Consider the following 57,671-nt stretch of genomic DNA (forward strand, 5'->3'; position numbering starts at 1 on the left):
CGGGGGAAGCGGACATGGGGTGCTCCTGTTGAGGTTCTGGCCGCGGACGCCCGCAGCCGGTTCGGATTCGCTGCTTCGACTACCGCGATACCGCGTCGAGCAGCAGTTCGGCCGTTGCTCGCGCATCGCGCGCAGCGCTTGCATCGCCGGTCACGAGCGCCACGCCGATCGCGCCGTCGATCAGCACGAGCCACTGGCGCGCCAAGCGCGCGAGCCCGCGGCGCTCGATTCCCGTTTCGTCGGCATACGCATCGAAGCGCTCGCGCACGAATGCCAGCAGGCGTGCCTTGTGCTCACGCGCGACGACGCGCACGGGATCGTCGGCATCGGCAATCTCGCCCGACGCGTTCAGGAACGCGCAGCCATGAAAATCGTGCTGCCCGAACCAGTCGCGCAGCACGTCGAACATGCCGAGCAACTGCACGCGCGGCGCCTTGCCGCGCGCCAGCGTCGCATCGACGAACCAGCGCATCCAGCGCTCGTCGCGACGTTCGAGCGCGGCCACCACCAGCGCCTCTTTCGATTCGAAATGCGAATAAAAGCTCTTTCGTGCCGCGCCGGATCGCTTGACGATCGCATCGACGCCGGTCGCATGGATGCCGCCTGAATAGATCAGCGCTTCGGCCGCATCGAGCAGCCGGTCGCGAACGCCCGGTTCGCCGGAGGGGTCGTGAGGTGTGTTCATGGGTTTACGGTAGAACGATCGTTCTCCATCGTCAACACCCACGTGAAAAAGCCCTGTCGGCGAGAGGGCTGAATCGCGGCCTGGCCGCGCGACGCAGCCCGCCGCGTTTACGACATTTTTTCTTGAAGCGAACACACGACGCTCACTACACTTCGGTCACCCTGTCTGGGCGAAAGGACATCATGCAGCGACCGGAAACCGCGCGCCCCGCGCGTGCCTATGCGGCTTATGCCAAGCGGCTCGATGGCCGCGTCGTCGTGCGGCGCTTCGACCCGCGCAACGATTCGTACGATGCGTTGACCGCGCTGCTGCATCGCGCCTTCGCACCGCTCGGCGCGTTGGGTTTCAACTGCCCGTGCGTCGATCAGCCGGCCTCGGCGACGCGCGAACGCGTGCTCACCGGCGAATGCTTCGTCGCGCTCGGCAATGCGCACCTGGTCGCGACGATGACGATGCGCTCGCACGATCCCGATTCCCGCTGCGATCCGTACCGCAGCCGGCACGTCGCGACGCTCGGCCAACTGGCGGTCGATCCCGTCTGGCAGGATCGCGGTATCGGCCGTGCGCTGCTCGCGTTCGCGCAACGGCGAGCCGCCGCGCGCGGCGCAACGCACCTCGCACTCGACGCGCCATACGCGGCGATCCGGCTCATCGATTTCTATCGCCGCGAAGGATTTCAACCGGTCGACGTGATGCGCTTTCCGGAGCACAACTACGACAGCACGATCCTGTGCAAATCCGTCAGCGTCACGGACGCTCGCATCGTTGCCGTTACCGGTGACACGACGCAGATCGACGTCGCGCGGCATGTCGGTGCGGCGTCATGAAACGCGATATGCCGAAGCGCGAAGGCGGCGACGATCACACCCGGTTCGCCACCCGGCAGGCTCGCTTGCGTGCGGCGCGGCGGCTGCGCGGGGTGTTGAAGCTGACGATCCTCACGATCGCGGTCGCGCAAGCGCTGGCGTTCGCGTTCGAAAACCTGCTGGTGATAGCCGGTTTCGCACCGGATGCCTCGACGGTGCTGCTGTTCCGCTTCGTGACGTGCGCGCTCGTCAGCTTCTGGCTGCAGGCGGATGCGTTGCGCGCGTATCAATACGCGGCGCAACACGGGTTCGTCACCGCTCCCGGCGCGCACGGCGACCCGGTCGACGTCGCGCCGCAGTGTCCGAAGCGCTGGCTCGTCGTGTTGAGTCTTCAGCTCGACCCGCGGGGGTTGAACGGTGAACGGATCAAGTAGCCGTCTGCGCACCGATCGACGTCGATTGATGTCGATCGCCGCGCGCATGAGTGAGTCGCAACGCGGCTGAAGGCTCACGGTTGATGCCGCGAGTCGGCACGGCATCGCACGGGCTGCGTAACGAATGATCACGCGGCACACCAACAGGGAAGTGCTCGGAAGAGGGGAGCAGGTGCCGAACGGCGGGATGGCGGGAAGTGACGCGACTGTCGACAGGTGAAGTGAACGAGCGATTGCAGGTCACCGATGTGCGATCGCGTCGCGATTCGGCGTGCAAACACAGCTCCCGAATAATCTCACCTTGAGCCCGGATTCGCGTATTTCGACTCGCGAACGCAGGCGTAAAACAAAAACGGGGCAGGCAACGAACACGCCGCACCGCCCCTTCGGCACTCAGGCCGTCCAGTCGAGAATCACCTTGCCGCTTTCACCAGACAACATCGCGGCGAAGCCCTTCTCGTAATCGTCGGCTGCAAAGCGATGCGTGATGATCGGCGACAGGTCGAGGCCGCTCTGCAGCATCGCGACCATCTTGTACCAGGTCTCGAACATCTCGCGACCGTAGATGCCCTTGATCTCGAGCCCCTTGAAGATCACCTGGTTCCAGTCGATCGCCGTCTGCGCGGGCGGAATGCCGAGCAGCGCAACCTTGCCGCCGTGGTTCATCGCCTCGAGCATGCTCGTGAACGCGCTCGGCACGCCCGACATTTCGAGGCCGACGTCGAAGCCTTCGGTCATGTGCAGGTCGGACATCACGTCGCGCAGCGACTCGCGTGCGACGTTCACGGCGCGCGTCGCCCCCATCTTGCGTGCGAGTTCCAGCCGGTAGTCGTTGATGTCGGTGATGACGACGTTGCGCGCGCCGACGTGCTTCGCGATCGCGACGGCCATGATGCCGATCGGGCCCGCGCCGGTGATCAGCACGTCTTCGCCGACGAGGTTGAACGACAGCGCCGTGTGCGTCGCGTTGCCGAACGGATCGAAGATCGACGCGAGATCGTCGGAGATCTCGGGCGGAATCTTGAACGCGTTGAACGCCGGAATCGCCAGATACTCGGCGAACGCGCCTTCGCGGTTCACGCCGACGCCGACCGTGTTGCGGCACAGATGCCGGCGCCCCGCGCGACAGTTGCGGCAGAAACCGCACGTGATGTGGCCTTCGCCGGACACGCGATCGCCGATCGCGAAGCCGCGCACTTCCTGCCCCATCTCGACGATCTCGCCGACATATTCGTGACCGACGTGCATCGGCACGGGAATCGTCTTCTGCGCCCAGTCGTCCCACTTCCAGATATGGATGTCGGTGCCGCAGATCGCCGTGCGGCGGATCTTGATCAGCACGTCGTTGTGGCCGACTTCCGGACGCTTCACGCGCGTGAGCGTGAGGCCGGGGCCGCGTTCGAGCTTTGCCAGTGCTTTCATGATCGCGCCTCCGTCAGATGATGCCGAGCGACTTGCCGACGCGCACGAACGCGGCGACCGTCCGGTCGATCTGCTCGGGTGTATGGGCGGCACTCATCTGCGTACGGATGCGCGCACGGCCACGCGGCACGACGGGGAACGAGAAGCCGATCACGTAGACGCCTTCGTCGAGCAGCTTGTCGGCCATGTTCGTCGCGAGCTGCGCGTCGCCGAGCATCACCGGGATGATCGGGTGCGCACCCGGCACGAGCGTGAAGCCCGCTTCGGTCATCTGCTGGCGGAACCGCGCGCCGTTTTCGCGCACGCGCTCGCGCAGCTTCGCGCCTTCGTCGCTGCCGAGCAGTTCCAGCACCTTCAGCGATGCCGCGGCGATGCTCGGCGTGAGCGTATTCGAGAACAGGTACGGACGCGAGCGCTGGCGCAGCAGCTCGATCACCTCGCGACGCGCGGCGACATAGCCGCCCGATGCGCCGCCGAGCGCCTTGCCGAGCGTGCCCGTGATGATGTCGACGCGACCTTCGACGCCGCAGTGCTCGGGCGTGCCGCGGCCGTGCGTGCCGATGAAGCCGACCGCGTGCGAATCGTCGACCATCACGATCGCGCCGTAGCGATCGGCGAGATCGCAGATACCTTTGAGATCGGCGATGATGCCGTCCATCGAGAACACGCCATCGGTCGCGATCAGCTTGTGGCGCGCGCCCGCCGCATCGGCCTCCTTGAGCTTCGCCTCGAGGTCGGCCAGGTCGTTGTTCTTGTAGCGGAAGCGCTTCGCCTTACAGAGGCGAACGCCGTCGATGATGCTGGCGTGGTTCAGTTCGTCGCTGATCACCGCGTCGTTCTCGTCGAGCAGCGTCTCGAACAGCCCGCCGTTCGCGTCGAAGCAGCTCGAATAGAGGATGCTGTCCTCGGTGCCGAGAAATGCGGCCAGCGCGCTTTCCAGTTGCTTGTGCACGGTTTGCGTGCCGCAGATGAAGCGTACCGATGCCATGCCGAAGCCGTCCTGGTCGAGGCCGGCCTTCGCCGCATCGATCAGGCGCGAATCGTTCGCCAGACCCAGATAGTTGTTCGCGCAGAAATTGAGCACGCCGGCACCGCCGGCGAGCCGCACGTCCGCCGCCTGGGGACTCGCGATCTCGCGCTCGGTCTTGTAAAAACCGTCCGCGCGGATCTGGTCCAGCGTCCCGCGCACCTGGGCGAGAAAGGCATCACGCATCGCAAAGCTCCTGACAGGGTTTCGCATTCCGCAACGCGCCACTCGTGGCGGCGGCGCAACGGCCTGCTACTGTTATAGTCGGTCGTTCGGTTGACCGCATTTATCCGATATTCCGAACTAGAATTCGAAATATCGAACAACTCTAAGCGAACGGAATCCAAATGGCAAGTTCCTCCGGTTCGCGGCGCACGCCTGCCAGCGCCGCACCGCAACCGCCGGCCGCAACGCCGCCGCGTGTCGGCGAGCAGATCCAGCGGCTGCGCACCGAACGCAAGCTGACGCTCGACGACCTGTCGCGCGCGGCGGGCGTATCGAAATCGATGCTCTCCGAGATCGAACGCGACAAGGCCAACCCGACGATCGCCGTGGCGTGGCGGCTGACGAACGCGCTCGGCATCACGCTCGACGAGCTGTTCTCGCAGCCGAAGGCGCCCGAGACCATCCGCGTAGACGGCCCGCACGACATTCCGACGCTCGCCGGCCATGACGGCCGGTACCAGTTGCGCGTATGGGGCCCGATCGACCTCGCGGGCAAATTCGAGTGGTACGAGCTGACGCTGCCGAGCGGCGGCGCGCTGATATCGAACGCCCACGAGCCCGGCACGCGCGAGCACCTCACCGTGCTGCAGGGCGCGATGGAAATCGAAGCTGCGGCGGCCAGCCGGCGCCTGAAGGTAGGCGACACCGCGCGTTACCCGGCCGACGAGCCGCATGCGATCCGTAATCCCGGCAAAGCCGAGGCGCGGGCACTGCTGATCGTGATACATCGCTGACGGCGCGGATAGCTGACCAAAGGGCCAATTGCAGGCCGGTTGCGGGAAACACTGTATGTTTGTACAGTATACGGACATTCCGCCATGCACGGGCCGGAGCTGGCGCACCGAGGCGCCCGCCCGGTCGACAGGAGCCTGCAATGACAGAAGAACAAGATTTGGCCGCGCTCAGCTTCAAGGCTGCCGCGCACGACCTCGAGCTGATCGTCTGGCATATCGCCGGGCGCTACATCCACCAGCGCGTCCCGCTGACGTGGCGCCTGCTGCACGCCATCGAGGCCGAAGCGCTCGCCGATCTCGGCTTCGCCAGCCGGCACGAGGCCGGCATGCGTCAATTGTTCGAACGGCAGTTGGACATGACGTTTCCCGAAACGGACGATCCGATCGACTTCGGGCGCTCGAATGCGCTGCCCGCCGTTTTTTCGTTCGCGGTTCTCGCGTATGAAGCAGCGGCAACGCCGCACGACACGGCGCCTCGCGAGCGCGCTCACCGTCCGTCCAAGGCGTGGGGCGACTGACTGCCCGCCACGGGCCGCCTCGCGCCACGACCTTGTCCAGCCTCTTGCAGCCCGAGACGTTGCGGAAAGGGCTACCATATACGCAACTAACGGAATAAATCACATGTCCCTTCCCGCCTCTCCCGACACCCCAGCACGCCCGGAAGAAACGGACCTGTTCGACCGCGGTGCATCCGACTGGATCGCCTCGCCCGAAGCCGCCTTCGACGCATGGCTTGCCATGCAGGATTATCGCCGTTCGTCAGCCGATGTCTATCGCGCGCAATGGGGCGCGTTTCTCACGTGGATGCGTGCGCACCAGAAGAATCTGGCAACCGTCGATACCGCGACCATCGCGAACTTCGTCGGCGAACTGCCGATCCGGAAAACCCAGCGAATGCGCTATTTGCGGCTGATCGAGCGCGTGCTCGACCACATCCGGCGCACCGAATATGCATCGACCAACCCGGCCCGGTTCATTGCTCAGGATGGCGAAGCGAACTGGCGCAAGGCGCGCGACAACGAACCCACCGGTTTCCTCACGCCTGCTGAACGCTCGACGTTGCTCACGTACCTGTTTTCGCCGATCGGCGTATCCGGTTCCGCCTACTGGAAGGAGCGGCGCGACCGCGCGCTCGTTGCCGCATTTCTCGGTGCCGGCATTAAAACCGGCGAAGCGCGCGCGCTCACGATTAGTTGCATCAATACGAGTGGAACGTCGCTGCAGATCGAGTCGACGCATCCGGATTTCGCACGCGAAACGCACCTGGCATCGTTCGCGATCGCGCTGCTCGAAGCCTGGCTCACCGAGCGCAAGCGCCAGGAGATTCCTGGCGAACTCGTGTTCCCCGCATCCCATGCCGGGCGGCCGATGCACAAGGCGACGATGCTGCGCGCCATCGACGCGATCGTCGAATCCGCCGGGCTCACGTCGTCGCGCACCGCGCGCGCGAGCCCGCAAACGCTGCGCAATACCTACGCGGCCGAATTGTTCGAGCACGACGTGCCGCCCGAACGGGTCGGCAAATGGCTGGGCTTCATGCGGCCGATCTCGTCGAACCGCCTGCATCGCGCATGGAAGAACTGGCGCGACGGTCTGGCCGACAGCAACGGTGACGCGTCCGACAGCGACGAAACTCACTGATCGCCAAACGGCTGCGCACGCGAAGCAATCCGTGAGCAGCCTTGCGTAGTGCAGCCTCACCGTTTCACAGCTCCCGAAAAACCTCACCTCAAGCTCCCCGGATCGTCTCACCTGTGCGGCGCAGCCGATCCGAGCGTCACCTGTGCGCAAAGTGCGCGACGGCTTCGAATCGGGACGGCCATGCGCCGGAAGCGTGTTCGCACTCGGGGCAAGCCACTTCAAAACCCTCTTCACCATGTGACAGCTCCGGCTCGGCATCGCAATGCGGGCAATGGGCCGGCACCGGAATCTCGTGATCCAGCGAGGTGCCGATCGCGGCAAATGCCTCCGCATCCAGTTGCCCGGCATCGGCGAGGCGGCGGATCAGCGCGGTGATTTCCGGATCCATGCCGCGGCTCGCGCGCAGTGAACTCACATCGCGCGTCGCACGTTCCAGTTCGTCGCCCTGGCTGCGCAACTGTTCTTCCAGCCGGTCGGCGCGCGCCTTGGCCGAACTCAGCTGCTGCAGGAAATCGAATTCCTTGCGCTGAACGTCGCGCAAACCGCTCTGGTAGGTCGATGCCATGCTGCGCAACGAGTCCAGCTCGACCAGCATCGGCTTGACGCGGCGTTCGGCTTCGGCCACCGCGTCCTTGATTTGCTGCGCGTAGTGCTCGGTGCGTTGCTGCAGTTCGGCTTGCAGCGCATCGATGCGGTCGCGCAGCGTGGCGTTCTGCGCCTGCTCGGCCTCGACGCGGCCGGCAGTGGCGGCCAGTTCCTTTTCCAGTCGAGCGACTGTGGTGAGCAACGTCGCTTCGCTTGCCGTACCGTGCGTCGTTTGCGACGCGAGCTGGACCTCGAGCTCGGTCACGCGAGCCTGCAATTGCTCGTTCTTCGTTTCGCCCCGCGCGAGCGCGCCCTCGAGCGTCTCCTGGCGGACAGTTGCGTCGCGCAACCGCTGTTCGGCTTCGGCAACGCCGGCGCGAACCTGTTCTCGATCGCCATCGAGACTGTCTCGTGCCGCCTTCAACGCTTCTTCATAGAGTGCGCCGAGCAACGCACCGGCCTTTTCCTCGACGGCCTTCGGGATTGCCGCACCGTCGAGCCTGACTTTCGACGCGGAACGGATGCGCTCCCAGAAATGGTCGATGTCTTTCGGAATATCGCTGGCACTGCCGGTTTGGGTGAGATCGCGGACGTTGGCCGCCGACGGCCGGATGCCGAGATCGAAGAACAACCGCTTGCATGCATGTAGCGACAATTCCTGCCGTCGCGCACCGCTCGCACGCAGCGATTCCAGTTCGTCCCGAATGGCTTGGCGTATTTCGTCCAGGGTCATCGCTGTGCTCACAGACATTGAAGTGTGGCAATCATAACGAAATACGTACTTATTGATACTTGTTCCGGCTCGACGTTGTGAATTTACGTCGCTGTGCACAGAAATCGGAGCTGTGAGCCAATCCGGACGACTGTGGTCCAGGATTCCGTGAAACAAAGCGAAGAAAGTCAGCCAAGTCCTTGGCGCACAAGCATTTTCCTGCAGACCCCGAATTTCGGCATTTGTTTCACATGACCACGGATCCGATTGCCTGTGGGTGTTCAGGGGTTGGGGTGTCTGTGGAAAACTCGTCAGCCGATGTCTTGAGAGTATTAGAAGTAAACACCCTTGAACCCTTAGTTAAAAACGTTAACGCCACGGCACAGCCTTATGCTGCAAGGCTTTCCGGCCGACAAGGTGAAGTTTTACGGGAGCCAAGGTGATCTTCTGCGGGAGCTGAAGTGATGGGGTTCAGGGAACAGCGTGAGCCGTTGCAGGAAAGGTCGTGAGCGGATTCGGGAGCACAGTGAAACACAAGATTTCCCAAAGGTGAGGCTTTTCGGGGCCTCACAGCCACAGAACCCGCGCTGTGCCTGACCGCACAGTTTTCTGCCTGTGCAGACATAGGTGAGAATTTGCAGGACCTTCTTCGTGCCCCGATTCTGCCCATCTTTTAGGCAGTTTCTGTGAAAGGTGAGGTTTCACGGGACTCCGCGGCGGTTTGATGTGAGGATTTTCGGGAAACGAACGCCATTTTGCACAGCAAAAGCGTGCTCGGGGGCCTGTGATGCGCTAAAGGTGAGGCTTTTCGGGAGGGAAATCCGGGTTTTCCTGCCCGGATCCCGTTGAGGTGAGATTTTTCGGGGCCTGGATCACAGGCTGTGATTACGGCCACAGGTGAGTCTTTTCGGGAATGGTATTTGCCCGAAAAATGGTCAAAGGTGAGGTTTTTCGGGATCCGTGAGCCGATGAATTCGCCGAAAAGCCCGCCAGGACTGGGAGAAATCTCGTTTTTGCTGTGCCTCTTTTTGTCACAGGTGAGATTTTTCGGGGGCTGACACAGGGTTGTCGTATGAGGGATTTCGGTCGAAAGGTGAGGCTTTTCGGGGGATGTCGACGATGCACAGCCAAATGCCTTCTGTGCATAAGTATCGGATCGCATTGGGATTTTTGATACCGAGACAGTTACGGTGAGGTTTTTCGGGAGCCATTCCCGTGCCGGTGAAGGCACAGCGATTTTTCGGTAAGGTGAGTGTTTTCGGGAGGCTCTGGTAGCGAATCCCGCGCGTGTCGGGCATTCGTCGACATCGAGACGAATGAACACACAGTGCTCAAGGTGAGTATTTTCGGGACCTGACACGGTTTGCGCACGGTACAATGCGCGCCCGGGCCGGCAAAGCAGGCCCGATCGAGGCGCGCGGGCCGGTTTCGCTGGCGTCTTCCGGGATGTGGAGCCCGATCGCGATCTCCCGATGAGTCGCGCCTGTACATGCATACAGGCCGATGCCGGTCGATCGGGGGCTGCGGTGAGGTGGGATCGCAACCCTGTGCCGAACTCACAGCTGCGCAGTCGTAAAATTACGACAAATCGAAAGGTGAGCCGATACGGGAGCACATTTCGCACGTATCCCGCACAGGTGAAATTCTGTGAATCGGCGCATCCCGCAGCACGTCTGGACGAGTCCGGAACGCTGCAAATCCGGAGCGGTGAGGGTTTTCGGGAGTGCTTGGGGTGAGTGCCATTTTGCACGCGCGCTTCACCCGCTATGGTGAGCATGTCGTTCTGGACGCACTTCACCGCAGGCGCTATCCTTCCGGAAAACTTCTCCTCCGACCCGACGTATGGCCACGACGAAGCGCGCCAAGAAAACCGATGTGGATGTGGTGAGTGCCAGTTCAGCCGAATTGCGGAAGGCCGTCGAGGCGATCGCAATTCAGCCGAAGAGCGGCAAGATCACGCTCCTCACTCGCAAGCTGTTCAATGTCCTGCTGGCCGTGGCGCAGCAGGCCGACGACTCGGGCGATACGTATCGCGCGCTGCTGTCGGACATCGTCGCCAACTCCGCCTTCGATTCGAACGACACCGCGCTGGTGAAGGAACACCTGCGCCGCATGGTGTCGGTGCAGGTCGAATGGAGCACCGGGACGTCGAGCCAGAAGCCGGGCCGCAAGTGGGGGATCTCGACGCTGATCGCCGACGCGGAAATTCTCGAGGATCCGGCGACCCGCCGCGTGTGGGTCGAATTCTCGTTCGCGCCGAAGATCAAGAAGAAGCTGCTCGACCCGGTCCAGTATGCACGCCTGAGCCTGCAGTTCCAGAGCCAGCTGCGCAGCAGCGCCGGTCTCGCGCTGTACGAAATCTGCGTGCGCTACCTGACGAACCCGAGCCACCTGACGATGCGCGAGCCGTGGGAATGGTGGCGGCCGATCCTGTCGGGCACGCCCGACACGGAAGCCGGCGACGAGGCGAAGCGCGAGTACAAGTACTTCAAGCGCGACTATCTGCGTCCCGCGATCGCGGAAGTCAACGCAGTCACCAACATCTTCGTCGAGCTGATCGAGCACCGTGAAGGGCGCCGGGTGGCCGAGATCCAGTTCCGCGTGACCGAGCGCAAGCAGCCGATGCTCGCGCTCGACGAACACCCGAACGTGTTCGACAGCACGCTGGTCGACCGGATGGTGAAGCTCGGGATCCCGCTGAAGGAAGCGCAGACGCTCTATGCGGACAGCGAGGAGAACCGCATTCGTGCCGCGCTGCAGATGACCGAGCAGCGGATGCGCAGCACGACGCTGCCGCCGGTGCGCAGCGCGCCGGCGTTGTTCAAGGATGCACTGAAGAAGGGTTATGCGCCGCCGGTCGAATCGGTCGACGCGTTGCCTGCCGGCACGCCGGCTGCGAAGGTTACGGCGGCCCAGCCGGACGATCTGAAGGCACGCCTGCTGAGCGAGTTCGCTGCGTTCCGCCGCAAGGAAGCGAAGGTGTTGTACGAAGAGCAGGGCGACGCCGAGCGCGAAGTGGCGCGCGAGTCGTTCGAGTCGGAGGCGCTGCCGACGATGGGCTCGCATCTGCGCGATGACTGGCGCAAGCGCGGCCTCGATTCCAAGCTGGCCGAGACGGCCTTTTTCGACTGGCTGGCCCAGAGGACCTGGGGCGAGCCGACGGACGGCGATCTGCTGTCGTTCACGCTGAACCAGTCGCGGGCCGCCTGAGGCCCGCTCAGGCCCGCTGACGGGCCGCCGCCGGCTCCGCCCCTCGATCGGGCGGGCCCGGCGTTCTCACCAGGCCCTGCCGGCCGTTTCCGTCACTCCGACAACAGCATCCGCTCGAGCTGCTCGAGGATCGCGTCGCGCTTGTCTTTCGGGAGACCGCGCAGGCGCAATTCAATGCGATCTTCGCCATACGACTTCAGGTCGCCGACCGACTTGCCGCCGAGCTTGATCTCGAGACGCTGCGCATAGCGTTGACGGCCCGCGGCCTTCGGCGTTTCCTGCGCCGCGACACGGCCTTTGACGATGTCCGACACCTGGCGCGTGCTGAGATCGTCCGACACGATCTTGTTGATCAGCCGCAGCGTGGCCTCGGTGCCGCGCGCGTTGTGATAGCGGCCGACCTGATACGCCATGTTCGAACCGAAGCGATCGGGGCGCGCGACCATTTCCTGCATGATCGTTTCCGGCAGCTTGCCGATCGACAGCGCGACGGCCACCGTCGACTCGTCGAGGCCGAGGTGCTCGGAGAGTTCCTTCTGGCTCTGGAAATGCTTGTCGTCGAGGAAGCGGCGCCACACGACGGCGTTGTCGAACACCGTCTGCGAATCGCGCTGGACGTTGAGATCGTAGCCGAGCTTGTAGCTCTGGATGCCGATCGGCACGTCGATCACGATCGCCTTGACCGATTCCTTGTTCGCTTCCTTCAGTGCCCGCACGCGGCGGCCGCCATCGCTGACGAAGTACGTGCCCGGGTTGTCGTAATCCGGAATCACGTGGATCGCCTGTTGCTGCCCTTGCTTCGCGAGGTTGACCGCGAGTTCGGCAATCGACGATTTCAGATAGAAGTGCCGCGGATTGAACGGGCTATGCTTGATCGCCTTCAGCGACAGCTCGATCACCTGCCCTGGCGCATAGCGGTTCTCGAGACGCCACGCGCGATATTGCGCCGTTTCATCGATCGACGGATCGAGCGTGAGCTCGGGCGCGGGCGGCGGCGCGATGTCTTTCTTCGCGGATTTGGTCGGCGCCGGGGTAGGCGTTTCGGACTTGACGATGCCGTCGATCGCATTGAGTCGATCGAGCGCCGTGCGCTTCTCGCTCGTCGTGATATCCGGGCGCGCTTGGAATCCTTTGGCAAATTGGGAGGGTTTCATGTGACTCCTTTGTGCGCATAAAGTCAGGGCAGCATGGCGACGATTTCGTCGGCGCATGCGCGAATTTCTGCGGCGGCCAGCTTGCCGCCACGATCGTTCATCTGCAGCACGGTCTGCCCGAGCGCCATTGCCTGCTTGTACGCCTCCCGGGTCGGGATCTGCGTTTTCAGCAACGGGAAGCCGAGTTCCTCGAGTGCACGCTTGAGCTCGCGGGTCAGCATGCGCTTCTCTTCGGTCTTGTTCAGCAGGAAGACGGCGCGGAGGTCTTCGTTCATGACCTGCGCCTGCTGGATCAGTTTGACCAGCCCGACGCTCGACCAGTAATCGGCCGGCGACGACGACGTCGGAATCACGGCAATCGATGCAGCCAGCAGGACGACGCCCGATACCTTTTCGGTGATCGACGGCGGGCAGTCCACGACGATGATGTCGTAGTCGTTGATGAACTTCTTGATCTCGCGATGGATCTGGCCATCGGCTTCGGCCAGGTTGACGACCGGAAACGGAATACCGTTGTCACTGTCGCCAGATGCGCTCGACCAGTGAACCAGTGTGTTTTGACGGTCTGCGTCGATGACGAGGATGCGCTTCCCTTTTTCATGGAACGCGGCACCGAGGTGCATGGCAATCGTGCTTTTGCCGACGCCACCTTTCTGTTGAGTGACTGCAATGATTTCCGCGGCCAATTTTCACTCCTATTTTGGTCGTTGGAATTCTACAGGACGATATTTGAATTTCAATGAAATTGTCGTTCGACAACTACGCATTGGCCATTCGGGCTATCGGTTTATGCGCATAAACGTACCGTCGTCGACCGGTGGCTCGATTGGATGGTCTGGCGGACGGCTGAAACGTCGATGAGCGACTCGGAGGCGTCGTCACGAATGGCGTCGGCGGTGTGAGAGCGAGTTGCCGCAGGATCGCGGCGCGCTGCCCTTTCGTTCGATAGGGCAGTCTTGCCTGAGAGGCGGGAAGTTTGTGCGCATAAACTCCCGGAAACCAAGGCGGTCGATCGCGCCGTGCGACGGGAAGGCCGGCGCTTCTGGGAGTGTGTGGATAGCGGTATGCCCTGCCCCGGGGACGCCGCGTCGAGGTGCGTCACTGAACCCGCGTACGTCGACACAACGTGCTGTTCGGTCGCTGCGTTTATGCGCATAAACCGCGAGCGATAGACGGCGAGCGGCGAAGGATCACATCTCGGCCGCGCCGGAATCCAGTGTGCGGCGACCTGACGGCGAGGCAGCCCACCGATGCAGGCAGCCCACCGATGCAGGCAGCCCACCAACGCAGGCAGCCCACCAACGCAGGCAGCCCACCAACGCAGGCAGCCCACCAACGCAGGCAGCCCACCAACGCAGGCAGCACACCAACGCAGGCAGCACACCAACGCAGGCAGCACACCAACGCAGGCAGCACACCAACGCAGGCAGCACACCAACGCAGGCAGCACACCAACGCAGGCAGCCCACCAACGCAGGCAGCACACCAACGCAGGCAGCACACCAACGCAGGCAGCACACCAACACAGGCAGCCCACCAACACAGGCAGCCCACCAACACAGGCAGCCCACCAACACAGGCAGCACACCAACGCACCGAAGTGTCCGCACGCACTGCACCGCGAATCGCGAGGTACCTCACCCGGCAATCACACGCTTTATGCGCATAAACCACTCGACCTAAGACGCACCCCCGCATCCTTTACGGTCCGAAACGCCCATCGTATTGATCTGGCGTGAGGGCATTTATTCACCGCCCCGCGATAGAACCCCGCCCACCTTTATGCGCATAAATCCGCTAATTCATTGACGCGTATCCCGATCAGCACTCCCCTCTCGCGATCCGTCGCACCGTCTTGTCCACCTGCCTCTACGAAGCAGCGAATCCAGGCCTGATCCAGCGTCGACTGCCCCGCCAGGCCCGCGACGCAGACTGGCTACAATACAGGGCTCTCCCCTCCTGGCCTGAATGATGATCACGATCTACCACAACCCCCGATGCTCGAAGTCGCGCGAGACGCTTGCGTTGGTCGAGTCGCTGAATACCACCGGTGCACCGTTGAATGTCGTGGAGTACCTGAAGACACCGCCGACGGTCGAGGAACTGGAAACGCTGCATCGGCAGCTTGGCCGCCCGGTTCGCGACATGCTGCGCGACGGTGAGGAGCCGTACAAGGAGCTGAACCTTGCCCGCGCCGATCTGACCGATGCGCAAGCCTACGCGGCAATCGCCGCTCATCCGATTCTGCTGCAGCGGCCCATCGTCGTTTATCGCGGCAAGGCAGCCATCGGCCGGCCGCCCGAATCCGTGCAGGCGCTGTTCGAATAATTCTTGCCCGCCGTATTTTTCTGATTGCGTCAGCCCGGCGCAGGCACTCGCGCAAGCGCCGGCAATCGAGGCCGGTACGATCGCCGGGCAGCACGCCACCACTCACCACCGCCCTGACGATCGCAGTCACGCGATCCAGGCCTAGCTTTCCCCGGACGACGCACCGTCATCATCCGGGGAAGGCCCCCGCCCCGCCGCTGCCTTCGCGGCCGTCCGCAACAGCGCGATCTGCCCGCGATAGGCCCTGCAGCCGCTGCAGGTCGGCAGGTGTACCCGCACCTGCAGGCGCTCGTGCAGGGTCAGATGCCGGTCGAGCGCATCCGACAGCAGTCGCGTCACGTCAGTACATTTCCCCGGCAGCATCTTCGGTCGTCAGTCCTTGTTCGCTCAGGCAGGTTCGCAGGCGCGTGCGCGCCCGATACAGCAGCACGCTGCAATGATTCGTCGTCAGCGTCAATTCGCTGCAGATGTCCGTCATTTCGACGTCGAGGAATTCTCGCATCATGAAGACGCGTCCGATCTGCTCCGGAAGGTGATCGAGGCACGCCTGGAACAGCGCCCAGAACTGCTGCTGCTGCAACAGCGTTTCGGGGCGAGGCCACGGCCGCGGCTTCGCATGCGCGGCCCAGTGCCCGTTTTCCTTGAACAGCTCGCGATCGAGCACGGATTCGCCGTCGAGCTCGGCATCGAGCGCGGACAGGCTCACCGTCCGCTGCCGCGCGCGCAGCACGTCGATCAGCTTGTTGCGCAGGATGCCGAACACCCAGGTCTTGTGAGCCGACAGCCCCGCGAAATCGCCCGCATGCGACCACGCGGCGGTGAGCGCTTCCTGCACGGCATCTTCGGCCGCGTCCGCATCTCGGAGCTGGAGTCGCGCGAAGCGCAGCAGGTCGCGCCGCAGCTGCGCGAGATAGGCGGGGTCGTCGTAGGCGGACGGCATGTCTGGTTGCGTGTCTCGAGGCAAGGGCACTTGCGCCGCCCAGCAGGCGCGTCGCGGTGCGAGCAGCTTACTGGGCGCCGTGTCGGGCTGCAATGCATGTTCCGTCACGAATTCACGAAATCGGCCGGCGCGCTGCGCTATGCTTGCCGAACCCTGTGTCGCGTGTCGGCGACGACCCGCGGCGGGCGATTTGTAACGTCAGAACATAACGGCCAAGTTATCCACAATTTCTGTGGAAAACCTTGTGGAAAGTCGACCGGACGGCCCCGTGGGACGGTTCGCGGGCTGGCTTGCCTATAAACAGACCTTTGTCGCTCGTTCGGAAGCAATCAATCCGATTCCTCACTCACCGGAAGGAGAATGCCATGTCCTATCGCATTGCTGTGGTCGTCGGCAGCCTGCGTCGCGCTTCGTGGAACCGCGCGCTCGCGCACGCCGTGATCTCGCTCGCCCCCGCCGATTTTTCGTTCGAGTTCGTCGAGATCGGCGAGCTGCCGCTGTACAGCCAGGACTATGACGCGGATTTCCCGGAAGTCGCGAAGCGCTTCAAGCAGTCGATCGAAGCCGCCGACGCGCTGTTGTTCTTCACGCCCGAGTACAACCGGTCGATTCCGGGCGTGCTGAAGAATGCGATCGACTGGGGTTCGCGCCCGTGGGGTTCCAACTCGTGGTCGGGCAAGCCGGGTGCGGTGCTCGGCACGTCGCCGGGCGCGACGGGCACCGCCCTCGCGCAGCAGCACCTGCGCAATGTGCTCGCGTACCTCGACGTGAAGACGCTCGGTCAGCCCGAGATGTTCATCAAGCACGACCCGGCACGCATCGACGATCAGGGCCAGATTCTCAGCGAAGACACCCGCAAGTTCCTGCAGGGCTTCGTCGATCGCTACACGGGCTGGGTGCGCTTGCTGAAGTCGGCCTGAGCGTCGCACCCGTTCATGCCGCCGGCGCCGGCCCGCACGCAACGGGTCACGTGCCGGCGTGCCGCGCGTCGCGCGCTTCGCGGATGCCCAGCAGGATCTCGTCGAGCAGCGCGATGTCGAACGGCTTCGACAGCACGCGGACGTTGACGGTGCGCGTGCGGTCGAGTTCCTCCGCGTAACCCGTGACCAGAATCACGGGCAGCTTTTCCGGCCGCTGGTCGACCGCTTCGGCGAGGTCGATGCCGTTCAGGCTGCCCGGCATGTGGATATCCGAAATCACGAGGTCGAACGCATCGTTCGCGGCTGCGCCTTCGATCAGGCGCAATGCGTCGTCGGCGGTGGGCGCGTAGGTCACGCGGTGCCCGAGCAGCGACAGCAGCGCTTCGGTGCCGGCCGCGACTTCGCTGTTGTCCTCGACGAGCAGCACGTGCAGGCCGGCGAGCGCGCCTGCCCCCGCGTCGTGCGCGATCGCCGGCGGCCGCGCGACGACATCCTCGGCGCGTGCACGCGGCAGGTAGAGGCGCACCGACGTGCCGGCGCCGACTGCGCTGTCGATCGTCGCGAGGCCGCCCGAGCGTTCGCAGAACGCGAACACCTGCGGCAGGCCGAGCCCCGTCCCCATCCCCTGCGCCTTCGTCGTGAACAGCGGTTCGAACGCGCGCGCGAGCACGTCGGGCGCCATGCCCGACCCCGTATCGTCGAGCGCGATCTGCACGAAATCGCCGGTCAGCGGAAAGCCGTCCTCGCGACGCAGCGTCACGTTGCGCGCGCCGACCGTGAAGCGGCCGCCGGCCGCCATCGCGTCGCGCGCGTTGACCGCGAGGTTGATCACCGCGAGTTCGAGCTCCGCGACGTCGACGCGAATCGGCCAGACGCCGGGCTCGATCGCGACGACCAGCGACGATTTCGAACCGAGTGAGGTCTTCAGCAGTTCGCGGCACGTGCCGACCCATTGCCCGACGTCGATCGTCTCGTTGTGCAGCGGCTGCTTGCGCGCGACGCCGAGGAGCTGGCGCGTGAGCGACTGCCCGTTCTTCAGCGCGCGTTCGATCGCGCCGAGTTCCTTGTCGAGATGCTGGACGCCGCGCCGCCGCACGATCTGCACGTTGCTCGAGATGATCATCAGCAGGTTGTTGAAGTCGTGCGCGACGCTGCCGACGAGGTTGCCGAGCGCCTGCATCTTGCGCGACTGCCGATACGCCGATTCGATCGAGCGCCGCATCGATGCTTCGGCCTGCCAGCGATCCCACGCCTCCTCTTCCGCCTTCAGCCGCTTGAGCGACAGCCAGATCACGGACCACAGCGCGATCGACGGCGCGAACATCGAGATGAACAGCACGCTCAGGTGTTCGTACCATTCATGCCAGATCGCCGACGTGCGGTACGCGCACGTCACGTAGACGGGATAGCTGCCGACCTGGCGGTACGCGACGATCTCGCTGCTCGCGCCGTCGTGGCGCACTCGCACGACGCCGGCGCGCGGATCGTTGCGCGCGTCGCCGAACGTGACGGCGCGATCGGTGTGCGCGAGTGCGGGCGGCGGCGGATACGACGCGATCACCGCGCCGTCCGAGCGTGCGAGCGCCATCGTCATCGGCGTGCTGGCGCCGCCGAGCAGGTCGCGGTAGAACGCGTTGAAATACGACGACTTCAGCGCGATCGACACCATCCCGGCGAACGAACCGTCGCTATGGCGCCGCGCGACGCCCGTGTTGAACACGGGAATGTTCTCGAGCTTGAGCGGCCCCATCATCAGCCGCGAGATGTGTTCGATCACCTTGCCGTCGCGGATGCCGGTGAAGTCGTCGCGGTTCGCGATCGACGCATAGGGCGCCGGATAGTAGAGGCTGTTCGCGAGCAGCATCCCGCTCGCGCCGAAGATCGATACGGCGGCCACCTGCGGATAGCCGCCGCCGATCGTGTTCAGCGCTTCGTGGATGTCGGACTCCCGGTTGCGCACGGTCGCGTCGTCCATGTCCTGCACGAGATCGACGATGCGCGCATCGAGCGTCTCGCTCAGGTCGAACACCTTCAGCGCGTGCTCTTCGGCCACCCGCACGGTGCGCATCGTCACGTCGCTCGCGGCGGCCTCGCGCGTCTTCAGGTCGCTGTACGCCATCACCATGACGTAGATGCAGGGCAGCACGATCGCCGCGACGAGCAGCACGATCAGCGTCACGCGGCGCACCGCGAAATCGTGCTCGGGCGCACCGGACGCATAGTTGCCGTCGTCCTGCCAGTCGTCGGCGGGTGGAGAGGCGGGAGCGTGGGAGTCGGCGGGCCGGTCGGACGTCATCGAAGAAGCGGGTGAGGCGGAGGTGCCTGCCATCATAAACGAGTTGCGACGGCCCGCCGAACGGCCCCGGACGCCAGTAATCCTGTCGATTCCGACAGGGGGAAATTGTCAGATTGAAAACGCGACGAATCCGGCAGCGCAAACGTACACAAGGAAAAATTTTGCGTGCTTATCTCGAAAATGGTCGCGACTGTTTTCGGAATGGCGTGCGTTTGGATCGATTCTGTTCGAAATGGTGAATATGGCGAGTTGCACCGCCTCCGGTTTACTCAGAGAATCGCGCCTTGCTTTCCCTATGACAGATATATGCGCCCGCGCGCGGCCGCTAGGCGGTTGCCCGTGCCCGAACGCATGGCGCCTCAAGAAGTGCGCCGCGCGGTCGTTAACGCGAGAGAGACCACTCCGTATACCGCATCGCCCCATGTCTTTGCCGATTGTAATTGCCGACGATTCGCTGCTCGCTCGCAAACTTCTGACAAAGGCGCTGCCGGGAGGCTGGGACGTCGATGTCGCGTATGCCGCGAATGGTCGAGAGGCCCTGGCGCTCTATCGTGACGGCAAAGCTTCCGTAATGTTTCTGGACCTGACGATGCCCGACATGAGTGGCTATCAGGTCCTGGAGACACTGCGCCACGAAGATCTGAACACGTTCGTGATCGTGGTATCCGCCGATATCCAGCCGCAGGCGCAAGTACGCGTGCGCGAATTGGGCGCGATCGCATTCGTTGCCAAGCCCGTGACGTCGGAGGCGTTGCTGCCCATTCTCAAGGAGTATGGGTTGTATGCCTGACTCGGTGTTCACGGCGGAGCAACGCGACGCGTTGCAGGAGATCGCCAATCTTGCAATGGGCCGCGCCGCCGCGCGGCTCGCGTTGTTGCTCGGGCACTTCATCGAGCTGTCGGTGCCGCGCGTGCGGGTCGTGAAAGCGACCGACGCGGGCGATGCGCTGCGCGAGATGACGGGCATCCACGACAACGTGACCGCCGTGCGCCAGGGTTTCCGTTCCGACATCAAGGGCGAGGCGATCGTGCTGTGCCGCACCGCGGGCATCGCGCGGCTCATGTCGGTCGTCGACCGCACGTTCGGCGACGGCGTGTACGGCGGGATGGCGACGCCCGACGAAGTCGTGTTCGACGTCGCGAACGTGCTGATGGGTGCGTGCGTCGCGTCGATCCTCGACGAGCTCGGCCGCAAGCCCGTGTTCTTTCCGCCGGGGCTGCTCGGCGCGAACGTGTCGTTCGACGACGTATTCCAGCCGACCGAGCTGGCATGGAGCGTGGCATTGCTGCTCGAGGTGAACTTCGGGCTCGAGGACCACGCGTTCCGCGCCCACTTCGTGATGCTGATGGCCGAGGATTCGATCCGGCTGATGGGCGACGCGCTCGACGCGTTGCTGTCCGCGCTATGACGGCCGCCACCCCGTCGCTGAGCGACCTCGTGATCGAGCGGGTCGGCTTCGGCCTGTTCGTGCTCGACCGCGCGATGACCGTGCTGATGTGGAATCGCTTCATGCAGGACCACAGCGGCATCCCGGCCGCCGACGTGATCGGCCGCAACCTGTTCGACTGCTTTCCCGACCTGCCGCGCGCATGGCTGTCGCGCAAGCTCGAGAGCGTGTTCCAGCTCGGCAGCTTCGCGTTCAGCTCGTGGGAGCAGCGGCCCTACCTGTTCCGCTTCGAGCACGACCGGCCGATCACGGGCGGCGTCGACTACATGCAGCAGGACTGCACGTTCATGCCGCTCACGCGCGGCCGCGACGTCGAGGCCGTGTGCGTGACGATCTCGGACGTCACGCATGTCAGCGTGATGCAGCGCGAGCGCGAGGAAGCGGTCGCGAAGCTGCGCGAACATGCGAATCGCGATGGCCTGACCGGCATCGCGAACCGGCGCTTCTTCGAGGCGCGGCTCGGCGACGAATTCGCGCGCTGGCAGCGCTACGGCGGCGACCTGTCGGTGCTGCTGTTCGACCTCGACCATTTCAAGACGATCAACGACCGTTTCGGGCATGCGGCCGGCGACGCCGTGCTGCGCGAGACGGCGCGACGCGTCGCGTCGATCGTGCGCGCGCAGGATACGTTCGGCCGTTTCGGCGGCGAGGAATTCGCGCTGCTGCTGCCGTGCACGAATCTCGACGAGGCGATGCGCGTGGCCGACAAGGTGCGCGATGCGATCGGCAGCATGCCGGTCGACGCCGAGGGCGTCAGCGTGCCGGTGACGGCGAGCGTCGGCGGCGCGCGTGCGAAGACGGGTGCGCCGACCTGCGACGTGCTCGTCAACGAGGCCGACGCCGCGCTCTATCGCGCGAAGCGGCTCGGGCGCGACCGTTCGGTCGCCTACGCATAGGCGCACCCGGGCTCGCGCCCGCCCCGCGCGGAGCGGATGCGCGCAGCGCGTGCCGCGCTCAGCTTTTCGCGATATCGGCCAGCACGCCGGCCAGTACGGCAGGCTGCGACATGAACGGCGAATGGCTGCTGTCGAGCTGATGCACGTGGGTCGGGTTGTCGGGCGTGAACGCGTCGGCTTCGTCGATGAAGCGCTGCTGCAGCGCGGGCAGGATCACGCGATCCTGCAGGCACTTGATGTAGTGGCGGTCGATTGCGCCCCAGCGCGCGGTGGTCGTCGGGATCGCGGTCGCGAACGGCGCGGCCGGCACGTCGCAGGTCATCAGGTTCGCGACGGCTTCGAAGTCGGCCTGCGGCACGTCGTCGTACAGCGCGCGCTTCGCGGTCTCGCGATACGTGGCGTCGCCGCTGCGCGGATCGATGCGCAGCGCACCGGCGACGCGCGGGCTCGCCAGCATCAGCGGGCCGAGCATTTCACCCTTGTTCTCGGGCGCGCGCACGTAGTCGAGGCCCGGCACGCCCGACGCGGGCATGAAGGCCGCGAGATAGACGATCTTCGCGATCTTTTCCGGCGCGCGTTCGGCGGCCGCCGTGATCGCGAGGCCGCCCATGCTGTGCCCGACGAGCACGACCTTGCCGTGGCCGAGCGCGTACGCGTCGTCGACCGCCTGCATCACCTGCGTGGCGTAATCGTCGAGCGTCGTGTTCGCGACCGGCGACGGCTCGGCGCCGAATGCATCCGGGTCGAGCGGGCGTGCGAGGTACGAAGCGGGAAAGCGGGCATTGATGCCGTGCGCGGGCAGGTCGCGCGCGATCGACAGGTGGCCGCGTGCGGCCAGCGCGGCCGCGACGTGCGCGTAGCACCACGCGCCGTGCCAGGCGCCGTGCACGAGCACGAAAACGGGATGATCGGACTGCGGGGTGGCGCTTGCGTTCGTCTCCATGGTGTCCGGGTATCGAGATTTTGAGAAAGGTGTCATCTTAGACGAACCCGCGCGCGCCCAGACGAGCCGGACTCGATCTGTCCCTCTTGTCTCGTACAGGCCACATTTCGTCCGTATCCGATTTGAATTTATCCCGAAGCACGCTAATTTGTTGCTTTGCCTGCGATTGCGCCCCATGAACGTCGACTATCTCTTCTACCGGAAGCCGGACAAACCCGGCCCCTATTCGCTCGACGACCTGGGCGACATCGCGCCGCCGATCGGCCCGGGCGACCTGGTGCGCGCGGGCATCGCGCGCGTGTTCGCGCAGATCGACTGGCAGGAGTCGCCCGATGTGCCGGGCGCGTGGTTCGGCACGGGCGGCGCGGTTTTCCAGTACACCGCGGAGCCCGACGGCCGCGTGACGAGCTTCATGGGCTCGCGCCTCGAACGCCGCTCGATGCTGCAGCTCACCCGCGAAATGGGGCTCATTGCGCTCGACCTGCAGCGCGACATCGTTTACGGCTGACGCGCCGCCGGCGCCCGTTCCCGCCCAGGCCGGACGCGCTTGCCTGTCAACGGCTTCCGGCAGGCCGTCGCACGCGGCGCGTGTCCGCCATCGAACTTCAAAGATTGCTATACTTTCGCCCAATTCCGGCTTCCGGCCGGTAATTTGTGCCTGTCTGCGTCGATCGTTCGCATATCTCGCACGCATTTGACACCCTGACCATCCCAGCCGGGCATGGCTTCTTCAATCGCCCCGCGTGGGTGTCTCCGTGGAGCTCGTCTTGGCCGTTTCCAATTCCGTCGTGGACGAACAAGAAACCGACGCCGCTGCCGTCACATCGGGCAGTTCTTTCTATCTTGCGATGCGCATCCTGCCGGCCGTGCAGCGCGACGCGATGTTCCAGGTTTACGCGTTTTGCCGCGCGGTCGACGACATCGCCGACAGCGACCTGCCGCGCGCCGAGCGCAACGCGGGCCTCGATCGCTGGCGTGCGGACATCGACGCGTGCTTCGCCGGCCGCCCGCCGCGCCACCTGGCCGCGCTCGACCGCGAAATCCGCGCATTCAACCTGCAGCGCGACGATTTTCACGCGATGATCGACGGGATGGCGATGGACGCGGTCGAAGACATCTGCGCGCCCGACGAACCGACGCTCGACCTCTTCTGCGATCGCGTGGCGAGCGCGGCCGGCCGGCTGTCGGTGAGGATTTTCGGGATGCCGGAAGCCGAAGGGATCACGCTGTCGCATCACCTCGGCCGCGCGCTGCAACTGACCAACATCCTGCGCGACATCGACGACGATGCGGCGATCAACCGTTGCTACCTGCCGCGCGAGCTGCTCGCGCGCGAAGGCATCGCGATCACCGACCCGGCGACGATCGTGCGCAATCCGGCGCTGCCGCGCGTGTGCGCGACGCTGGTCGAGCGCGCGCTCGAGCATTTCCGCCAGGCCGACGCGGTGATGGATACCTGCCCGCGTGCACAGGTGAAGGCGCCGCGCATCATGTCGGGCGCGTATCGCTGCATTCTCGAAGCCGCGATCGCACGCGGCTTTGCCTTCCCGCGCGCACCGCTGCGCAAGCCGAAGGCGCGCATGCTGATGATCGCCGCGCGCTACGCGCTGTTCTGAGCCGACCGAGTCGATGCCCAGGACCGTCCACGTGATCGGCGCCGGCGTTGCCGGCCTGTCGGCCGCGGTCGAACTGCAACGCCGCGGGCGACGCATCGTGCTGCACGACGCGCACGCGCATGCGGGCGGACGCTGCCGCTCATGGTTCGACGGGACGCTGAACACGACGCTCGACAGCGGGCTGCACGTGGTTTTCGCGGGGCAGCCGGCGACGCAGCGATACTTGCGCGCGATCGGCGCGGTCGACCAGCTCATGGGGCCCGCGCTGCCTGAATTCCCGATCGTCGACGTCGCGTCGCAGCAGCGCTGGACGCTGCGCTTCGGCAACGGGCGCTGGCCGTCGTGGCTGTTCGATGCCGCGTCGCGCGCGCCGGATACGACGCCGCTCGACTACCTCGCGCTCGCCCCGCTCGCGTTCGCGCGCATGGGTCGCTCACTCGCACAGACGATGCGATGCGACGGCATGCTGTGGGAACGTTGGCTGCGGCCGTATTTCCTCGGTGTGCTGAACGTCGAGCCGCGCCACGCGAGTGCCGAACTCGCGCGCGCGGCGCTGTACGGCACGTTTGCCGCGGGCGGCCCCGGCTGCCGTCCGCTCGTCGCGCGCCACGGCCTCGGCAGCGCATTCGTCGAACCGGCGCTGCGGATGCTGCAGCACGGCGGCGCGCAGATCCGGCTGAGCTCGCGGCTCGACGCGTTCGAATTCGGCGCGCACGGCAATGCGGTCGATGCGGTCTCGGTCGGCGGCGAGCGCATCGATCTCGCGCCGGGCGACGCCGTCGTGCTGGCCGTGCCGCCCGAGGTCGCTCAGCCGCTCGTGCCTGAACTCACCGCGCCCGATACGTTCAGCGCGGTCGTGACCGCGTATTTCGCGGTCGACGCGCCGGCCGGCAATGCGCTGCAGACGGCCGTCGTGAACGGCGTCGTCGATGCGGTGCGCACCGGCGGCGGCCAGCTCGCGGCGACGATCCGCGACGCGGGCCGCTGGCTCGACACGCCGCGCGACACGCTCGCGCGGCGCATCTGGGAAGACGTCGCGCGCGTAACAGGCGCGAACCCGGAAACCATTCCCGCGTGGCAGCTCGTCGTCGAGCCGCGCGCGGGCTTTGCGGCGGTGCCGTCGCAGGAAATGAAGCGTCCGGCCGTGCGTACGCGCTGGACCAATCTTGTGCTGGCAGGCGACTGGATTGCCACCGGCTTGCCCGCCACGATCGAGGGCGCGATCCGCTCCGGCCAACTGGCCGCGGACGTGCTCCAGACACAGTAAGTAAAAGAGGGACCGATGAACGATCTCACCGAAATGGCTACCCTGTCCGCCGGCACCGTGCCGGCCGGCGTCGATACGGCCGTCGCGCGTGCGACCGACGCGCTGCTGGCCGCGCAGAACGCGGACGGACACTGGGTCTACGAACTCGAAGCCGATTCGACGATTCCCGCCGAATACGTGCTGCTCGTCCACTATCTCGGCGAGACGCCGAATCTCGAGCTCGAGCAGAAGATCGGCAAGTATCTGCGCCGCATCCAGCAGGCCGACGGCGGCTGGCCGCTGTTCACCGACGGCGCGCCGAACATCAGCGCGAGCGTGAAGGCGTATTTCGCGCTGAAGGTGATCGGCGACGACGAGAACGCCGAGCACATGCAGCGCGCGCGTCGCGCCATCCACGCGATGGGCGGCGCCGAGATGTCGAACGTGTTCACGCGCATCCAGCTCGCGCTGTACGGTGCGATTCCGTGGCGCGCGGTGCCGATGATGCCGGTCGAGATCATGCTGCTGCCGCAGTGGTTTCCGTTCCATCTGTCGAAGGTGTCGTACTGGGCGCGCACCGTGATCGTGCCGCTGCTCGTGCTGAACGCGAAGCGCCCGCTCGCGAAGAACCCGCGCGGCGTGCGCATCGACGAGCTGTTCATCGATCCGCCCGTCAACGCCGGGCTGCTGCCGCGCCAAGGCCACCAGAGCGCCGGCTGGTTCGCGTTCTTCCGCGTGGTCGACCATGCGCTGCGCGCGGCCGACGGCCTGTTCCCGAACTACACGCGCGAACGCGCGATCCGCCAGGCCGTGTCGTTCGTCGACGAGCGCCTGAACGGCGAGGACGGCCTCGGCGCGATCTATCCGGCGATGGCCAACGCGGTGATGATGTACGACGTGCTCGGCTACGCGGAAGATCACCCGAACCGCGCGATCGCGCGCAAGTCGATCGAGAAGCTGCTCGTCGTGCAGGACGACGAAGCGTATTGCCAGCCGTGCCTGTCGCCGGTGTGGGACACGTCGCTCGCCGCGCATGCGCTGCTCGAAACGGGCGACGCGCGTGCCGAGGATGCCGCGATCCGCGGCCTCGAATGGCTGCGCCCGCTGCAGATCCTCGACGTGCGCGGCGACTGGATCTCGCGCCGTCCGCACGTGCGGCCCGGCGGCTGGGCGTTCCAGTACGCGAACGCGCACTACCCGGACGTCGACGATACGGCGGTGGTCGCGGTGGCGATGGAGCGCGCGCAGCAACTCAAGCAGAACGACGCGTATCGCGATTCGATCGCGCGTGCGCGCGAGTGGGTCGTCGGGATGCAGAGCAGCGATGGCGGCTGGGGCGCGTTCGAACCGGAAAACACGCAGTACTACCTGAACAACATCCCGTTCTCGGATCACGGCGCGCTGCTCGATCCGCCGACGGCCGACGTGTCGGGCCGCTGCCTGTCGATGCTGTCGCAGCTCGGCGAGACGCCGCTGAACAGCGAGCCGGCGCGTCGTGCGCTCGACTACATGCTCAAGGAGCAGGAACCGGACGGCAGCTGGTACGGCCGCTGGGGGATGAACTACGTGTACGGCACGTGGACCGCGCTGTGCTCGCTGAACGCGGCCGGGCTGACGGCGGACGATCCGCGCATGAAGCGCGGCGCGCAGTGGCTGCTGTCGATCCAGAACAAGGACGGCGGCTGGGGCGAGGACGGCGACAGCTACAAGCTCAACTATCGCGGCTTCGAGCAGGCGCCGAGCACCGCGTCGCAAACCGCATGGGCGCTGCTCGGCCTGATGGCGGCCGGCGAGGTGAACAACCCGGCGGTGGCGCGCGGCATCGACTACCTGATCGCCGAGCAGAACGAAGAAGGCTTGTGGGACGAGACGCGCTTCACGGCGACGGGTTTCCCGCGCGTGTTCTACCTGCGCTACCACGGCTATCGCAAGTTCTTCCCGCTGTGGGCGCTGGCGCGCTATCGCAACCTGAAGCGCGACAACACCACGCGCGTGACGTTCGGGCTGTAACGCGTGGCACCGAAACCTACCGGCACGTTGCCCGTCATCGCCGTGACGGGGATGGCGTTCGAGGCACGTATCGCGCGCGGCGACGGCGTCGAAGCCGTCTTTGCCGCGCGGGCCGACCGGCTCGAACGCGCGCTGACCGAGGCGACCGCGCGCGGTTGCGCGGGCATCGTGAGCTTCGGCACGGCGGGCGGGCTCGCACCCGACCTGGCACCCGGCGCACTCGTGATCGCGAGCGCGATCGACGGGCCGTTCGGGCGCGTCGAGACCGATACGGGCTGGAGCGCACGGCTCGTCGCCGCGCTGCACGACACGCCGGTCTGGGCGCGCGTCACGCGCGGCACGATCGCGGCCGTCGGCGCGCCGGTCATCAGCGAACAGGACAAGACGTCGCTGCATCGCGCGAAGAGCGCGCTCGCCGTCGACATGGAGTCGCATATCGCGGCGGCCTTCGCGGCCGCGCGCGGCGTACCGTTCGCGGTGTGCCGCGCGATCGTCGATCCGGCGTGGCGCACGCTGCCGCGCGCGGCAACGGCCGGCCTGCGCGACGACGGCAGCACGGCGATCCTGCCGATCCTGCGTGAGCTGTTGAAGCAGCCGTCGCAGCTCGGCCCGCTGCTGCAGGTCGCGAGCGACGCGCGCGCGGCGCGCACGACGCTGATCCAGGCGCGGCACGCGTTCGAGCGTGCCGGCGCGATGCGGATCGCCTGAGCGGTACGCGCCGCTGCGCATTCCCCTCCTCCGCCCTCTTCTTCGCACTCGCAAGAAAATCGCTGCATGACACAGCACTCTTGACCGTTTCCGGCCATTGCAATCGGCACAACGGTATGGAGAACGAGACTTGCGAGGTTTCATGAGCAACGAGCGTCAGCGCAGGATTGCAGCGGTGGATCATGCTGAAAATATTCAGGATAACGACTCATATCTCAAAATAAGGCTCTCAGATCCAGTATCGAAGCCTGACCTCTCAATTCTGTCAGGTATTTATCGAGATGGTCTTTGCGGCTAGCATTCATCGCATTGCCGACAGCGCCGCTGTCGAATGCTCTGCATGGAACCCGGATTTGCGCTTGCCATGAACCCTCATCTCCTTGATGCCTACAATCGGGAATTGCTTTACTTCAAGGAGTTGATGGAGGAGTTCGCCCAGGCGCATCCCAAAATTGCGCGTCGGCTGGGCATGCATGCCGGCGAGATTGCCGATCCTTTTGTTGAGCGTCTGGTGCAGGCAGCGAGTTTTACAACTGCGCGACTGCAATTGAAACTGGATGCCGAATTCCCCCTGCTGACCAGTCGCCTACTGGAAACCGTCTATCCGAATTACGCCGCTCCGACGCCTTCAATGGCGGTGGCGCGCCTCTATCCCAACGAGCAGGAGGGCAATTTGCTCGAGGGGTTTTGTGTACCGCGTGGCACGGAGTTCGCGAGTCGAGTGCCGGATGGTGAACATACGTCCTGTACGTTTCGTAGCGGTCTGGACGTGATGCTGTATCCGCTGGAGATTGTTTCGGCGAGGTTGACAGGGGTTCCGCCGGATATTTCATCGATAGAGCGCTATTGCGCCGCAGATAGACCGATTCGCGGTGCGCTGCGTCTCAGACTCCGTACCACGGGCGAAGCGCGATTCGAGGAGATGCGCGGCCTGGAACGATTACCTGTCTATCTGACAGGTGACGAGCGCGTGGCATCACGATTATTCGAACTGATTCACGCTGGTGCCGTGGCATCCGTGACCGGACTGCCGAACCGCTTTGCTGATCCGAATCAGTCGCTCGGGATCGTCTCCGCTCGGGCGATCGAATACACGGGGCTGGCTACCGATGAGGGTTTGCTACCGCTGATCGGGACGAAGTTTCACGGCCACAACCTGTTGCACGAATATGCAGCGTGTCCCGCGCGCTTCTGGTTTTTCACGCTGACCGGTTTGAATGCGGGGTTGAGACACGTGACCGGTCGTGAAGCCGAAATCGTCATATTGCTGGATCGCTTCGACAGTGCGCTAGTCGAGCGCGTCGATGCATCCCGCTTTGCCCTTTTCTGTACACCGGTCATCAACCTGTTCCGTCGCAAAACCGATCCCGCCGAGATTCCGCGCATGGGCGGCGAAATTCTGCTGCGTCCCGACAGGCAGAACGGCTCGGACTACGAGGTGTTCTCAGTGGAATCATTGCATGGCTTTGTGAGCAAAGGTGCGGCGTCGCTCGAGTTTCGGCCGCTGTACAGAGCAGTAGTGAACGACGAAACCAATCACGGGCGCTACTTTACGACGCGCCGCGAGCACGGAATGGCGAAGACGTCATATCGTCGCTACGGTGCTCGTGCCACGTACGTCGGCACCGACGTTTTCGCTTCGTTGGTCGATCAAAATGAGTACTCCTATCCGCAAACCATGAAATATCTGTCGGTGGACGCTTGGTTGACGAATTGCAATCTGCCGAGCTTGTTGGCACCCGATGGCACGACGGATCTGACTATCGGGATCAGTGCGCCGGTAAGGAGCGCGGGACTCATTCGTGCGCCGAGCCCTGCACGTGCGCCGTTTGCGCAGCGGGACGCGGCCTGGCGACTCATCGGCCAGTTGAATCTAGGCTACGGCACCCTGGAGGCTCAGGACGGGAGCGGGCTACGCGACATTCTGGCTCATTTCGCTGCTGCCGACGATGTGCGCTTCCAGCGACAGATCGACAGTCTGATCCATGTTGATGCGCATCCTGTGACGAAGAAACTACCTGGCCAGAGTCAGTTGCGATTCGGTCGAGGCATCGAGTGCGTGCTGACGGTGGATGAAACCGGCTTCGATGGCATGAGCCCTTATCTCTTCGGGGTGATCCTCGAGCATTACGTGGCACGTCACGTTTCAGCACATTCCTTTACTCAGTCCGTGTTGCGCTCGACGCAGCGCGGCGAGTTGATGCGCTGGCCGATTCGAACAGGGACGCGCAGCGCACTCTGACTCACGGAGGAATGCAGTTCATGCAGTCGGTAACACAGAACAACAATCAAGCGCACGAGGGCCAGCACGCATGTTGAATTTCAAGACGAACCGGACGTTTTCGGTCGGCGGCCCTGCGCTGCCCGAGCTGGAAGGCATCGCATCGGTGCTGCACCTCAGCGCGATCCGGGGTACGGAGCAGCTCTCCACGCTGTACGCGTACGAGCTATGGCTGACGACCCCAGCCGATCCGCTGCTGTCGGTCGACCTGCTGGCCAACCTCGATCTCAAGGCGATGCTCGGCAAGGAACTGACCGTCACGATCCAGCTCGACGGGATGGGCAGCTTTGTCGCGGGGATGGCCGGGCAAGCGGGCGCCGCCCACCTGGGTGCCGGCACACGAGAAATCAGCGGCGTCGTGACGGCGGCAAGCTATGTGGACCAATTGAATCGACAGTCGCGTTACCGGGTCGTGCTCGAACCCTGGTTTGCACTGGCGCGAGAGCGGACCGATTACCGCATCTTCCAGCGCAAGAGCGTGCTGGACATTCTGCGCGAGGTGTTCAGCCCCTACCTGTACTCGTTCGAGATGCGCGTTGGTCGCACCTACAAACCTCTGCGTTATCAAGTCCAGTACGGCGAGTCAGATTTTGCATTTGCCCAGCGGTTGATGGAAGAACACGGCGTCACATGGTTCTTCGAACACTCGCAAGGCGTGCATCGACTGGTACTGGTCGATGGTCCAGGTGCTCATCGAGCCGTGGAAAGCGTTGCCTATCAGACGCTCGCGTACTACGCGCTGGGCCAGAAGATCGACCGGGAACACGTCGACCGTTTCGAAGCAACGGAGCGCCTGCAGTCGGGCGTGTGGACCACCGATGATTTCGACTTTGAGAAGCCGGGCGCGATGCTGACCGCGCAGAACAGCCTGCCGCGTGACACGGCGCACAATCAGTTCGAACGTTATGAATGGCCGGGCGACTATACGGAACCGGAGGATGGCCACGCATTCGCATTGGTGCGGATGGAAGAGATTCACGCACAGGGCGAGCGGGCGAAAGGCGAGGGCAATCTGCGCAACGTGGTGTGCGGCACGACGTTTGCGATGGCCGGCCATCCGATGGCGAGCGCCAACCGCGAGTATCTGGTGATCGCGTCGGAACTGGAGGTGAAGGAGACGGGAGAAACGACCGGATTCTCGGCCTACGCGATTCGCAGCAAGTTTATCGTCCAACCCTCAGCCACGGTCTTCCGCCCACCACGCACGATCGGGAAACCTCGCACGCGCGGCCCGCAAACGGCGATCGTGACCGGCCCTGACGGCGCCGAGATCTGGACCAACAAGAACGGCGAGGTGACGCTCAAGTTCCACTGGGACCGCTCCGACGTGAAGGACCAGAATTCGTCCTGCTGGGTGCGGGTGTCGTATCCGTGGGCCGGCAGTAACTTCGGTGGTATCCATATTCCGCGGGTGGGCACCGAGGTGATCGTCGACTTCGAGAACGGTGATCCGGATCGCCCGATCGTGACGGGGCGCGTCTACAACGCGATGACGATGCCGCCGTGGACGTTGCCGGCGCACGCGACGCAAAGCGGGATTCTGACGCGCTCGAGCAAAGGCGGCGGATATGGCAACGCCAATGCGATCCGCTTCGAGGACAAGAAAGGCGCGGAGCAGGTGTGGATCCAGGCCGAGCGCAATCTGGATGCGGTGATCGAAGCCGATGAAACCCACACGGTAGGACACGACCGCACGAAGCGGATCGGCCACGATGAAACCGACCAGATCGGGCGTCACTGGACACTGTCGACCGGCGGCTACAAGTTCGAGACGGTGGCGCTCGCGTCGGTAAAGAGCGTGGGCATGGGGGCGATGCTCAACGTCGGGATGGCCTACAACGTCAACGTCGGCGGGCTCTACCTGCGCAACGTCGGACTGCACATGGCCAGTACGGTCGGCCAGAGCCGGACCGACCGCGTCGTGCAGGATTGGACGGCGGATGTAGGGCACACCTACACGGTGACCGTGCGCGGCAAGGCGGTGGGCGATGCGGTGAGCGCCGATCAGGCGAATCCGATCGCGCCGTCACCCGACTTCGCGCCGCAATTGCCCGCGCCGGTATCGAGTTCGAACGCAAACCAGTTGCGCATCGCGGATACGGGTGAAAGCAGCCTGTCCGGAGCGAAACAGGCGCAACTGACAGGCCCGGGCGGGACGGTGACGATCGACGAATCGGGCATTCACCTGAAAGGCACGGCGATTTACCTGCAGGCGCCGACGATCAGCATGACGAATGGCGATGCCAGCGGCCTCGTACCGGTGACCGAAGCCGATTGCGCGGAATGCGCGAAGAAGACCGTCAGCGCGAACCCGGTTGATCTGGCGACAGGGCAGAAGGTACTGTCGCATACGGACTTTACGTTGCCGGGCAGGGTCTCGATTCACTGGAGCCGGAGCTACCGGAGCGCGGACCAGCGTCAAGGCAGTTTGGGTGTCGCATGGAAGCTGCCGTATGCGACGGAAGTACGTACAAGTTCGACGGGATTGATCTACTTCGATGCGGACGGGCGGCGGTTGCAGTTTCCGGCGCTGAACCCCGGTGAAGAACACTTCCATCCGATCGAAAAGATTACGCTGGCGCGCGGTGACGACAACACCTCGGGCGCTGCCTACGTGCTGCGATTCGGCAACGGTGTCGAAGAGCACTATGGCCGCCATCCCGCTGACGAGATCCGTTGGCAATTGCACCGCATCGGCACACGCGACGGGCAAAACCTGACGCTCGGCTATACGACACAAGGCTGGCTTGAAACGGTCTGCAACAATCGGCATACCGTGCGCTGCAAACTGGACGCGGCCGGCCGGATCACGGCCGTGCTGCTCGACCAGGGTTTTGGGAATCAGCCGCTGCACCTGACGAGCTATGTCTATGACGAACACGGCGACCTGATCGAGGCCACCGACCGAGAAAACCTGTCGTGGCGCTACAGCTATGACCACCATCTGCTGACGACGTACCGCACGCCGGCGGGTGCGACGCACGTATCGGAGTGGAGCGACGATACGCCAAACGCGTACTGCCTGCGGACCTACGCGTATACCGAGACCGCCGACGGGCAGCAAATCGTCACGCGCGAGACGCGTTTAGATTACCTGCCGTCGCTGCGCGTGACGCGGGTGATGGACGGCTTGGGGCATACGACCGAATACCACTACAACGGTTTGTGGGCGGTCGAGAAGGTCGTGCATCCGGACGGTAGCGTCGAACAGACGCATTTCGACGAGACGGGGAGCGTGGCGGGTTATACGGATGGGCTGGGCCGCACGACGCGGATGGTGAACGATGCGCGAGGCAACCCGACGTCGATCATCGATCCGGCCGGTCAGATCACACGCATCAATTACAACGACCAGAGCCTGCCGGAACAGATCACTGACCCGACCGGACAGGTCTGGCAGCGCGGCTACGACGCGCAAGGTCACCTGACGAGCGAAACCGATCCGCTCGGGAATGTGACGGGTTATGCCTACGAGAACGGCTTGCCGGTTGCCCGCACCGATGCGCTGGGCAATGTAACGAGGATGCAATGGGACGACGCGGGGCAGCTCGTGGCGCGTACCGATTGCTCGGGGCAGACGACAACCTATCAATACGATCAGTTCGGCCAGTTGACCGAGACCACGGACGCGTTGGGTCAGGTCAGCCGTCACAGCGGTAGCCTGTCGGCACGCATGACGGCGGTGCAGCCGGCCGGCATGGGCTGGTGGAAAGTCGAATTCGACGAAGCCGGCAGGGCCGTCGCGCATACGGATCCGCTCAAGCGTGTGACGCGTGTGGATTGGGATGGCTACGGTCAGCGAACCCGAATCGTCGATCCGACGGACGGCGCGCAACAGTTCCGGTATGACGCGATTGGCCGTCTGACGAAGCTGACCAATGCGAACCAGGAGGCGACGACGTTCCGCTACGACAGCCGGAACCGGTTGATCGAACAGACCGGCTTCGACGGCCGGCGGCAAAGCTATCGGTACAACCCAGCGGGGGAACTGGTCGAGCGCGTCGATCACGGCCAGGATGGGCAGATCACCACGCACGTGACGTACGACGTGCTGGGCCGGCCGGTGGAGCGGCGATCGAGCGATGGAAGCCAAGCCAGCTATCGGTACGACGCACGCGGGTTGCTCACGCAGGCACAGGCGGTCTCGCCGGGGCGAGCCCCGGTGCAGGTGACTTACGAATACGACGCGGCTGGGCGTCGCACGGCAGAGGTGCAGGCCCATCACGGACGCGTCTGGCGACTCACACACGGGGTGGATGCGATCGGGAATCGCGACTGGACGAACGTACCGGAAGTCGGTTCGCTGGTGTGGCAGCGTTACGGCTCGGGACATGTGCATGGTGTCCTGCTGGATGAGCATCCACTGGCGAGCTTCGAGCGGGATGAACTGCACCGGGAAATCCGGCGTACGCAAGGCCCTACGTCACACCACTTCGGGTATGGCACGAACGGCCTGTTGGCCGCGCATCGCTGGCAGAACCTCGATGAACAGGGACGGTCGCTGGAGAGACCACGGCCGTGGCGGGCGTGGGCGTATGACGCGGCCGGTCAGCTGACGACACTGGACGACGCGTGGCGGGACAAGAAGACGTATCGCTACGACGCATTATCCCGGCTGACGCACGTCACAGCGGCAAGCGGCGCGGAAGCATTCCATTACGATCCAGCGGGCAACCTGCTGGGTGCTGCGCCGAGCCTGAACGACGTGCAGGCATGGAAGGCAAGCGGGGATCGCTTGCTGCGGTTTGCACCGCAGACGCGCCCGGATCGTCCGGTGGATTTTGCGTACGACGGGCACGGCAACCGCATCGCGCGGACGGTACCGTTGCCGCCGAAGCCGGAATTGACGGCGGCGGAACAGCGTAGCCAGCGCGGGACGGACAACCTGCTGCGTGTGATGGAAGTACTGACGGGGACGCCGAAATACGAGGAGCCGGAAGCGCATCTGGAGGTGACGAAGTACCGGTACGACGGCAGCCATCAACTCGTGGCAATCGATCACGCGGACGGAGGGAGAAGCGAGTACGAATACGACGCGCTCGGTCGGCGGGTAGCGAAGCACCACACGCAGGCGGGCGGCGCGCGGCAGACGACGCTGTTCATGTGGGACGGTGACTGGATGATGCAGGAGGTGCGGACGGGGCGAACGTCACATGAGGACAACGCCGTGACGTACGTGCTGCATCCGGATCACGCAGGGCCGCTGACGCGGCTGGCGGAGGGGCAGGCGTGGCATTACGTGACAGATCACCTCGGGACGCCGCAGGAACTGTACGACGAACAGCGCGAAGTGGTGTGGGCCGCGGATTTGAGTGCGTATGGACGTACGGCACGGAGATTGGTGCATGCCGTTGACAATCCGATACGGTTTCCGGGGCAGTACTACGATCAGGAATCGGGGCTGCACTACAACAGGTTGCGTTACTACGATACCGAAATTGGACGTTACGTTAACCAAGATCCGATTGGATTGTTAGGAGGATTGAATCACTATTCCTACGCGGATAGAGATCCCATCAATAGAATCGATCCAAGTGGAGCGTTTGCGTTCCTTATACCGGTGGCACTTTTTGTTGGGAGAGCACTGGGAGGGGCTGCAGTTGATGCGGGTATTCAACTTGCAAAGCAGAAGATCTTTACGGGAAAAACGAACTGGAAGTGCCTTGATGTGGCTGATATGGCAATTTCTGGTGCATTTTCCGCAATTTTGCCGGGGATGCGTGCTTCTGCAGGAACGGCTATTAGATCGGCGAAGGCGGCGCGTGCACTATCTGGGCAACTGAAGATTGCACGTAGTACGTCAAGAATTACGAAGCTTAGTAATAGGATTGATGCGCACAAGTCAGAAATTATGAGTCAAGTGAAGCTTCAAGGGGCGATCCAAGGTGGCAAGGCCATTATGAAAGGAGCTGCGGGGTGTCCTGCGTCAGATGAGTGTGATGAGGTGGTCGATTGAGATTCGATAAAAAATTCAGCAAGGTTAATATTTATTGTGTGTTGGTGTTTTTGGGTGTTTTGCCATATTGGTGGTTGAAATATAAGTTGGATTCAATTTATTTTGTGGTGGTTTATGTTTTTTATGCGTTAGTTATAAGGTTGGTGGCTGAGAGGTTTGGGAGAGATGGATAAGCTTTCGTATGTTCATCACGCGTCTGGTTCATGGTGGACAACAAGCTAAATGCTTGCTTGGGAGCGTGTTGACTACATTGAAGTAGTCGTCTAAGAGGATTTTTGAATGCCAGCTTTCGTCGCAACTCTTGGCACATTGACTACCCATGGCGGCAAAGTCACATCAGCCAGCGCGGGCGTCGCGATCAACGGACGCCCTGCGGCATGCGTAGGTGATTCCGTGTCATGCCCGTTGCATGGCCCGGGTGTCATTACCAAAGGTGGTTTTGGCACGATCAACGGCCGTCAAATTGCTCATCATGGCAGCGACACGAGTTGCGGTGGAACGCTGATCGTGTCCGACGACGGCCCAACGGTTTGACTTTACTTACGTTGAGCGCGATGAGTCGAATTTTGAATTCACCCCAGCATGACCCGGTCCAGTAACCGGCCCAAGATCGTGTCGGCTCGAAGCGCGCTCGCACCACCGCGACGACCGAACGGTATCTTTCTCTCTGGCAAGAATACGGGGCAGCGACCCAACTCGCGCCGTAGTCGTCCATTGGGATCGCTTTCGCCGCCCGAGGACGAGCAGACGAGACTGGCTGCGGTACTTGGCCACCGTAATGCGTTGCTGGAGGCGGGCAGGGTGCTGCTTCGCGCGCTTGTGGATATGCCGGAGCTAATTCGTATCGGCCACGACGAACGCTTGCGCGACCTGCTGATGAACGAAGTTCGCGTGTTCGAGCGCCTATGTGTGAGGGCCAACATCCGCAACGAACACATGATCGGCGCTCGATATTGCCTGTGTACGGCGCTGGACGAGGCCGCAATGCGCGTACTTGTGTCGCGCGGCGACACATCGGGGAGTGTTGCATGGGCTGCCGGAGCGCTGACTCAGCGTATTGGAGAAGACAACCAGGGCGGCTCGAAGATCTATGCGCTGTCGTTGCGGTTGTTGAAAGACGAGGCCGACCACTGGCCGTTGCTCGAAGTGATCTACCGGATTTTCAGCCTTGGGTTTGAAGGTCGGTATCCACGTGGCAGGACGTTTGGCGTGCACGACCGCGTACGAGAGCGAATTTACAACGCGATCGCCGTGCATCTCCCTCCTGTTTTAGATGTGCTTTCACCTCACGCGCAATCTACCGAAACAGCTCGGCAGGCATCCCATTTCGAAATTCCGGTTTGGATGTCGGTAGCTTTGCTGTCGGTGACGCTCTGCGCACTGTATGCCTTTTGCCATATCGAGTTGGGCGCGCAAGCGGACGACGTGCAGCGACAGCTCTCCAACATTGCGCGTGTAGCGACGACAGGCAGCGCGATCGATCCACCGAGGGCCAGTCCGGCACGGTAGTGCGCGCTGGGCGCCATTCACGGTACACATGAAGAAGATTCTCTCGTTTCTACGTTCGCGTCATCTATGGGCAGTCGTGACGGTGTTCGTTGCTGCTGCCGTGATCTGGTTTGCGGGGCCGATGGTGAGTTTCGGTGGGCTGAACCCACTCGCATCGATAGGCATTCGGCTGACTTTGATCGCCTTGGTGCTCGCCGCATGGATCCTGTGGCTGATTGACTGGTCGACGAGCAGCGTGCTCGTCGCGCTGCTCTGTCTCGCGATCTGGCATGCCTTTCCGCTCGTGACGTTGGCTGGCAAACCGCTGCTTGCGTCCGCGATGGTCCGTAATCTGGCAATGGCCGGCGTTGTGATCGTGTACGCCGTCTCTATGTCGGTTCGATTGTGGTGGCGCATGCGCCGGCATCCGAGCCAGCTCAGGCGTCTGCTTCGACTCGGTAAGCGTGGTGCTCGGCCGTTGGCTGCATCGCGCTTGACGGAGATCGAAGACATGGCCCGTACAGCGATCAAGCAGTTAAAAGCCCGGCGCGGAGGCACCCATAGGCTGGCGCGGCTGTTTCTAGGGCGAGCGTATCTCTACGATGTGCCGTGGTATGCCGTGCTGGGCTCGAAGGGTTCGGGCAAGACCTCGGCGTTGCTTAACGCGGGCCTGGCTTTTCCGCTCGATGCGCAGCTTCAGCATTCGCTCGCACCCGATGACGCTTGGGCTTTGCCGGGTTGGCGGGTGACCAATGAGGCGGTGCTGATTGATACGGCGGGCCACTATGTCCAGCACGGCACGTCGCGCTACCCTCTGACGGTGGAGTCGTCGAATACACAGAATGAAGGGAAACGTAACAAGCGGCCCACCGACATAAGCAATCTTCGCGAGCAGGCTGATGCCACGGAGTGGAAAGGATTTCTTCGACTGCTTCGCCGTATCCGGCCCCGCCTGCCGCTGAATGGCGTGCTGTTGACGATCAATGTCGCTGCCTTAATGCATGCGAATTTTAACGTGCGCGCAACCGAGAGCCGCGCATTGCGGGCACGAGTCGAGGAGATGCAAGCCGAGTTCGGAACCGGATTTCCCGTCTGGCTGATTGTCACGAAGATAGACCGGCTTCCGGGCTTCACCGACTATTTCGCATCGCTCGGGGAGCAGGCGCGTGCGCAGATTTGGGGCGTGACATTGCGGCCCGCCCTCGTAGCACGGACGGACGAGGCGATCAGAGCAGAACTGAATTTGCTGACCACGCGTCTTGCCGACGGTGTGAGCGGTCTGCTTCGCAATGAAACCGATGTCGCCCGTCGTCGCCGTCTGGCGATGCTGCCAGAGGCGTTTGCCGCACTCACGAACCCGTTGGTTGACCTGATCGGGCAAGTGTTCGCCAAGGACGACAACGGTGCGCTGGAGGTACCGTATGCGATGTTTCGAGGCGTCTACCTGACGAGCGCGGGCCAGACTGGCCAGCAGGTCGTCGCGGAACGTCAAACGCTGTTGCAACGCATGATCGGTGCATCCGGTGCGCAGTCGAATACCGCGCGACGAGCGCGCAGCGAAACCAGCTACTTCTTGCGCGATCTGTTGTTCGGGGTCGTATTCCGCGAGGGGCATCTCGCATGCCCGAACCGGAATCGAGAGCATCGTGCGCGATTGCAGCGGTGGTTGGGACACTCGCTCGTGTGGCTGATCGGCGTGGGGTTGTGCGCGAATCTTTGGGATAGCTTCGTTGCCGAACGGACATCCCTGGCTACGCTGGGACAAAAGGCACGCTCACTGGCTGCTTTGCTTGCACGAGGCGACCTTACCTCTAGTCCTGAGCGTGTGCCGATGGTGTTGGACAGTGCAAACGAACTGTTGCGCGACACGACACGTCTCGTCACCGACCCCTATATCGCGTTTCGTTTCGGATCGGACCGCCTCGACATGATCGAATCCGGCAGTCGTCATGTGTACGAGTCCCTGTCGGAGCAGGTTGTGTTGCCGCAAATCGTCCACCGGATGGAGGACGTGATCAAAGGTGCAGTGGCGAGTGGTGATGCCAAATCCGCTTACGATGCATTGCGCGTGTACTTGATGCTCTATGACAGGGCAAGGCTCGCCCCGAATGACGTCAAGACGTGGGTGCTCGAGGATTGGGCACGTCACGACAGTGCAGCGATGTTCGGTGGGCGTGCTGCCATGATCGGTCATGTGCAGCGACTGCTTTCTGAAGGACATGTCGTGCAGTCGCCACTGTCCCGTAACGAAGGACTGATCCAGCAGGCGCGCGCATTTCTCGATGGCAGCAATCCAACCGATCGTCTTTACCAGCGCGCGAAAGCGGCGATGTTGAAAGACGCGCCCGACGAGTTTTCGCTGTTGCGCGTGGTTGGGTCACAGGCAGGCATGATGTTTACGCGAGCCAGTGGGGCGCCGTTGTCCAGCGGTGTGCCAGGACTCTTTACGCTGGAGGGATATCGCTCGATGTTCGACAAACGCTTGCCGGAGTTCCTTCAGAGGGCAAGCGACGATGATGCCTGGGTAATGGGGCGTCGGACGTTGGGTGGTTCCCCGGAAAACTCGGCTGGCGCGCTGAACGTATCGAGTCGAGATGGGGACGCGTTGTCGATGGCGATCAGACGTCAGTACCTGACCGAGTATGCCCAACAATGGGATGCGTTTCTTGACGACATTCGTGTCGTGAGCGGAACGAGTCTTGCCTTTAACTTCAAGGTGCTGCGGACTTTCGCTGCACCTGATTCACCGCTGACTCGTCTTGCGCGGGCGGCGGTCAATGAAACGACGTTGACGCAGCCGATGGCGAGATCGGATGGCTCCTTTCTGGAAAAGGCGACTGACGCGGTCAACCAAAAAGCCGAGAAGATACTGGGGCCTCGTGCGTCGGAGCACATTGAACGCGAATTGGTCGATAACCATTTCGCGGCGCTGCGTGAAGTGGTGACGGGCCATGCCGATGCGCTGTCGGATACGCGGTTGTCCAAGCCCCCGGCGGAGAAAACGGGTCTGGATGGCGTCACCGATCTGTTGAACGACTACTACAAAACGCTCACGATTTCCGACAACGCGCTGTCGAACAACAGCATTCCGCTGGAGAGCGAGAACGCTGCGAAGCTCAAGATGACGGCTGACACGATGCCTTCGCCGTTCCGGGCGGTCTTGCGTCAACTCGCTGTCGACGGTTCACGTGGCGTGAATCAGGGTATCGGCCAGCTACTGTCGCGCCAGATGCAGGCGGTAGTTGCGGACACCTGTCGAATGACGATCGAAGGCAACTACCCGTTCTTGCCCGATAGCGAGCGCGACGTCAGCATTGACGATTTCACTCGGGTGTTTGTGCAGGGTGGCGTGATCGATGACTTCTTCACGAAAACACTTGCACCGTTCGTCGACACGGCCGCGAAGCCGTGGCGCTACCGGACGCTGCCGGGCGCGACCGAACCCGTGCAGGGGCCGGACCTCGAACCATTCGAGCATGCGAAGGCGATCCGCGACATTTTCTTCAACGATCCTGATCGCAAGAAACCGAGCTGGAAGGCTGACATCCGAATCCCTGAACTCGACCCGACAATCATGAGCCTGTCGCTCGACATCGACGGACAGACGATGCTCTATCGACATGGCCCGGTCGCTCCTTTCACGGTTAAATGGCCGGGACCGCGTGGTGGTGTCCATGCACAGATCACAGTGAGCCCGCATATTCGACCGGACACGTCGACGATCGCAACGGATGGGCCGTGGGCGCTGATGCGGTTGCTCCGGAAAGGGCGTGTGGTCGAGGCGGCCACACCGGGCCGCACGCGAGTCGCGTTCAGTTTTGACGGTCGAGAAGCAGCACTCGACATTACGAGCGCGGGAAGTGTCGCGAATCCGCTGACAAGCGATGTGCTGAAGACGTTCCGGTGTCCGAGCACGATGCCTATGTTCAATCTGCCGGATAGCGGCCCTCCGGTGGGGTTGCCGCGCGATTCGATTCCGGTCGTTCAGAAAGGGGAGCGCGCTGCGATGGCTTCAACAACAGCGTCGTTGGCAAGCCAAAGGTAATCGATGATCCGGTGAAAAGTCACTCATATCAAAACGATTGCTGCCATTGTTGGTGTTTCCTCTGTTGCATTTGTTGGGTTTGGAGGAATATCAGTGGGGTATTCGATGGCCACAATTACTGTTCTTGGCGTCATGGGTGCCTTGTTCGGTGCCATAGCAGTACCGGAACTGGAACCGAGCGCATTTCGGTATCCGACTCTCTGGCAAATTTCCTGTTCGGTCGCAGGGAGTTTGCTTGTGGCCTTGATGCCGGAGTCTGGCGCAGAAGGTTATTTGCTCGCAGTATTGAGCGGAACATGTATCGGTTATTTGGCGCCGTTCTGGATAAAGCATATCGTCTTGCCATAACGATCAGGAAGCGCCGCACACAACTCATGCGACGCCTCTGCTCTTCCACCGCCGCTCAGTTTTCCTGCAACCGGATTTCCCGCGCCGACATACACGATCCCGTTCGGCATGACCTTTTTGACGGTCGAGAAGCAGCACTCGATATCGCGAGCGCGGGAAGTGTTGCGAACCCGCGGACAAGCGATGTGCTGAAGACGTTCCGGTGTCCGAGCGCGATGGTGGTGCTTAACCTGCCGGATAGTGGCCCGCCGCCGGGGTTGCCCCGGGGCGCGTTGCCGGTAGTTCGCAAGAGCGGATTTTGAGAGAGTGGATTTGGGGCGGCCGACGTTACTGCGCGGCCGGACTGCTCGCAGGCGTCGCCGATGCCGCAGCCGGCGCAGCGGCCGAAGCCGCAGCAGGCGCGCTCGCGGGCATCGCGTTGTCCGCGCCCGGATCGTCGTACTGCGGCAGCCCCGGCGCGGCCGGCGCGTTGTTCGGCGTGGTGCCCGAAGCGCCGCCCGAGTCGCCCGGATCCTCGTAGTTCGGCAACCCCGGCACGGCCGGCGTCGTGGCCGGCACGGCGCCCGATTCACCCGGTTCGTTGTAAGTCGGCAGCGTGGCCGACGACTGGCTGCGATACGTCAGCGACTTGCGCTGTTGCAGGTACGCGTCGCGCACGAACGAATACGGATCGAGCGCGGCCTGCTTCAGCAGGTCGGTGGCGCCGAGCAGGTCCGAACGCGCGCTGATGAACTGCGCGATATACATCGGGTTGCGCGCGGCCGGCTCGATGTAGTTGAGCAGGTTGAAGCGCACGTCCACCGCGCGGCCGACGCCGTCGCGGATCGTGCTCGGCCCGAACACGGGCAGCACGAGATACGGGCCCGACGGCACGCCCCAGCGCGCCATCGTCAGGCCGAAGTCCTGGTGATGCTTCGGCAGCCCGGCCGGCGTCGCGATGTCGATCAGGCCGGCGACGCCGAACACCGAGTTCATCGCCACGCGCATCAGATCCTCGGTGGCATCGGTGATGCGGAGCTGCAGCAGGTTGTTCGCGATGTTGCCGAGATCGCCGAGGTTCGAGAAGAAGTTGCTGATCGCGGTGCGCACGGGCGTCGGCGTGACCTTCTGGTACCCCTTCGCGATCGGCTGGGCGATGTTCGTGTCGACGGTGTCGTTGAACGTGTACATCGCCCGGTTCATCGGCTCGAGCGGGTCGTTGGGGTTGCGGTTCGGTCCCGTCGCGCAGCCGGTCAGCACTGCGCTGGCGGCAACGGTCGCCGCAATGATTCGCACCTTATTCATTGATTCCTTGCGATTGGTTCTTGGCGCGTTTGACGCGCGGTTTGCCCATCAGGACGGGCTGGAACACCACGGCGCCGATCAGCGTGCAGGTCAGGGCGAGCGCGAGCAGCTTGCCCATGCTCGACGTGCCCGGGTGGTGCGACAGCCACAGGCTGCCGAATGCGGTCGCCGTCGTCGCGGCGCTGAACAGGACGGCATGCGTGAGGCTCGAGTGCAGCAGCCCGGTTTGCCCCGCGCGCCACGCCATCACGAAATACACCTTGAACGCGACGCCGACGCCGAGCATCAGCGGCAGCGCGATGATGTTCGCGAAGTTGAGCGGCATGCCGAGCACGACGCACAGCTCGAGCGTGACGACGCCCGACACGAGCAGCGGCACCAGCGTGCGCAGCACGTCGCCGAAGCGGCGCAGCGTGACCCACAGCAGGATCGTGATCGAGATGATCGACCACAGTGCCGCATGCAGGAACGCGTTGATGATCGTGTCGGCCGAATGCAGGATCGAGATCGGCCCGCCGGTCGTGCCCGGCTCGGCGGCCTTCACGGTCTTCGCGAAGCGGCGCAGCATCGTGTCGTCGTTCGGGTCGACGCCCTTCGGCACCTTCGGCGAAATCTGCACGAGCGCATGGCCGTCCGGCGCGATCCAGTCGCGCACGAGTTGCGGCGGCAGCGATTCGCGCGTGATGTCCTGCGGCTGCAGCAGCGAAGCGAGCTGATTGAGCGCGATACGCAGCGTGTCGGAGAACGCACGCTCGGCGCGGTCGCGCGTCGCGGCGTCCGCGGCGGCGAGCTTCGCGAGCGACGCGGACAGGTGCTGCGCGGCGGCCGCACCCGGGCCCGGGTGATCTTCGGCCGCGTAGCTCAGCAGATCCGACACGCGCTTGAGCGCGGCGACGCGCTGTGCGTCGGTCGCGGGCGGCGCGGCCGGCTGCGTCAGCGCGGGCAGCAGGTCGCTCGCGGCCGCGGCGATCGCCGCGCGCTTGGCCGGCTGGTCGGCGGGGATGAAGGTCGACAGCGTGGTCGTGCGCCCGACTTCGGGCAGCGCGTCGAGGCGCTTCGCGGCCGCGTCGGCTTCCGCGAGCGACGGCGCGAGCAGCGTGACGTCGTTGACGGCCGCTTCCGGCGAATCCTTCAGCGCGAGCAGCGTCGCCATCGATTCGCTGTTCGGATCCTTCAGGTTCAGCGGGTTGAAGTCGAAGCGCAGGAACGCGAGCAGCGGCAGCGCACCGACCACGACCACGAGCGTGCCGATCAGGATCGGCTTGCGATGGCGATCGAGGTAATCGTCGACCGGCGCGAGCCACGGGAAGCCGGGCGTCTTCGATTCGCCCGGCGGCGCGAACAGGCGCAACAGCGCGGGCAGCAGCGTGAGCGTGGTGAGCAGCGCGACGAACATCCCGACGCCTGCGATCAGGCCGAGCTCGGACACGCCGCGATACGCGGTGGGAATGAACGAGAAGAAGCTCGCCGCGACCGCCGTGGTGGCCAGCGCGAGCGGCATGCCCATCGAGTGCGCGGCGCCGATCAGCGCGTGATCGATGCGCGGATCGCGGAAGCGCTCCTCGCGGTACTTCACGCCGTACTGGATCGAGAAGTCGACGCCGAGGCCGACGAACAGCACCATGAACGCGACCGAGATCATGTTCAGCGAGCCGACCATCGCGAGGCCGAGCGCGGCGGTCACGACGAGGCCGACGAACAGCGTGACGAGCACCGAGCCGATCATCCGCTTCGAGCGCAGCGCGAGCCACAAGATGACGAGCACGGCGAGCAGCGTGAAGACGCCGTTGAGCGCCGCGCCATCCTCGACCGACGCGAATTCGTCGTCGGCGAGCGGCTGTTCGCCGGTCAGGCGCACCGCGGCGCCGTAGCGCTTCCCGAGGTCGAGCGAGCGGGCTGCGTCGCGGATCACCTGGCTGGTTTCCGCGCCGGCCTTCAGCGCGCCGAAGTTGACCACGGGCTGCACGGTGACGAACGCGCGCGCGGGCTGCCGCGCGGCATCGTTGTCGACCAGCGCGCGCCACGAGAACGCCGCCGGCTTGCCGGCCAGCACGTCGTCGACCGTCGCGGCGCTGCGTGCGAGCAGCTTCGCCATTCCGGACAGTTTCACCTGGCCGGTCAGGAGCGGTTGGCCGAGCGTCGTGGACAGCGTGGTCGCGAGCCCGGTCAGGCTCGGGTTCTTCGCGAGTTCATTGACGAGCGGGCGGGCGCTCGCGAGCTGCGAGGTGGTATCGGTGACCTCCTGCGGCGACAGGAACAGCAGCCCGTTGTGCTCGAAGAACGGACCGCCGCCGGGCTCGGCGACCTGGCCGATGCGGCCGGCTTCGGCGTCCTTCTGCAGTGCTTCGGTCAGGGCATGCGCGGCGGCATTCGCGAATTCGGGTGCAGGCGCTTCGACGACCGCGAGGATCGTGCCGTTGCGTTGCGGGAACGCCTTGTCGATGGCCTCGCCGAGCGCGGCCCATTGCGGTTCCGCATCGACGAGCTTGCTGATGTCGGTGTTGATCTTGAAATGCTGCGCGACATAGACGCCGCTGAGCGCGGCGATGACGAGCGACAGGACGACGACCCAGACGGGGCGTCGCACCGACCATGCAACGAGTCGGACGATGAGAGATGTCACCATGTGGCGGTGGGGAGCGGCTGGCAAGGGCAAAGTAGCCAAGTATACCGGCGCAGCGTGGCGGCGGTCGTGACGTTGGGGGTTTCTGGGCGGGAAGGAGATTTGTTCGCGACGAAGGAATCGGTACCGTTCGCCGGCTGGTTTGTAAGGGGATATTTACATAATCGGCGCCGCGCTGCTTTGTCGCGCCGCTGCGGGCCTGTGACAATCGAAGCTGAAAGGTAACAGACGGTCACGGCGGCACACCGAGGCGTCAGGCCCGGTATACTTTGCTTCGTCGGCCGGTGCAATGAACCGGTCGTTTCTTCTCATCGAGCGATATTCGTATGAAACGTCATCTGTTTGCTTTCGTCGCGGCGGCCGCCGTGTCGGTTTCCGCTTTCGCGCAGAGCGCGCCCGTCGATATCGTCCGCAATGCGGTCGAGGGCACCGTTACCGCAATGAAGGCCGATCCGTCCGCACGCGGCGGTGACATGGCGAAAGTCACGCAAGTCGTCGAGCAGCGCTTCCTGCCCGCGACCAACTTCGAGCGCACGACCCGCATCGCGGTCGGCGACGCATGGAAGCAGGCCACGCCGCAACAGCAGCAGGAGCTGTACAAGCAGTTCAAGCTGCTGATGACGCGCACCTACGCCGCGTCGCTCGCGCAGCTCGGCAGCCAGGACGCGAAGTTCTCGTTCAAGGCCGGTGGCGCGTCGGGCGCCGATGCGCTCGTACAGTCGACGGTCACCACGCCGGGCGACAGCCAGTCGGTCGGCTATCGTCTCGGCAAGGTCGGCAACGACTGGAAGATCTACGACATCGACATGTCGGGTGCGTGGCTGATCCAGGTCTACCAGGGGCAGTTCAAGAGCCAGCTCGCGTCGGGCGGGATCGACGGGCTGATCGCGTATCTGCAGAAGCACAATTCGCGGACGAACTGACGGCCGCTGCGCGGTTCGGATTTCGGATGCATGAAGGGCGCCCTCGGGCGCCCTTTTTCATGGCTGTGCGCCGGGTGCGCGTCACGCGCCGATGCCGAGCATCCGCAGGCAATCGTCGACCACCGCGTCGACGAACGCGGCACGATCCGTTTCCGGCGCCGCGATGATGTGATCGGTTGCGCCGTGCACGCCCGCATAGATCAGCAGCGCGGTGACCTGCGGATGCGCGAGCCGCCAGGTGCCGGCCCGTGCGCCGCCGTCGAGAATCGCGCCGAGCTGCTCGAGGATCGCGTTCTTGTCGGCATTCGCGCGATCGTGGTGATGGTGGTTCGCGTAGACGATGTCATGCGTGCGGTAGGTCGCCGCATAGGTTTCGATGCTGGCGCGGATCCACGCGCGCAGGCGCGCGAGCCAGTCGTCGGCGTCGCACGCGTCCACCGCGTGCTGCAGCCGGTCGAGGAACGACGACGTGTAGCGCTGCGCGAGCGCGGCGAGCATGTCGGACTTCGATTCGAAGTAGTGATAGAACGTGCCTTTCGCGACCTGCGCGTGCTCGACGATCTCGCTGATGGTCGTCGCTTCCACACCCTGCGCGAGGAACAGCGTCTCGGCCGCCGCCATCAGTTCCTCGAGGCGCACTTCCGCCGGCTTCGTGCGCGGCAGCTTGCCCGCCGGCGCGTCGTCTTTCACTGTCGTGGTCCCTGCCTTTGTCCTGTCCGTCATCGCGCGGCTCGACGCCCGTTCGTGCAAAGCCCGCAGTTTAGGCCAGCACCCCGTTCGCGGCCAACGCAATCCATTGACCGACGGTCAGTCGATATATATGATGAGAATCATTCTCATCATCGTGCCCGTGAAGGGCCGTCCGCCATGCCTCGCTACCGTCGCGCCGCACTCGTCCTGGCCGCCTGTCTCGGCACTTTTCTCGCCACGCTCGACATCAGCATCGTCAACGTCGCATTGCCGACGCTGCAGACGGCGCTCGATACCGATATCGGCGGCCTCCAGTGGGTCGTCAACGCGTATGCGCTCGCGCTGTCCGCGTTCATGCTGTCGGCCGGGCCGCTCGGCGATCGCTACGGGCACAAGCGCGTATGGCTCGTCAGCGTGATCCTGTTCACCGCCGGGTCGGTGGTCTGCGCATGCGCGGGCAGCATCGAGCCGCTGCTGATCGGGCGTGCGATCCAGGGGCTTGCCGGTGCGTTGCTGATACCGGGCGCGATGCCGATCCTCACGCATGCGTTTCCCGACGCGCGCGAGCGCGCCCGCGCGATCGGCGGATGGTCGGCATTCAGCGCGCTCGCGTTGATCCTCGGGCCGCTGGTGGGCGGCCTGCTCGTAGAGCACGGCGGATGGCAGAACATCTTCCTCGTCAACGTGCCGATCGGCATCGTGACCGTGCTGCTCGGCGCATGGGGCATTCCGGAGCGCCGGCATCCGCAGCATGCGGCGTTCGATCCGCTCGGCCAGGTGCTGAGCGTGGTCTGGCTCGGGTTGCTCACGTACGGGCTGATCGGCATCGGCGAAGCCGGCGCGTCGCACATGAAGGTGCTCGCGCCGCTGGTGGGTGCCGCGGTGGCGTTCTTCGTGTTCGTGCGTGTCGAGACGCGTGTCGAGCGGCCGCTGCTGCCGGTCTGGCTGTTTCGCGACCGGCGGCTGGTGCGCGCCAATCTCGCGTCGTTCGTGCTCGGGTTCTCGGGGTACAGCAGCCTGTTCTTCCTGTCGCTGTTCTTGCAGCAGGCGCTGGGGCGCACGCCGGCTGAGGCCGGCTGGCAACTGATGCCGCAGTTCGTGATGACGGCGATCACGTCGATGCTGTTCGGGCGCATCGCGGCGCGCATTCCGTTGCACGCGCTGATGGTGGCCGGGTACGGTTTGATCGGCGCGATGCTCGCGGTCATGGCCGGCTTCGGTGCGGGCACGCCGTATGTGCCGGTCGGTGTCGCGCTGGCGGTGCTCGGGGTCGGCATGGGGCTCGCGGTGCCCGCGACCGGCATGACCGTGATGGAACTGGCGCCGGCTGAACGCGCGGGTATGGCGTCGGCGACGATGAACGCGTTGCGTCAGACCGGGATGAGCATGGGTATCGCGGTGCTCGGCAGCATGATGAGCATCGGTGCGCTGCACCGGATGACGGCCGCGATGCAGGCGACGGGTAGCGCACAGGCGGATACGCTCGCGCGGCAAGCGGTGATGGAGCATGTGTTCGCTGCCGGCCGGCCGGAATTGCTCGGTGCGTATCGGGATGCAATGGCGCACGGGTTTTCGATTGCGGTTTTGTGCTCTGGAATCCTCAGTATTTCGATTGTGGCGATGCTGGTGGTGCGGCGTGAATCGGAGAAGCAACCGGGACGCGCGGCGGCGTGCGTGACGTCTTCACAGCCGGAATGATGTGGCGTACCGGCAGGTCGAGCCTTTCGCAGCGGATCGCCGCGTCGGGTGTGCCTACCTTCGCCGATGCTCCACGGCGAACTTGATCAGCTCGGCCTGCCCTTCGATCTCGAGCTTGCGCTTCAAATTGAGCCGGTGCGTCTCGACCGTGCGTACCGACAGCCCCGTCTGTTGCGCGATTTGCTTGCTCGACAGTCCTTCCGCCAGCGCATCGAGGATGTCGCGTTCGCGCGGCGTGAGCCGGTCGAGCGGCGATGCGATCGCGCGCGCGTGGATCATCCGCGCGGCGAGCCCTTCGCTGAAGAACGTCTGGCCGGCCAGCACCGCGCCGATCGCGCGCACGATCTCGCTCGCGGGCGAATCCTTCAGCAGGTAGCCGCTCGCGCCGGCGCGCACGGCCTGCGTCACGTATTCGATGTTGTCGTGCATCGACAGCATCAGCACGCGGATGCCCGGAAAGCGTTCGTGGAACACGCCCGCGAGCGTGATGCCGTTCATCCCGTTCATGCCGACGTCCATCAGCGCGAGATCGGGTTCGAGCGACGCGGCGAGCGCGAGCGCTTCGTCGGCGTTGCCGGCTTCGCCGACCACGGACAGGTCGGCCGCTTCGAGCCGCATCCGCAAGCCGTCGCGCACGAGCGGGTGATCGTCGACGAGCAGCAGTCGGGCGACGGGTCGGGCGGTGTCGGGGGCGCTCATGGGCGAAAGGTCTCCTGTGATGGGGGCGTCGTTACGCGGTGCCCGGCAGCGGCACGCGCGCGGCGACGATCGTGTGGCCGACCTGCGACGTGATCGTCAGCATGCCGCCGAGCGCGTCGAGGCGCTCGCGCATGTTGCGCAGGCCGATGCCGCGGCGCGCGTCGGCCTGCGAGCGTTCGGCGTCGAAGCCGCAGCCGTTGTCGGCGATGGTCAGCGTGACGGATTGCGCGCCGACGTCGAGCGTGACGGCCGCGCGCGACGCCTGCGCATGATGCACGATGTTGCTGAGCGCTTCCTGCGCGATCCGGAACAGCGCGGTGTTGACCGCCGCGGGCAGCGGCCGGGCGCCGCTGTGCGCGACCTGCGTATAGCCGATGTCGATGCCGCTTTCGGCGCCGAGTTCGCGCACCAGCTGCTCGAGTGCCGCCGCGAGGCCGAGATCGTCGAGCATCGCGGGACGCAGCGCATGCGAGATGCGCCGCACTTCGCGCAGCGTGTCGCCGAGCCGCACGACGCCCGATGTCAGCGCCTGCTCGGCCTCGGGCATGCGCGCCGAGCCGCGTTCGAAGCGTGCGAGCGCGGATTCGAGCATCAGCTTTGCGGACACCATCATCTGGCTGATCCCGTCATGCAGCTCGCGCGACAGCCGCGCCCGCTCCTGCTCCTGCGATTCGACGACGCGCTGCGCGAGCAGCTTGAGCTTCGCGTCGGCACTGCGCGACTCGCTGACGTTCAGCACCAGCGCGCACACGACGATCGCCGCCGCGCCCGTGAGCGCGATCGCGGTGAGCCAGCTCATCGTGCGCTCGATGTTCGCGGACGCGCGCGCGTCGATGCGCTGCAGCGCGGTGTCGACGTCGTCGAGATAGATGCCGGTGCCGACCATCCAGCCCCAGCGTTCGAGCGCGACGACGTAGCCGAGCTTCGGCGCGACGCGGCCCGTCGACGGCCGCTGCCACGCGTAGCGCACGTAGCCGCCGCCGCTCGACGCCGTGCCGATCAGCTTCTGGATCGTCAGCGCGCCCTGCGGGTCGCGCATCGACCAGTAGTTGTGGCCGACGCGCTCGGGCTCGCGCGGATGCATCAGCGAATTGCCGTGCAGGTCGTACACGAAGAAATAGCCGTCCGGGCCGAAATCCATCTTCTGCAGCATCGCGAGTGCCTGCATGCGCAGCAGCGCGTCGTCGCGCGCGTTGCGGCCGCTCGCGTCGTAGAGCGGCATGATCGCGCTCGTCGCGAGCTCGACGTAGTGCTTCAGCTCGACTTCCTTGCTCGACAGGTACGCGGCCTGGATCGTCGCGTGCTGCGTGCGCGCGAGGGACGTCGCCTGCTGGCGCACGCCGAAGCCGATGCCGGCAATCGCGAGCAGGAACGGCACGATGGCCAGAAGGAAGATCTTTGCCTTGAGTCTCATGGTGGTGCGAAGCGGCCGCGCACCCGCGCGGGCCGGCCGGGCTCGTCAGCCGTGCGGCGGCGTGTCGAGGCGACATTGTCGGCGATTTTGCGCACGGGAGGCGACAGCGGCCCGGTGGGCGCCCTGCCGCCGCTCGGCGGCTGCCCGTTCAGGCCTGCCGCGCCGCGAGGCCGCCGGAAGCCGCCGTGTGCACGACGATGCGGTTGCGCCCGCCTTCCTTCGCGCGATACAGCGCGTCGTCGGCCAGCTTCAGCGCGCCCTGCATGTCGTCGTCGTGTTCGGGATAGCTGGTCGTCACGCCGATGCTCACCGTCAGGCGGCCCGACGTGCCGGCGTCGTGCCGGATGCCGAGATCGAGGATACCCGTGCGGATCGCCTCGGCGATCGTCACAGCGCCGTCCGTGTCGATGTCGGGCAGCACCACGACGAACTCCTCGCCGCCGTAGCGCGCCGCATAGTCGGCCGGGCGGCGCAGGCAGCCGGCGATGCAGTGGCCGACCGCGGCGAGCGCGTCGTCGCCGGCCTGGTGCCCCTGCGTGTCGTTGTAGCGCTTGAAGTAATCGACGTCGATGAACAGCAGCGACAGCACGTGCTGCGAGCGCGCGGCACGGCGCCATTCGCGCGCGAGCGTGACGTCGAGCATCCGGCGGTTGTCGAGGCCCGTGAGACCGTCGGTGCGCGCGAGTGCCTGCAGCTCGGTTTCCGCGCGGTGGCGTTTGCGCAGCTGCACGTCGAGCAGCAGCGACAGGCCGACGAAGCCGATCGCGAGCGCGGCCATCACGGAGCCGATCGGAATCGCACGGTCGTACCACGCGGCGTAGGTATCGGCTTCCGAGCGCGCGATCATGATGATGAGCGGCAGGTTCTCGAGGTGCCGGAACACGTACAGGCGCCGCACGCCGTCGATCGACGCCGTATCGGCGAAGCTGCCTTCGCTGGCGGTCATGAAGTGCCGGAACGTGCTGGCGCGGCTGATGTCCCGGCCGACGATCTTGGGATCGTACGGCTCGCGCGCGAGCATCCGGCCATCGGTGTTGATCAGCGCGATCGAGCCGCGATCGCCCAGCGACAGGCGCGAGAACAGGTTCTGGAAATATTCGAGCCGGATCGACATCACCGCGACGCCACCGAACGAGCCGTCGGGCTTCGTGATGCGCCGGCTGAGCGCGATGCTCGGCGAGCCGTCGCGCAGCCGCGAATGATACGGGGGGCTGACGTACAGGCCGGCGTCGGGGTGGTCGCGGTGCACCGTGAAGTACGGTTCGTTGCCGAAGTTGGCCTTGCGCGGCACGTCGCTCTTGCCGTCGACCTCGATGTCACCCTTCGCATCGAGCACATAGATGCCGCCAAGGTACTTGGCCGTCGTCGCACGGTCGAACAGCACCTGGCGGCGCAGCGGCATCGGCAGCTTGACGACATCCGGGTCGTTCTCGCCTTCGACGACGGCCTGCAGCGACAGCGAATAGATCTCGATGTTGCGCTCGATGTCCCACGACGCCATCAGCGCAAGATTCTGCTGCATCGCGGCAGAGCGGTCGCGCGCGTCGATGCGGCCCTGGTACAGCACGATCCCGCACAGGAGCAGCAGGACCAGCGCGATCAGCAGCCCGGTATAGAAGATCAGGTGCGGCAGCAGGAACCGGCGCAGATGAGCGGCGACACGGCTCGTCAGGCCGGATTCGCTGGGCATTGCGTAGTCGGTTTCTGCCATGGTCGGTGGATCGATGGGCATTGCCGCCGGGGGCGGGCCGATGCGATTGTTCGTAAGACGTGCCGGCGGCGATCCGTTACGCGGCCATTCCGACGCCTTCCTGCCGGCCGGCGGAGAAAATCGGCGCCGATTATCGGTAATCGCGGCCAGATATACCGGTAAATCAAGTATTCACTGGTGACATCTGCGCCGATTCTACGATCGGACGAATCGGGCAGCGCGAATGCAACGGAGTATAGCGCGCGCGTTTGCGCGCGCGAAAAATGTTGCGGGCCGTTGATCCGGATCAAATTACAGTGAAATCTCGCGCTTGCGAATATCGGGCAGAGCGTTCCAGCACAAGGCTTTGCGGGATGAACGACCGTGCCGCGCGGCATGCGGACGTCGATTCCATCCGGTTAACGGCACTCGAACGGGAAAAATGAAGGCGTGCGATATACGCCGATTATTCGTTTCAACGGCCCGGCGAGCGCGAAAATGAAAACGGGCGGCCGTTACGGCCGCCCGTTTCGTGAAGCAGGTGCGGGCTTCCGGCATGCCGGAAGCCCGCAGCACGCGGATGCTTATCCGCCGTGCTGTTGCGCCTTGAACGCGAGCCGGAACCGGTGCAGCAGCGGCTCGGTATAGCCGCTCGGCTGCGACGTGCCCTGCAGCGCGAGTGCGCACGCGGCCTTGAACGCGGTCGACTGATCGTAGCCGGGCGCCATCGGGCGATAGTTCGGGTCGCCGGCGTTCTGCTGGTCGACGACGCGCGCCATCCGCTTGAACACGTCGAGCACGAATGCCTCGGTGATCACGCCGTGGCGCAGCCAGTTCGCGATGTGCTGGCTCGAAATGCGCAGCGTCGCGCGATCTTCCATCAGGCCGACGTCGTGGATGTCGGGCACCTTCGAGCAGCCGACGCCCTGTTCGACCCAGCGCACGACGTAGCCGAGGATGCCCTGCGCGTTGTTCTCGACTTCGCTCAGGATTTCGGCCTCGCTCCACGCGGCGCGCTCGACGACCGGCACGGTCAGCAACCCTTCGAGCAGCGTGTCGCGTTCGCTCGTGTACGGCGTCTTTTCGAGTTCCTGCTGGACGGCCTGCACGTCGACCAGGTGGTAGTGCAGCGCGTGCAGCGTCGCGGCGGTCGGCGACGGCACCCAGGCGGTGTTCGCGCCGGCGCGCGGATGCGCGATCTTCTGCTCGAGCATCGCGTGCATCAGGTCCGGCATCGCCCACATGCCCTTGCCGATCTGTGCGCGGCCGCGCAGGCCGGCCGACAGCCCGGCGAGCACGTTGTTGCGCTCGTACGACTGGATCCACGCCGACGATTTCATGTCGCCCTTGCGGATCATCGGGCCCGCTTCCATCGCGGTGTGCATCTCGTCGCCGGTGCGATCGAGGAAGCCGGTGTTGATGAACGCCACGCGCGCGGCGGCCGCGGCGATACACGCGGCGAGGTTCACGCTGGTGCGGCGCTCCTCGTCCATGATGCCCATCTTCAGCGTGTTGCGCGGCAGGTTGTACAGATCCTCGATGCGCGCGAACAGCGTATCGGCGAACGCGACTTCGACCGGGCCGTGCATCTTCGGCTTCACGATGTAGATCGAGCCGGTGCGCGAGTTGCGCTTCGCCTTCAGGTCGTGCAGCGAGCACAGCACCGTGACGACGCCGTCGAGGATCCCTTCCGGAATCTCGTTGCCGTCGCGGTCGAGCACCGCGCCGTTGGTCATCAGGTGGCCGACGTTGCGCACGAACAGCAGCGAGCGGCCGTGCAGCGACAGCGTGCCGCCATCGGGCGTGGTGTACTCGCGGTCGGCGTTCAGGCGGCGTGTAAAGCTCTTGCCGCCCTTCGCGACTTCCTCGACCAGCGTGCCCTGCATCAGCCCGAGCCAGTTGCGATAGAGCTGGACCTTGTCGTCGGCGTCCACCGCCGCGACCGAATCCTCGCAGTCGATGATCGTGCTGACCGCGGCTTCGAGCACGACGTCCTTCACGTTCGCGAGATCGGCGCGGCCGATCGGCGTCGACGCGTCGATCTGGATCTCGAGGTGCAGGCCGTTGTGCTTCAGCAGGATCGCGGACGGCGCGTCGGCCGCGCCCTGGTAGCCGACGAACTGCGCCGGCTGCGCGAGATGCACGACGCCCTTCGCGGTTTCGACGGCGAGCTGGCCGTCCTGCACGCGGTAGCGCAGCGCGTCGCGGTGCGAGCCGCTCGCGAGCGGCGCCGCGTTGTCGAGCACGTTGCGCGCGTAGTCGACCACGCGCTGGCCGCGCGTCGGGTTGTAGGTCGCGGTGCGTTCGGCGCCGCCGTCTTCAGGCAGCGCATCGGTGCCGTACAGCGCGTCGTACAGGCTGCCCCAGCGCGCGTTCGCGGCGTTCAGCGCATAGCGCGCGTTCGACAGCGGCACGACGAGCTGCGGGCCGGCCTGCGTGGCGATCTCGCTGTCGACGTTTGCGGTGGCTGCCGCGACGTTCGACGGGACCGGCACGAGGTAGCCGATCTGTTCGAGGAACGCGCGATACGCGGCGTGGTCGCGCACCGGGCCGGGGTGCGCGCGGTGCCAGGTGTCGAGTTCCTGCTGCAGGCGGTCGCGTTCCGCGAGCAGTTCGCGGTTGCGCGGCGCCAGGTCGTGCACCAGGGCCGAGAAACCGCTCCAGAACGCGGCCTTGTCGATGCCGGTGCCCGGCAACGCTTCGTTTTCAATGAACTGGCTCAGCGCTGGCGCGACTTGCAGTCCTGCTTGGTCGATCATCGTCAATCCTCCCGGGGAATAAAGATTCGCGCGCGGCTTTGGCTGGTTATACCGCGACGCTTTGTGTGCCGGCGCGGGCGATCTGCGCGTCCTGTTCGGACTTTACGCCAGACACGCCGATCGCGCCCGCAATCCGGCCGCCGACCGTGACCGGCACGCCGCCTTCGAGCAGCCCCGTCAGCGGCACGCTGAGAAACGCGGTGCGGCCACCGTTGATCATATCCTCATACGCCTTCGTCTCGCGTCGGCCGAGCGCCGCCGCGCGCGCCTTGTCCTGCGCGATACAGGCGGTGGCCGGCGATGCGCCGTTCAGGCGTGCAAACGCGAGCAGGTGGCCGCCGTCGTCGACGATGGCGATCGATACGGCCCAGCCGTGCCGGTCCGCTTCCGCGCGGGCGGTGGCGAGCATGCGGTCCGCATCGGCGAGTTCGAGTTCGGGTTTCGTCTGCATGGCATTCCTCCGGAATCAGGTCAGTTGACGAGTTGGTTGTCGACGAGCTCGATCCAGTGGCGCACAGGCGTGCGGCCCGCGCCGTTCAGGTGAGTCTGGCAGCCGACGTTGGCCGTGACAATCAGGTCCGGCCGCGCGGCTTCGAGCGCATCGAGCCGGTTGTCGCGCAGTTTCGTCGCGAGTTCGGGCTGGGTCAGCGAATACGTGCCGGCCGAACCGCAGCACAGATGGCCGTCGGCGACATTCGTCAGATCGAAGCCGAGCCGCGTCAGGATGCGTTCGACCGCGCCGCCGAGGCGCTGCGCGTGCTGCAGCGTGCACGGGCAGTGCACCGCGATGCGGCGTGGCGTCGAACCGGCCAGCGCGTCGAGCGGCTCGGCGCCGATCACCTCGGCGAGATCGCGTGCGAGCGCGCTGACGCGTCGTGCTTTCTCCGCATAGACGGGGTCGGAGCGCAGCAGGTCGCCGTATTCCTTGACGAAGGCGCCGCAGCCGCTCGCCGTCAGCACGATCGCTTCCGCACCCGCTTCGATCGCGGGCCACCATGCGTCGATGTTGCGGCGTGCGCGGGCGAGGCCGGCGTCCTGTGCGTTCAGGTGATATTCGGTCGCGCCGCAGCAGCCGGCTTCGCGCGCGGGGCTCACGCTGATGCCGAGCCGGTCGAGCACGCGCGCGGCGGCCGCGTTGGTGTTCGGCGACAGCGACGGCTGCACGCAGCCCTCGAGCATCAGCACGCGTCGCGTATGGCGCACGGGCGGGCGCGGTGCGGCCGCGGGAACCGCAGCCGGGATCTTGTCCTGCAACGTGCCGGGCAGCAGCGGGCGCAGCGCGCGGCCGGCCTTCAGCAACGCGGCGAAGGTCGCCGGGCGCGGCACGACGTGGCGCAGCCCCGCGCGCAGCAGGCGCTCGCGCGCGGGCCGCTGCACACGCTTCTCGGCCTCCGCGCGGCCGATGTCGAGCAGCGTGTGATAGCGCACGCCGGACGGGCAGGTCGTCTCGCAGTTGCGGCACGTCAGGCAGCGGTCGAGATGCTGCTGCGTGCGTTTGCCGCACGGTTCGCCTTCGAGCAGTTGCTTGATCAGGTAGATGCGCCCGCGCGGCCCGTCGAGCTCGTTGCCGAGCACCTGGTAGGTCGGGCAGGTCGCGTTGCAGAAGCCGCAGTGCACGCACGCGCGCAGGATCGCTTCCGCTTCGTCGGCCCGGGCAAGGGCCTTGCTTGCTTCGCTGAGATTGGTTTGCATCGGCGGTCGGGATCGGGTTCGCGTCAGAAGTCGGCGTACAGGCGGCCGGGATTGAAAATCGCATGCGGGTCGAGCTGCGCCTTGAGCTGCCGGTG

Annotated in this window: 45 protein-coding genes and 1 pseudogene (2 of these 46 running past the window's edge); 25 read left to right on the forward strand and 21 right to left on the reverse strand. The window is 64.7% G+C overall.

Going from position 1 to position 57,671, the window contains the following annotated elements:
• Together LGN19_RS17695 and LGN19_RS17700 are read right to left on the reverse strand one after the other, a co-directional pair.
• Positions 1 to 16, reverse strand: the beginning of a protein-coding gene (locus tag LGN19_RS17695; RefSeq protein WP_069250362.1) for a DUF1348 family protein. 464 nt of this gene lie to the left of the window's left edge; 16 of the gene's 480 nt are visible here — the first part of the coding sequence; the start codon lies at positions 14 to 16; its stop codon lies beyond the left edge, outside the window.
• Between the two features lie 63 nt (positions 17 to 79).
• Positions 80 to 685: a TetR/AcrR family transcriptional regulator gene (locus LGN19_RS17700; protein ID WP_226216308.1), complete on the reverse strand. Its 606-nt coding sequence runs from the start codon at positions 683 to 685 to the stop codon at positions 80 to 82.
• 182 nt (positions 686 to 867) lie between these two features.
• Between LGN19_RS17700 and LGN19_RS17705 the strand changes: the two genes are divergently transcribed.
• Together LGN19_RS17705 and LGN19_RS17710 are read left to right on the forward strand one after the other, a co-directional pair.
• The gene (locus LGN19_RS17705; protein WP_226216462.1) at positions 868 to 1,512 is read left to right on the forward strand and encodes a GNAT family N-acetyltransferase; all 645 of its coding nucleotides are present in this window, start codon (positions 868 to 870) and stop codon (positions 1,510 to 1,512) included.
• The gene (locus LGN19_RS17710) at positions 1,509 to 1,925 is read left to right on the forward strand and encodes a hypothetical protein (RefSeq protein WP_226216310.1); all 417 of its coding nucleotides are present in this window, start codon (positions 1,509 to 1,511) and stop codon (positions 1,923 to 1,925) included. The genes LGN19_RS17705 and LGN19_RS17710 overlap by 4 nt, the downstream gene beginning before the upstream one ends.
• Positions 1,926 to 2,318: 393 nt before the next feature.
• On the opposite strand, the gene tdh is transcribed toward LGN19_RS17710, so the two are convergent.
• Together tdh and LGN19_RS17720 are read right to left on the reverse strand one after the other, a co-directional pair.
• The gene (tdh, locus tag LGN19_RS17715) at positions 2,319 to 3,347 is read right to left on the reverse strand and encodes an L-threonine 3-dehydrogenase (RefSeq protein ID WP_011356765.1); all 1,029 of its coding nucleotides are present in this window, start codon (positions 3,345 to 3,347) and stop codon (positions 2,319 to 2,321) included.
• A gap of 13 nt (positions 3,348 to 3,360) precedes the next feature.
• Positions 3,361 to 4,560 (reverse strand): glycine C-acetyltransferase, encoded by a 1,200-nt coding sequence (locus LGN19_RS17720; RefSeq protein WP_089495916.1) that lies wholly within the window; start codon positions 4,558 to 4,560, stop codon positions 3,361 to 3,363.
• A gap of 161 nt (positions 4,561 to 4,721) precedes the next feature.
• Between LGN19_RS17720 and LGN19_RS17725 the strand changes: the two genes are divergently transcribed.
• From LGN19_RS17725 to LGN19_RS17735, 3 genes are all read left to right on the forward strand, one after another.
• Positions 4,722 to 5,333, forward strand: coding sequence for a helix-turn-helix domain-containing protein (locus LGN19_RS17725; RefSeq protein ID WP_122948369.1), 612 nt, complete (start codon positions 4,722 to 4,724; stop codon positions 5,331 to 5,333).
• 140 nt (positions 5,334 to 5,473) lie between these two features.
• Positions 5,474 to 5,851 carry a DUF2471 family protein gene (locus LGN19_RS17730; RefSeq protein WP_226216312.1) on the forward strand — a complete coding sequence of 126 codons (378 nt, stop codon included), beginning with the start codon at positions 5,474 to 5,476 and terminating at the stop codon, positions 5,849 to 5,851.
• 103 nt (positions 5,852 to 5,954) lie between these two features.
• Positions 5,955 to 6,974 carry a tyrosine-type recombinase/integrase gene (locus tag LGN19_RS17735; protein WP_122948367.1) on the forward strand — a complete coding sequence of 340 codons (1,020 nt, stop codon included), beginning with the start codon at positions 5,955 to 5,957 and terminating at the stop codon, positions 6,972 to 6,974.
• Between the two features lie 136 nt (positions 6,975 to 7,110).
• On the opposite strand, the gene LGN19_RS17740 is transcribed toward LGN19_RS17735, so the two are convergent.
• Positions 7,111 to 8,292, reverse strand: a complete 1,182-nt coding sequence (locus tag LGN19_RS17740) for a DNA-binding protein (RefSeq protein WP_226216314.1) — start codon at positions 8,290 to 8,292, stop codon at positions 7,111 to 7,113.
• A 1,821-nt stretch (positions 8,293 to 10,113) separates the two neighbouring features.
• On the opposite strand from LGN19_RS17740, the gene LGN19_RS17745 reads away from it, so the two are divergent.
• Positions 10,114 to 11,481 carry a replication initiation protein gene (locus tag LGN19_RS17745; protein WP_122948365.1) on the forward strand — a complete coding sequence of 456 codons (1,368 nt, stop codon included), beginning with the start codon at positions 10,114 to 10,116 and terminating at the stop codon, positions 11,479 to 11,481.
• A gap of 92 nt (positions 11,482 to 11,573) precedes the next feature.
• Here LGN19_RS17745 and LGN19_RS17750 read toward each other — a convergent pair whose 3' ends face one another.
• Positions 11,574 to 12,635, reverse strand: coding sequence for a ParB/RepB/Spo0J family partition protein (locus LGN19_RS17750; protein ID WP_122948364.1), 1,062 nt, complete (start codon positions 12,633 to 12,635; stop codon positions 11,574 to 11,576).
• Between the two features lie 23 nt (positions 12,636 to 12,658).
• Positions 12,659 to 13,321, reverse strand: a complete 663-nt coding sequence (parA, locus tag LGN19_RS17755) for a ParA family partition ATPase (protein ID WP_122948363.1) — start codon at positions 13,319 to 13,321, stop codon at positions 12,659 to 12,661.
• Between the two features lie 1,282 nt (positions 13,322 to 14,603).
• On the opposite strand from parA, the gene arsC reads away from it, so the two are divergent.
• Positions 14,604 to 14,963: an arsenate reductase (glutaredoxin) gene (gene arsC / locus LGN19_RS17760; RefSeq protein WP_174957945.1), complete on the forward strand. Its 360-nt coding sequence runs from the start codon at positions 14,604 to 14,606 to the stop codon at positions 14,961 to 14,963.
• 141 nt (positions 14,964 to 15,104) lie between these two features.
• Here the strand turns inward: arsC and LGN19_RS17765 are convergent, their stop codons facing one another.
• Positions 15,105 to 15,326 carry a zf-HC2 domain-containing protein gene (locus LGN19_RS17765; protein ID WP_043186259.1) on the reverse strand — a complete coding sequence of 74 codons (222 nt, stop codon included), beginning with the start codon at positions 15,324 to 15,326 and terminating at the stop codon, positions 15,105 to 15,107.
• On the reverse strand, positions 15,304 to 15,903 hold the full coding sequence (locus LGN19_RS17770; RefSeq protein WP_226216316.1) for an RNA polymerase factor sigma-70: 600 nt from the start codon (positions 15,901 to 15,903) through the stop codon (positions 15,304 to 15,306). The genes LGN19_RS17765 and LGN19_RS17770 overlap by 23 nt, the downstream gene beginning before the upstream one ends.
• A gap of 365 nt (positions 15,904 to 16,268) precedes the next feature.
• Here LGN19_RS17770 and LGN19_RS17775 point away from each other — a divergent pair, with 365 nt between their 5' ends.
• The gene (locus LGN19_RS17775; protein ID WP_122948360.1) at positions 16,269 to 16,823 is read left to right on the forward strand and encodes an NADPH-dependent FMN reductase; all 555 of its coding nucleotides are present in this window, start codon (positions 16,269 to 16,271) and stop codon (positions 16,821 to 16,823) included.
• 46 nt (positions 16,824 to 16,869) lie between these two features.
• Here the strand turns inward: LGN19_RS17775 and LGN19_RS17780 are convergent, their stop codons facing one another.
• Positions 16,870 to 19,119 carry a hybrid sensor histidine kinase/response regulator gene (locus LGN19_RS17780; RefSeq protein ID WP_122948359.1) on the reverse strand — a complete coding sequence of 750 codons (2,250 nt, stop codon included), beginning with the start codon at positions 19,117 to 19,119 and terminating at the stop codon, positions 16,870 to 16,872.
• A gap of 421 nt (positions 19,120 to 19,540) precedes the next feature.
• On the opposite strand from LGN19_RS17780, the gene LGN19_RS17785 reads away from it, so the two are divergent.
• Genes LGN19_RS17785 through LGN19_RS17795 form a run of 3 tightly spaced genes read left to right on the forward strand, consistent with a single transcriptional unit; the run spans position 19,541 to position 21,463 of the window.
• Positions 19,541 to 19,909: a response regulator gene (locus LGN19_RS17785; protein WP_226216318.1), complete on the forward strand. Its 369-nt coding sequence runs from the start codon at positions 19,541 to 19,543 to the stop codon at positions 19,907 to 19,909.
• Positions 19,902 to 20,528 carry a chemotaxis protein CheC gene (locus LGN19_RS17790; RefSeq protein ID WP_122948358.1) on the forward strand — a complete coding sequence of 209 codons (627 nt, stop codon included), beginning with the start codon at positions 19,902 to 19,904 and terminating at the stop codon, positions 20,526 to 20,528. The genes LGN19_RS17785 and LGN19_RS17790 overlap by 8 nt, the downstream gene beginning before the upstream one ends.
• Complete coding sequence (locus tag LGN19_RS17795; RefSeq protein WP_122948357.1) at positions 20,525 to 21,463, forward strand: GGDEF domain-containing protein; 939 nt, start codon at positions 20,525 to 20,527, stop codon at positions 21,461 to 21,463. Before LGN19_RS17790 ends, LGN19_RS17795 begins: the two co-directional genes overlap by 4 nt.
• A 58-nt stretch (positions 21,464 to 21,521) precedes the next feature.
• Here LGN19_RS17795 and LGN19_RS17800 read toward each other — a convergent pair whose 3' ends face one another.
• Complete coding sequence (locus tag LGN19_RS17800; protein WP_226216320.1) at positions 21,522 to 22,406, reverse strand: alpha/beta fold hydrolase; 885 nt, start codon at positions 22,404 to 22,406, stop codon at positions 21,522 to 21,524.
• A 175-nt stretch (positions 22,407 to 22,581) separates the two neighbouring features.
• Between LGN19_RS17800 and LGN19_RS17805 the strand changes: the two genes are divergently transcribed.
• From LGN19_RS17805 to LGN19_RS39945, 12 genes and pseudogenes are all read left to right on the forward strand, one after another.
• Positions 22,582 to 22,914 carry a hypothetical protein gene (locus LGN19_RS17805; protein ID WP_122948355.1) on the forward strand — a complete coding sequence of 111 codons (333 nt, stop codon included), beginning with the start codon at positions 22,582 to 22,584 and terminating at the stop codon, positions 22,912 to 22,914.
• Between the two features lie 259 nt (positions 22,915 to 23,173).
• Complete coding sequence (hpnD, locus tag LGN19_RS17810; protein WP_122949661.1) at positions 23,174 to 24,022, forward strand: presqualene diphosphate synthase HpnD; 849 nt, start codon at positions 23,174 to 23,176, stop codon at positions 24,020 to 24,022.
• 13 nt (positions 24,023 to 24,035) lie between these two features.
• Positions 24,036 to 25,289 (forward strand): hydroxysqualene dehydroxylase HpnE, encoded by a 1,254-nt coding sequence (gene hpnE, locus LGN19_RS17815; RefSeq protein WP_226216322.1) that lies wholly within the window; start codon positions 24,036 to 24,038, stop codon positions 25,287 to 25,289.
• A gap of 15 nt (positions 25,290 to 25,304) precedes the next feature.
• Positions 25,305 to 27,278 (forward strand): squalene--hopene cyclase, encoded by a 1,974-nt coding sequence (gene shc / locus LGN19_RS17820; protein ID WP_226216324.1) that lies wholly within the window; start codon positions 25,305 to 25,307, stop codon positions 27,276 to 27,278.
• A 51-nt stretch (positions 27,279 to 27,329) separates the two neighbouring features.
• Positions 27,330 to 27,986, forward strand: a complete 657-nt coding sequence (locus LGN19_RS17825) for a phosphorylase (RefSeq protein ID WP_264173112.1) — start codon at positions 27,330 to 27,332, stop codon at positions 27,984 to 27,986.
• Between the two features lie 364 nt (positions 27,987 to 28,350).
• Complete coding sequence (gene tssF / locus LGN19_RS17830; protein ID WP_226216463.1) at positions 28,351 to 30,228, forward strand: type VI secretion system baseplate subunit TssF; 1,878 nt, start codon at positions 28,351 to 28,353, stop codon at positions 30,226 to 30,228.
• Between the two features lie 70 nt (positions 30,229 to 30,298).
• Complete coding sequence (tssI, locus tag LGN19_RS17835; RefSeq protein ID WP_226216328.1) at positions 30,299 to 36,223, forward strand: type VI secretion system tip protein TssI/VgrG; 5,925 nt, start codon at positions 30,299 to 30,301, stop codon at positions 36,221 to 36,223.
• 279 nt (positions 36,224 to 36,502) lie between these two features.
• On the forward strand, positions 36,503 to 36,757 hold the full coding sequence (locus LGN19_RS17840; protein ID WP_226216330.1) for a PAAR domain-containing protein: 255 nt from the start codon (positions 36,503 to 36,505) through the stop codon (positions 36,755 to 36,757).
• Between the two features lie 48 nt (positions 36,758 to 36,805).
• Positions 36,806 to 37,732 carry a type IVB secretion system protein IcmH/DotU gene (gene icmH / locus LGN19_RS17845; RefSeq protein ID WP_226216331.1) on the forward strand — a complete coding sequence of 309 codons (927 nt, stop codon included), beginning with the start codon at positions 36,806 to 36,808 and terminating at the stop codon, positions 37,730 to 37,732.
• 28 nt (positions 37,733 to 37,760) lie between these two features.
• Positions 37,761 to 41,756, forward strand: a complete 3,996-nt coding sequence (gene tssM / locus LGN19_RS17850) for a type VI secretion system membrane subunit TssM (protein WP_226216333.1) — start codon at positions 37,761 to 37,763, stop codon at positions 41,754 to 41,756.
• A gap of 105 nt (positions 41,757 to 41,861) precedes the next feature.
• Positions 41,862 to 42,104 carry a hypothetical protein gene (locus tag LGN19_RS17855; RefSeq protein WP_226216335.1) on the forward strand — a complete coding sequence of 81 codons (243 nt, stop codon included), beginning with the start codon at positions 41,862 to 41,864 and terminating at the stop codon, positions 42,102 to 42,104.
• Positions 42,105 to 42,220: 116 nt separating this feature from the next.
• Positions 42,221 to 42,406: pseudogene (locus tag LGN19_RS39945) on the forward strand (hypothetical protein); the annotation flags it as partial.
• Between the two features lie 25 nt (positions 42,407 to 42,431).
• Here LGN19_RS39945 and LGN19_RS17860 read toward each other — a convergent pair.
• Both LGN19_RS17860 and LGN19_RS17865 read right to left on the reverse strand, forming a co-directional pair.
• Positions 42,432 to 43,388 carry a VacJ family lipoprotein gene (locus LGN19_RS17860; protein WP_226216337.1) on the reverse strand — a complete coding sequence of 319 codons (957 nt, stop codon included), beginning with the start codon at positions 43,386 to 43,388 and terminating at the stop codon, positions 42,432 to 42,434.
• Positions 43,381 to 46,014, reverse strand: coding sequence for an MMPL family transporter (locus LGN19_RS17865; RefSeq protein WP_122948350.1), 2,634 nt, complete (start codon positions 46,012 to 46,014; stop codon positions 43,381 to 43,383). Before LGN19_RS17865 ends, LGN19_RS17860 begins: the two co-directional genes overlap by 8 nt.
• Positions 46,015 to 46,337: 323 nt before the next feature.
• On the opposite strand from LGN19_RS17865, the gene LGN19_RS17870 reads away from it, so the two are divergent.
• Positions 46,338 to 46,934: a phospholipid-binding protein MlaC gene (locus LGN19_RS17870; protein ID WP_226216339.1), complete on the forward strand. Its 597-nt coding sequence runs from the start codon at positions 46,338 to 46,340 to the stop codon at positions 46,932 to 46,934.
• 81 nt (positions 46,935 to 47,015) lie between these two features.
• On the opposite strand, the gene LGN19_RS17875 is transcribed toward LGN19_RS17870, so the two are convergent.
• Entirely contained in the window at positions 47,016 to 47,657 is a 642-nt protein-coding gene (locus LGN19_RS17875) for a TetR/AcrR family transcriptional regulator (protein WP_226216340.1), read from the reverse strand.
• Positions 47,658 to 47,801: 144 nt separating this feature from the next.
• Between LGN19_RS17875 and LGN19_RS17880 the strand changes: the two genes are divergently transcribed.
• Positions 47,802 to 49,322 carry an MFS transporter gene (locus tag LGN19_RS17880; protein ID WP_226216342.1) on the forward strand — a complete coding sequence of 507 codons (1,521 nt, stop codon included), beginning with the start codon at positions 47,802 to 47,804 and terminating at the stop codon, positions 49,320 to 49,322.
• A gap of 54 nt (positions 49,323 to 49,376) precedes the next feature.
• Here the strand turns inward: LGN19_RS17880 and LGN19_RS17885 are convergent, their stop codons facing one another.
• From LGN19_RS17885 to glcE, 7 genes are all read right to left on the reverse strand, one after another.
• Positions 49,377 to 50,021, reverse strand: a complete 645-nt coding sequence (locus tag LGN19_RS17885) for a response regulator (protein WP_226216343.1) — start codon at positions 50,019 to 50,021, stop codon at positions 49,377 to 49,379.
• Positions 50,022 to 50,052: 31 nt separating this feature from the next.
• Positions 50,053 to 51,435, reverse strand: a complete 1,383-nt coding sequence (locus LGN19_RS17890) for a cache domain-containing protein (protein WP_226216345.1) — start codon at positions 51,433 to 51,435, stop codon at positions 50,053 to 50,055.
• A 148-nt stretch (positions 51,436 to 51,583) separates the two neighbouring features.
• Positions 51,584 to 53,146, reverse strand: a complete 1,563-nt coding sequence (locus LGN19_RS17895; protein WP_122948344.1) for a sensor domain-containing diguanylate cyclase — start codon at positions 53,144 to 53,146, stop codon at positions 51,584 to 51,586.
• A gap of 563 nt (positions 53,147 to 53,709) precedes the next feature.
• A complete protein-coding gene (locus tag LGN19_RS17900; RefSeq protein WP_226216347.1) occupies positions 53,710 to 55,884 on the reverse strand; it encodes a malate synthase G in 2,175 nt (724 codons plus the stop codon).
• A gap of 46 nt (positions 55,885 to 55,930) precedes the next feature.
• Positions 55,931 to 56,335: a GlcG/HbpS family heme-binding protein gene (locus tag LGN19_RS17905; protein ID WP_226216349.1), complete on the reverse strand. Its 405-nt coding sequence runs from the start codon at positions 56,333 to 56,335 to the stop codon at positions 55,931 to 55,933.
• Between the two features lie 20 nt (positions 56,336 to 56,355).
• Positions 56,356 to 57,576 (reverse strand): glycolate oxidase subunit GlcF, encoded by a 1,221-nt coding sequence (gene glcF / locus LGN19_RS17910; RefSeq protein WP_226216351.1) that lies wholly within the window; start codon positions 57,574 to 57,576, stop codon positions 56,356 to 56,358.
• A 23-nt stretch (positions 57,577 to 57,599) separates the two neighbouring features.
• A protein-coding gene (glcE, locus tag LGN19_RS17915) for a glycolate oxidase subunit GlcE (protein WP_226216352.1) crosses the window boundary here: on the reverse strand, positions 57,600 to 57,671 show its 3' end. It continues 1,005 nt past the right edge of the window; 72 of the gene's 1,077 nt are visible here — the last part of the coding sequence; its start codon lies beyond the right edge, outside the window; it ends in the stop codon at positions 57,600 to 57,602.

The organism is Burkholderia sp. AU30198 (assembly GCF_020419825.1).
In the GTDB taxonomy this organism is placed as follows: Bacteria; Pseudomonadota; Gammaproteobacteria; order Burkholderiales; family Burkholderiaceae; genus Burkholderia.

Bases quoted from the DNA above. Each gene is read 5' to 3' on its own strand.
- LGN19_RS17700 (WP_226216308.1), bottom strand. From the start codon at position 685: ATGAACACACCTCACGACCCCTCCGGCGAACCGGGCGTTCGCGACCGG.
- LGN19_RS17705 (WP_226216462.1), top strand. From the start codon at position 868: ATGCAGCGACCGGAAACCGCGCGCCCCGCGCGTGCCTATGCGGCTTAT.
- LGN19_RS17710 (WP_226216310.1), top strand. From the start codon at position 1,509: ATGAAACGCGATATGCCGAAGCGCGAAGGCGGCGACGATCACACCCGG.
- tdh (WP_011356765.1), bottom strand. From the start codon at position 3,347: ATGAAAGCACTGGCAAAGCTCGAACGCGGCCCCGGCCTCACGCTCACG.
- LGN19_RS17720 (WP_089495916.1), bottom strand. From the start codon at position 4,560: ATGCGTGATGCCTTTCTCGCCCAGGTGCGCGGGACGCTGGACCAGATC.
- LGN19_RS17725 (WP_122948369.1), top strand. From the start codon at position 4,722: ATGGCAAGTTCCTCCGGTTCGCGGCGCACGCCTGCCAGCGCCGCACCG.
- LGN19_RS17730 (WP_226216312.1), top strand. From the start codon at position 5,474: ATGACAGAAGAACAAGATTTGGCCGCGCTCAGCTTCAAGGCTGCCGCG.
- LGN19_RS17735 (WP_122948367.1), top strand. From the start codon at position 5,955: ATGTCCCTTCCCGCCTCTCCCGACACCCCAGCACGCCCGGAAGAAACG.
- LGN19_RS17740 (WP_226216314.1), bottom strand. From the start codon at position 8,292: ATGACCCTGGACGAAATACGCCAAGCCATTCGGGACGAACTGGAATCG.
- LGN19_RS17745 (WP_122948365.1), top strand. From the start codon at position 10,114: ATGGCCACGACGAAGCGCGCCAAGAAAACCGATGTGGATGTGGTGAGT.
- LGN19_RS17750 (WP_122948364.1), bottom strand. From the start codon at position 12,635: ATGAAACCCTCCCAATTTGCCAAAGGATTCCAAGCGCGCCCGGATATC.
- arsC (WP_174957945.1), top strand. From the start codon at position 14,604: ATGATGATCACGATCTACCACAACCCCCGATGCTCGAAGTCGCGCGAG.
- LGN19_RS17765 (WP_043186259.1), bottom strand. From the start codon at position 15,326: ATGCTGCCGGGGAAATGTACTGACGTGACGCGACTGCTGTCGGATGCG.
- LGN19_RS17770 (WP_226216316.1), bottom strand. From the start codon at position 15,903: ATGCCGTCCGCCTACGACGACCCCGCCTATCTCGCGCAGCTGCGGCGC.
- LGN19_RS17775 (WP_122948360.1), top strand. From the start codon at position 16,269: ATGTCCTATCGCATTGCTGTGGTCGTCGGCAGCCTGCGTCGCGCTTCG.
- LGN19_RS17780 (WP_122948359.1), bottom strand. From the start codon at position 19,119: ATGACGTCCGACCGGCCCGCCGACTCCCACGCTCCCGCCTCTCCACCC.
- LGN19_RS17785 (WP_226216318.1), top strand. From the start codon at position 19,541: ATGTCTTTGCCGATTGTAATTGCCGACGATTCGCTGCTCGCTCGCAAA.
- LGN19_RS17790 (WP_122948358.1), top strand. From the start codon at position 19,902: ATGCCTGACTCGGTGTTCACGGCGGAGCAACGCGACGCGTTGCAGGAG.
- LGN19_RS17795 (WP_122948357.1), top strand. From the start codon at position 20,525: ATGACGGCCGCCACCCCGTCGCTGAGCGACCTCGTGATCGAGCGGGTC.
- LGN19_RS17800 (WP_226216320.1), bottom strand. From the start codon at position 22,406: ATGGAGACGAACGCAAGCGCCACCCCGCAGTCCGATCATCCCGTTTTC.
- LGN19_RS17805 (WP_122948355.1), top strand. From the start codon at position 22,582: ATGAACGTCGACTATCTCTTCTACCGGAAGCCGGACAAACCCGGCCCC.
- hpnE (WP_226216322.1), top strand. From the start codon at position 24,036: ATGCCCAGGACCGTCCACGTGATCGGCGCCGGCGTTGCCGGCCTGTCG.
- shc (WP_226216324.1), top strand. From the start codon at position 25,305: ATGAACGATCTCACCGAAATGGCTACCCTGTCCGCCGGCACCGTGCCG.
- LGN19_RS17825 (WP_264173112.1), top strand. From the start codon at position 27,330: ATGGCGTTCGAGGCACGTATCGCGCGCGGCGACGGCGTCGAAGCCGTC.
- tssF (WP_226216463.1), top strand. From the start codon at position 28,351: ATGAACCCTCATCTCCTTGATGCCTACAATCGGGAATTGCTTTACTTC.
- tssI (WP_226216328.1), top strand. From the start codon at position 30,299: ATGTTGAATTTCAAGACGAACCGGACGTTTTCGGTCGGCGGCCCTGCG.
- LGN19_RS17840 (WP_226216330.1), top strand. From the start codon at position 36,503: ATGCCAGCTTTCGTCGCAACTCTTGGCACATTGACTACCCATGGCGGC.
- icmH (WP_226216331.1), top strand. From the start codon at position 36,806: ATGACCCGGTCCAGTAACCGGCCCAAGATCGTGTCGGCTCGAAGCGCG.
- tssM (WP_226216333.1), top strand. From the start codon at position 37,761: ATGAAGAAGATTCTCTCGTTTCTACGTTCGCGTCATCTATGGGCAGTC.
- LGN19_RS17855 (WP_226216335.1), top strand. From the start codon at position 41,862: ATGGCCACAATTACTGTTCTTGGCGTCATGGGTGCCTTGTTCGGTGCC.
- LGN19_RS17860 (WP_226216337.1), bottom strand. From the start codon at position 43,388: ATGAATAAGGTGCGAATCATTGCGGCGACCGTTGCCGCCAGCGCAGTG.
- LGN19_RS17865 (WP_122948350.1), bottom strand. From the start codon at position 46,014: ATGGTGACATCTCTCATCGTCCGACTCGTTGCATGGTCGGTGCGACGC.
- LGN19_RS17870 (WP_226216339.1), top strand. From the start codon at position 46,338: ATGAAACGTCATCTGTTTGCTTTCGTCGCGGCGGCCGCCGTGTCGGTT.
- LGN19_RS17875 (WP_226216340.1), bottom strand. From the start codon at position 47,657: ATGACGGACAGGACAAAGGCAGGGACCACGACAGTGAAAGACGACGCG.
- LGN19_RS17880 (WP_226216342.1), top strand. From the start codon at position 47,802: ATGCCTCGCTACCGTCGCGCCGCACTCGTCCTGGCCGCCTGTCTCGGC.
- LGN19_RS17885 (WP_226216343.1), bottom strand. From the start codon at position 50,021: ATGAGCGCCCCCGACACCGCCCGACCCGTCGCCCGACTGCTGCTCGTC.
- LGN19_RS17890 (WP_226216345.1), bottom strand. From the start codon at position 51,435: ATGAGACTCAAGGCAAAGATCTTCCTTCTGGCCATCGTGCCGTTCCTG.
- LGN19_RS17895 (WP_122948344.1), bottom strand. From the start codon at position 53,146: ATGGCAGAAACCGACTACGCAATGCCCAGCGAATCCGGCCTGACGAGC.
- LGN19_RS17900 (WP_226216347.1), bottom strand. From the start codon at position 55,884: ATGATCGACCAAGCAGGACTGCAAGTCGCGCCAGCGCTGAGCCAGTTC.
- LGN19_RS17905 (WP_226216349.1), bottom strand. From the start codon at position 56,335: ATGCAGACGAAACCCGAACTCGAACTCGCCGATGCGGACCGCATGCTC.
- glcF (WP_226216351.1), bottom strand. From the start codon at position 57,576: ATGCAAACCAATCTCAGCGAAGCAAGCAAGGCCCTTGCCCGGGCCGAC.